The sequence below is a fragment of the Actibacterium naphthalenivorans genome (genome assembly GCF_014196965.1).
Lineage (GTDB): Bacteria > Pseudomonadota > Alphaproteobacteria > Rhodobacterales > Rhodobacteraceae > Actibacterium_A > Actibacterium_A naphthalenivorans.
This window is the reverse complement of record NZ_JACIEQ010000002.1, coordinates 279026-334863: the sequence shown is the minus strand read 5'-3', so window position 1 is coordinate 334863 and position 55838 is coordinate 279026. Positions and strand designations below refer to the sequence as shown.

Here is a 55838-nt window from a genome sequence, read left to right as displayed (position 1 = left end):
GGTGACGGGCGAAGCGCAGGCCGAAACGCCGGTTGCGGCGCCGGAAGCGCCCGCGCAGATCGAAGAGATGACCCCGGCCGCGCCGGAGGCTATCACCGAAGAAACCCCGACCGAGGCAGAGATTGCCGCCCCGGTTCAGGCCGAGGCGGAAGAAGCGCAGCCGGTGCCGGTGGCCGAAGAGCCGCAACCGCAGGCTATGCCGGAACCCGAGCCCGAGGTTGAACCAGCGCCGCAGGCCGAGGCTGAGCCAGAGCCGGTCGCAACCGCGCCGGAACCCGAGCCCGAGCCCGAACTGACGGCGGATGCGCCCGAAGAGGATGACAAGCCCAAGAAGCGCGGCTGGTGGTCGCTTCGCAGCTGACGTGATGAAACGCCGGGCCCTGTGCCCGGCGTTTTCATTTTCCCCGGCGGATCAGGTGAACCTGCGCCCCGGCATCTTCCCGAACCCCCAGATGCTCATGCCCTGCCTCGGCGCAGAAATGGGGCATGTCGATCAGCGCCATTGGATCATCCGCGCAGATCCGCAGCACCTCGCCCGGCGCCATCGCCACCAGCCGCTTTCGCGCCTTCAGCACGGGCAGGGGGCATTTCAGCCCCAGCGCGTCGATTTCCGCATCCCAGTTCATGGCCATCGCATCTAGGCGCGATGTGACAGCATGTCCACGCTATTGTGAGTGCGCACGGCGTGACCTTGCCCGCGCCTTTCGATATGTCGGGGACGAAGGGGACGGGAATGTTCGGAATAGAGATTATCGACGCGGGGTTGATCCCCGCCATGATCGTGGCGCTGATGGCCGGGCTGCTGAGCTTTCTCAGCCCCTGCGTGCTGCCGATCGTACCGCCCTATCTGGCCTATATGAGCGGGATCACCATGGGCGAGCTGAGCGAGGTTGCCAGCGCCCGCCGCCGCGCGCTGTTGTCGGCCGTGTTTTTCGTTCTGGGCCTGTCCACGGTGTTCCTGTTCCTGGGCTTCACGGCTTCGGCCTTCGGCGCGTTCTTTCTGCAGAACCAGAATTACTTCAACATCTTCGCCGGCATCGTTGTGATGATTTTCGGCGCGCATTTCGTTGGCGCGATCCGCATTCCGTTTCTGGAACGCGAGGCGCGGATGGATGCGGGCGACACCGGCGGATCGGCCTTCGGCGCCTATCTGCTGGGTCTCGCCTTCGCCTTCGGCTGGACCCCCTGCATCGGCCCGCAGCTTGGCGCGATCCTGTCGATGGCGGCGAGCGAGGCCAACGTGGCGCGTGGCACGCTGCTGCTGGCGGTCTATGCGGCGGGGCTGGGCATTCCATTCCTGCTGGTCGCGGCCTTCTTCCCGCGGCTGACCGGGGTCATGGGCTGGATGAAACGGCATATGGAACAGATCGAGCGGATCATGGGCCTGCTGCTGTGGACGATCGGTCTGCTGATGCTCACGGGCGGTTTCTCGTCCTTCTCCTATTGGCTGCTGGAAACCTTCCCGGCGTTGGCCACGATCGGCTAGCCGGCTTACTTTCGCCGGCTTCGGGCGCTATGCTGGCGCGAAACGGGCACGAGCGGGGAAGATGACGGAAACTGTGCAGCAGCGGGTGCGGCGCCGCCGGGTGTTCTATATCCCCGGCTACGATCCGATTCATCCCCGCCGCTACCGCGAGCTCTACCGCAAGGAAGGCCGGGCACAGGCGAAGATCTCCGGCTACGACCTTGCACTGACACCGAAAACCGGCGGCGGCGCCTATGGCTGGCACGCGGTGGGGCGAATCGAGGGCGCGCAGGTCGAAAGCGATATCGACGTGCTGGTCTGGTCCGATATCGTGCGCGGCTCGATGGCGCAGGGCATCTGGGCCACCTACGGCCAGCTTTTGCGCACCGTGTGGGTCTATGTGGCATCCGGCGCGCTGTTCGGGCTGATGCGGCTGCGCAAGGGGCCTGTCATAGCCGCGCTCTACCCGATCCTGATGCTGCTTGGCCAACTGGCGCTGGCGCTGCTGGCCGCGCGTCTTCTGGGGGCGTTTCTGGCGCTCAGCGGCTTGCCCCTGATCGGCTGGCTGGGGCTGGGCATCATTTGGCCGGTGCTGGATCGGTTCCGCCGCGCCGACAACCGGCTGTTCGCCTATTACCTGATGCATGACTATGCCTATTCGGCCCGCTGGAACGGCGCCAACCCGCCCGAGCTCGAGACGCGGATGGCCGCGTTCCGCAAGACCATCGCCGCCGCGCTGAACGATGACGTGGACGAGGTGCTGGTGGTCGGGCATTCCTCGGGCGCGCATCTGGCGGTGTCGATTCTGGCCGATCTGATCCGGGGCGGGCCGCTGCCCGACGAAGGCCCGGCGCTGTCATTCCTGTCGCTGGGGCAGGTGGTGCCGATGGTGTCTTTCCTGCCGGGGGCCGGCCGGTTACGCGCCGATCTGCATTTCCTGTCGGCACGGAAAGAACTGACCTGGGTCGATGTCACGGCCCCCGGCGATGGCTGCTCTTTCGCCCTGTGCGATCCGGTGGCGGTGACGGGCGTCGCCCCCGACAATCAGCGCTGGCCGCTGGTAATCTCGGCCGCCTTCACCCAGACGCTCAGCCCCGCGCGGTGGAAGGCGCTGCGCTGGCGGTTCTTCCGGCTGCATTTTCAGTATCTGTGCGCCTTCGACCGGCCCGGAGATTACGATTACTTCCGCATCACCGCCGGGTCGCTGACACTGGGTACGCGCTATGCGGGCCGCGCCCCGTCAAAAAGCATGATCGCGCGGCCGGCTTCGCGCTATCGGTCGATGGCGGCATGACGACCCCGCCCAAACCCGCCAGCCGGCCGGAGCGGGTCGGGCTGCTGCGTTACCTGCGCCTCTTTCGGCGCGATATCCTGTCGGCTCAGCCCGCCAGGCTCTACCGCGCAAAGATGGCCGAATTCCGCACGCCGTTCTTCAGGTCTTATCTCATCAACCAGCCCGATCTTGTTGATCTTGTTCTGAAAGAACGCCCCATGGATTTCCCGAAATCCGGGCGGGTCGGCGAGGGGTTGCGGCCCTTGCTGGGCGATTCCGTGTTTCTGACCAACGGGGCCGACTGGCAGCGCCAGCGCCGCATCATTGATCCCGCGTTCGAGGGCGGGCGCCTGCGCGACACATTCCCCGCGATGGTCGCGGCGGGCAAGGCGGCCTCGGCCCGGTTGTCCGAAGGGGTGACGGAGATCGAGGCGCAGACCAGCCACGCGGCGGCGGATGTGATCTTTCGCACGCTGTTCTCGATCCCGATCGAGCATGAGGTCGCGGCGCAGGTCTTCACCCGGTTTCGTGATTATCAGCGCAGCCAGCCGGTGCTGAACCTCGCCGCCTTTGTGCCGCTGCCCGGCTGGATGCCCCGGTTTCACCGTTCCCGCACCAAGGCCAGCGCCCGGGCTATCCGCGCCCTGATCACGCGCCTGACGGCGGACCGCGCCGCCGCGATCGCCGCCGGAACCGCGCCCGACGATCTGGCCACCAAGATCATGACGACCGCCGACCCCGAAACCGGGCGGCGCTTCGGCACCGGGGAAATGGTCGATCAGGTGGCGATCTTCTTTCTGGCCGGGCATGAAACATCGGCCTCGGCCCTGGCCTGGGCGCTGTATCTTCTGGCGCTCTACCCCGACGCGCAGGAGCGGGTGGCGGCAGAGGCCACCGCCCTTGGCGAGAACCCGGCGTTTTCAGATATCTCCAAGCTGACGTTCACCCGGGATGTGTTCCGCGAGGCGCTGCGCCTTTACCCACCGGTGCCGATGATGGTGCGGCAGGCCACGCGCGGCGAACGGTTTCGCAACCGTGATGTCGCGCCCGGCAGCCAGATCGTGATTTCGCCCTGGCACCTGCACCGGCATGCGCTGTTGTGGGACCGGCCCGATGCGTTCGACCCCGGCCGCTATGGCACCGAGGCGGGCCGGGCCTGCCTCCGGGCGGCCTATATTCCGTTCTCGACCGGGCCGCGCGTCTGCCCCGGCGCGGGGTTCGCGATGCTGGAAGGGCCGCTGTTGCTGGCGCTGCTGCTGAAGGACTGGCGCCTCGAACCGGTGCAGGGCCGCGCCCCGGTGCCGGTCGCGCATCTGACGGTACGCGCGAAGGATGGCATCTGGCTGCGCCTTCACCGGCGGTAGGCCGCGCGCCTTTCGGTGTCAGGTACTCAAGAACGCCGCCTCAACCGCCCCGGGCCGGGATCAGCCGGGTGATGCCCACGGCGCCGGCGCGGGCCAGATCGGGATCCAGCGACATGGGAACATATTCGCCGCGCCGCCACAGATCACCCAGATCGTCATAGTGGCGTGACAGCGGATGGCCGGACTGGCCGGTCGAGATGATGAAGACCGAACTGTCGGGATCGGCGAAGTCATAGACCCCGCGATAGCCTGCGCCATGCAGATTGGCGAAGGGCGCGGGGCCGGTGCCGCCGGTCAGGCCGCGCTGCAGCGTGTTGTCGCCGCCCGATGTCGACTGGCGGATGTTGACCACCCATTTCAGCAACGGCGTTTCGCCCAGCACCGGATGATCCTGCCGCGCCTGATGGGCATCGCCCCAGCGCAGGCTGTCGAGGTTGGCGCCGTGATGCTCGGCGATCCAGATCAGAGCTTCGTCGAGCGATTGGCGGGCGATGTCGGCGCAGGTTTCGGGCACGGTGGATTGCACCACGTCGCACCACGCCGAGGCGCCATCCACATCGCGGAACACCCGTTCGATGAACAGCGGGTCCAGATGGGTGAAGGCATCGGCCAGCGGCCCCAGATCATCGCGGATCAGCCGCTGCTGCAGATGGCGCATCCAGGCGGCATAGATCAGCGGTTCGGGCATATGCTCGTTCATCTCGCCGTTCCAGTTGGCCAGCAGTTCCAGCGCGTGCTGGCGCCGGCGTTCGGGCGTGCCGTCGGGGGCGGCGTCGCCAGTGAACCACAGATCGCGCGCCACCAGCGGCAGCAGCGCGCGGGCGGTGAAGCTGACCGTGTCGAGCTGCGCCTCGATGAAGCTTTCGCGGGTGTGCACCTCGCGCCGTTCCATCAGCTGCCGCCAGCGCTGAATGCGCTGGGTATCGCCCCAGGCGAAGCTGAGGTGCAGCGGGAAGGGGCGATCGGCGATCTTGTTGTTGGTATTGCCCAGGATGCCGCCCTCGGGGTTCACGAAACGCGGGTTGGCCGCATAGGCATAGCTGCCCGACCAGCGGTTTTCCGGGCGCCAGCCGGGGCTGGGCAGGCGGCCCATCGTCTGGTGCCGCGCGGCCCGGCGCGGCATCGCGCCGACGACCTGCAGCGCGATATTCTCCTTGTCGATCAGCGCCAGGTTCTGCGCCGGCGCCTGCCAGAGCGCACCCGCCTCGAGCGCCTCGTCGACCGACCCGGCCATCATCAGCCGCAGCGCCGCCGTGGGCGATGTATCCTGGCCGCCGAGCGCGGTCCAGGCGATGGAGATGACATGGCCCCTGGGCGTGATCGAACGCAGGTCGTAATGGCCGCCGGGCAGGACGGGGCCGTTCTGGGTCCAGCGCAGGGTGATGGTGACCGGATCGTGATCCTTGACCCTGATGATGGAGCGGCGGGTCTCGAACCGCTTGTAGCCATCGGGGGTCAGGTATTCCTCGGGATGGTCGGGGTTCAGCTTTTCGACATAGACGTCCAGATCATCCAGATAGGTGGTGGTCAGCCCCCAGGCCAGCTTGTCGGACCGGCCAAGCAGCACGGCGGGCGCGCCGGGAATGGTGCCGCCGATCACCCCGCCGCTGGAAAGCTGAAGCCGCGCCAGATACCACAGCGCCGGGGCCGAGAAGCCCAGATGCGGGTCATTGGCCAGCAGCGTGCCGCCGGCGGCCGAGCGCGAGGGCGCGGCGGCCCAGATATTCGACGCGCCGGCCAGATTGCGGGGGCTGACCGGCGACAGCGGGTCGGTGGCAGTGTCCAGCGCGGCAAAGCTGCGCGGCGCATCGGGAAAGAGCGCGGCATAATCGGGCAGGGCAGCCACGCCCGGCCCCGGCACGTCTGGCAGAATGTCGCGCACCCGCTCTTCGGGCAGGGCCAGAGACACGCGGGCACGCAAAACCTCTTGCGCGATAGTATCGGAAACCTCCATCGCCATCAGCTTGCCGATGGCGATGGAATCGGCCGGTTGCCAAAAGGCGATCTCATTGGAAAAAATGAAGAATTCCGGTGCGCCGCGGCCGCGGGCGCCGCGGTTGACCTCGGCGATCCAGGCATTCACGCCGCGCGCGTAGGCCTGCAGCGCCGCTGTGGTGGCGGCATCTTGTACCGCGACCGAGGAGATGGCCGCGCCGTAGAGATCATAGCGGCGCATCAACTCGTCTATCTTGACGGTACGCTCGCCGAAAACCTCGCTCAACCGGCCCTGCGCGGTGCGGCGCAGCATGGTCATCTGCCACAGTCTGTCCTGCGCATGGGCGAAGCCGAGGCCGAAGAACACATCTTCGTCGGTGCTGCCCATGATATGCGGGATGCTGGCGTTGTCGCGCACGATCTCGACCGGGCCGGACAGGCCCGCGATGGCATAGCTGGCGTCGTAGTCAGGCAGCGACCGGGTGGCCAGGTAGTAGACACCCAGCAGCGTCAGGCCGATCAGAACAAGCAGCGAAGCGAAGAGACGCAGAAGCCAGCGAAAGACGGTCGGCATGAGGTTCCCGTTTGTGACGGCCCGAAGGGAGCCTTCAGTTAAACGGCCGGATACGAAGATGCAATGACGGCGCAGCTCCCTCGGGGCCGCCCCGTGCCGTTACGGAATGATGCGCGTGTATTTCGTGCCTTCCAGCGTGGCGCCGACGATCAGGCCGGACTGGCCGAAGACGATGGCGATCACGGGATCGAGCGCCGTCAGCGTTTCGGCGCTGAGGTTGCCGCCCTTGTCGTTCAGCGCATATTCCATGTCCGCGCCCGCCGACCAGCCGGCAGAGCGGCGGAAGGTCGAAAGCGCGTCTTCTGTCATGAAGAACAGCGCATGGGCATATTGCTGGGCGCCGATCTGCAGGCCGACATTGGCCTGGGTGGCCGAATAGTAATCGACGGTGATATTGTCGATCCGCAGCGCGCCCTTGCCGTAGGCGCCGCCAAGAAAGAACCCTGCCTTGGTGATCAGGGGCATCCACAGCACGCCCTGGGCCTTGGCCTCCAGATCGGCGGTGCCGGGATATCTGTTGAACAGATAGTCGCGGGTGCTGTCGACCCGCGCGTCGATGGTCGATGCGCCGGTGGATCCGACGCCATTGCCGCAGGCCGCCGTCAGCGCGGTCGAGGCGCCTGCGGCCATCAGAAAAGATCGGCGGGAAAACATGCTCATGCCTCTGCCCTTTTATATGTTTTGCACTGTCGGCCTTATACGACCATTGACGCAAGTAATAGTGGTTTTTGCCCTGAATGTCATCAGGTCTTGTGGTCAGCGGCGATTTCCCGCACGCCGCCTAGCCCTTGGCGAGCATCCGGGCCGCCGCCGGGGCGAAATAGGTCAGGATGCCGTCGCATCCGGCGCGTTTGAAGGCCAGCAGGCTTTCCATCATCACCTTTTCGCCATCGAGCCAGCCATTCTGCGCCGCCGCCTGCAGCATCGCGTATTCGCCCGACACCTGATAGGCATAGGTGGGCACGCCGAATTCGTCTTTCACCCGGCGGCAGATATCCAGATAGGGCATGCCGGGCTTGACCATCACCATATCGGCCCCCTCCGCCAGATCCCGCTCGATCAGGCGCAGCGCCTCGTTGGAATTGGCAGGGTCCATCTGATAGGTGTTCTTGTCGCCCTTCAGCGCGCCGCTGGCGCCCACCGCATCGCGGAACGGGCCGTAGAAGGCAGAGGCGTATTTCGCCGAATAGCTCAGGATCGCCACATCGGTGTGGCCCGCCGCCTCCAGCGCGCGGCGCATCGCGCCGATGCGCCCGTCCATCATGTCGGAAGGGCCCAGAATGTCCGCCCCCGCATCGGCCTGCGCCAGCGCCATCTTCACCAGCGCCGCGACGGTTTCGTCATTCACGATGATGCCATCGCGCACGATCCCGTCATGGCCGTTGGCGTTATAGGGGTCGAGCGCGATGTCAGTCATCACCGCGATCTGCGGCACCGCCTGCTTGATGGCGCGGATCGCGCGGTTGGAGATGTTTTCGGGATTCCATGCCTCTTCGCACAGCTCTGTCTTCAGCGCGGGGTCTGTATAGGGAAAAATGCAGATCGCCGGGATGCCCAGCCCGGCGGCTTCCTGCGCCGCCGCCACGGCCCTGTCGATGCTCAGCCGGTTGACGCCGGGCATGGAGGCGATGGGCTCCGCCACGCCCTGACCTTCGCGCACGAAGATCGGCCAGATCAGGTCATTCACGCTCAGCGTGTTTTCCCGCACCAGGCCGCGCAGGGCGGCGGATTTGCGGGTTCGCCGCAGGCGTGTGGCGGGAAAGGGGGCAACGGAGGGGCGCATCTTTTCATTCCAAGGCTTGTTTTCCTCTGGGTGACATGCTTTTGCACCCATCTCAAGGGTAGGATTTACCCACGCCCGGGGCTAATCTCCGGCAACAGGCATAGACCGGGGGCAGGCAGTTGGACTGGTATCAGACCGTCTTTGAAGTGATCGACATGCGATCCTTCTCCAACCTGTGGTACTGGATCGCGCTTGCCGTAAGCTGGTCGACCGCATCGCACTGGGTGATCGGGGTGCCCTTTGATCTGGTGCAGCGCGCCGCGCGCAAGGGCGGGCAGGTGGAGACCGATGTGCATGATCTGGTGCGCATCAACGTCAACCGCATTCTCTATATCTCCGGCGTGTCGGGCACATGGCTTCTGGCGATCGTGTCGTTTCTTCTGACGATCCTGGCGGTGCTGGGTTTCTACTACGCGGTCGAATTCTGTCAGGCGGTGTTCCTGCTGGCCTTCCCGATGAGCGTGGTCGGGCTGCTGTCGATCCATACCGCCCGCGCCATCGCCCGCCACGGGCTGGAAGGGCCGCCGCTGTTCGCCCGGCTGCGGCGGCACCGCTTCTATACCCAGGCGATCGGCATGCTCGCGATCCTCGTCACAGCCTTCTGGGGGATGTGGCAGAACCTTTCCATCGGCGCGCTGGGAAATTGACCCGGCGCCCGCGCATGGCTATCTGACGCGCATGTCTCAAAACACCCACATCACCGTCGGCGGCGCGCCGGAAGGCTTCGACGCGAAGCTTCTCGTGCGCGAACTGGAAAGCGCGGGCCGGCCTGTCATCCATGTCGCGCGCGACGACAAGCGGCTTGCGGCGATGCGCGCCGCGCTGGCCTTTTTCGCGCCCGATGCCGTTGTCCTGACCCTGCCGGGGTGGGATTGCCTGCCCTTCGACCGGATGTCGCCCAATGCCGAGGTTTCGGCGGCGCGCATGGCCACGCTGGCGGCGCTGGCGCACGGGGTGCCGGGGCCGTTCATCCTGCTGACCACCCTGTCGGCGGCAACCCAGCGGATGCCGGCGCGGGCGGTGCTGAAAGAGGCGTCGTTCACCGCGCGGGTCGGTCAGCGCGTTGACGAAGCGTCGCTGCGCAACTTCCTGACACGCATGGGGTTTTCACAATCCCCCACGGTGATGGAGCCCGGCGATTTCGCCATTCGCGGCGGCATCATCGACGTGTTTTCGCCGGGCCAGAGCGGGCCGGTGCGGCTGGATCTGTTCGGCGATGTTCTGGACGGCGCGCGGCGGTTCGATCCGGCCACCCAGCGCACCACCGAAAAGCTCTCGGTGGTAGAGCTTGCGCCTGTGTCCGAGGTCATTCTGGACGAGGCCGCGATCACCCGCTTTCGCCAGAATTACCGGATCGAATTCGGCACCGCCGGCAGCGATGATCCGCTCTACGAGGCGATCAGCGCCGGGCGCAAGCATCAGGGGGCCGAACACTGGCTGCCCTTCTTCCATGAAAAGCTGGAAACGCTGTTCGACTATCTGCCCGATGCGCCGGTCTTTCTTGACGATCAGGTCACGCCGTCGCGCCTGAGCCGGTGGGACAGTATCGCCGATCAGTATGATACCCGGCGCGAGGCGATGGGCCAGAAGAACCGGCTTGGCACGGTTTACAAACCCTGCCCGCCGGGGCTGCTCTATCTGGATGACGCCGCATGGGAGGCCGCCGTGGCGGGCCACCGTGTGCTGCGGCTGAACCCGCTGCCACAGGGCACCGGCCCCGGGGTGATCGACGCGGGCGGGCGGATCGGGCGCAATTTCTCACCCGAGAGACAGCTCGAACATGTCAGCCTTTTCAACGCCCTGGCCGATCACATCAAGGCAAAGCGCGAAGATGGCCCTGTTGTCATCGCGTCCTACTCCGAAGGCGCGCGCGAGCGGCTGAACGGGTTGATGGAGGATGAGGGCGTGAAAGACGCCCGGCCGATCACCGACATGCGCGAGGTAACGCCGGGCCGGGGGCTTTATCTGGTGGTCTGGGCCCTGGAACACGGGTTCGAGGCGCCGCAGCTTACCGTGATTTCCGAACAGGACGTGCTGGGCGACCGACTGATCCGCGCCCCGAAGAAACGCAAGCGGGCCGAGAATTTTCTGACAGAGGCGCAATCGCTGTCGCCCGGCGATCTGGTGGTGCATGTCGAACATGGCGTGGGCCGCTACAACGGGCTGGAAACCATCACCGCCATGGGCGCGCCGCATGAATGTATCGCGCTGGAATATGCCGGTGGCGACAGGTTGTTCCTGCCGGTCGAGAATATCGAGCTGCTCAGCCGTTACGGCCACGACGAGGGCTTGCTCGACAAGCTGGGCGGCGGCGCGTGGCAGGCCAAGAAGGCCAAGCTGAAGGAACGCATCCGCCAGATCGCCGACAAGCTGATCCGGGTGGCGGCCGAACGCGCCCTGCGCAAGGCGCCGGTGATGGAGCCGAACCATCACATGTGGGAAGAATTCGCCGCCCGTTTCCCCTATGAGGAGACCGAGGATCAGCTGCGCGCGATCGAGGATGTGCTGACCGATCTCGCCTCGGGCCGCCCGATGGACAGGCTGATCTGCGGCGATGTCGGCTTCGGCAAAACCGAGGTCGCCATGCGCGCGGCCTTTGTCGCGGCGATGTCGGGGGTGCAGGTGGCGGTGATCGCGCCGACCACCCTGCTGGCCCGGCAGCACGCCAAGAGCTTTCGCGAAAGGTTCCGCGGCTTCCCGCTTCAGGTGCGCCAGCTTTCGCGTTTCGTCGGCGCGAAAGAGGCCGCCGCCACCCGCGCCGGGCTGGCTGATGGCACGGTCGATATCTGCATCGGCACCCACGCGCTGCTGGCCAAGAACATCCGGTTCCAGAACCTGGGCCTGCTGATCATCGACGAGGAACAGCATTTCGGCGTCAGCCACAAGGAGCGGCTGAAGCAGATGCGCAGCGATATCCATGTGCTGACCCTGACCGCCACGCCGATTCCGCGCACGCTTCAGATGTCGCTGACCGGGGTGCGCGATCTGTCGATCATCGGCACCCCGCCGGTGGACCGGCTGTCGATCCGCACCTATGTGTCGGAATTCGATGCCGTGACGGTGCGCGAGGCGCTGCTGCGCGAGCATTACCGGGGCGGGCAGAGCTTTTACGTGGTGCCGCGCATTTCCGACCTGCCCGAGATCGAGGAGTTCCTGCGCGAACAGGTGCCCGAAATCACCTTCGTCACCGCCCATGGCCAGATGGCGGCGGGCGAGCTGGATGACCGGATGAATGCGTTTTACGACGGCAAGTATGACGTGCTGCTGGCCACCACGATCGTCGAAAGCGGGCTCGACATTCCCACCGCCAACACGATGGTGGTGCACCGGGCCGACATGTTCGGGCTGGCGCAGCTCTACCAGATCCGAGGCCGGGTGGGGCGCAGCAAAACCCGCGCCTATGCCTATCTGACGACCAAGCCGCGCGCACCGCTGACGCCGAATGCGGAAAAGCGCCTGCGGGTTCTGGGCAGCCTCGATACGCTGGGCGCCGGGTTCACGCTGGCCAGCCAGGATCTGGACATTCGCGGCGCCGGCAATCTGGTGGGCGAAGAGCAATCGGGCCATGTGCGCGAAGTGGGGTTCGAGCTTTATCAATCGATGCTGGAAGAGGCGATTTCCAAGATCCGCTCGGGCGAGCTGGAGGGGTTGAGCGAGGGCGACGATCAATGGTCGCCGCAGATCAACCTCGGGGTGCCGGTGCTGATCCCCGAGGATTACGTGCCCGATCTGGACGTGCGCCTGGGGCTCTACCGGCGGCTGTCCGGCCTGTCGACCAAGGTCGAGCTGGAGGGCTTCGCCGCCGAACTGATCGACCGGTTCGGGCCGCTGCCGAAAGAGGTGAACACGCTGCTGCTGATCGTGCGGATCAAGGCGATGTGCAAACGCGCAGGCATCACCAAGCTCGACGGCGGGCCCAAGGGCGCCACGATCCAGTTCCACAATGACAAATTCGCCTCGCCCGAGGGTCTCGTTGATTTCATTCAGGCGCAGAAGGGGGCGGCCAAGGTGAAGGACAACAAGATCATCCTGTTGCGCGACTGGCAGAAGGAAAGCGACAAGATCAAGGGCGCCTATGGCATTGCCCGCGATCTGGCCGAAAAGGTGATCGAGAAAAAGAAGAAGGCGAAGGCCGGGGCGGGCTGAGCGCCCGCCCGCGCCGCCTAGTCGTTGGGCAGCCAGAGCATCGCCAGCCGCGCGATCGCGAACGCCAGGAAGATACCGGTGGCCAGAGGCACCGGCGTGCCGTCGAAGGCCAGCCCGACAGGCGCCGCAATCACCACCGACAGCACGGTTGCCACCGCCCCGATGACCGAGGCCGCCATGCCCGCGATATGGCCCAGCGGCTCCATCGCCAGTGCGTTGAGGTTGCCGATGGTCAGGCCCATCGTGCCGAAAACCGCGATCGAAAAGACCACATAGGCCGGAAACTCCGCCCAGTCGGGCCACAGGCCGAACACCAGAAAGATCAGCATGATCGCCGAGCCCGCGGCCACCATATTCAGCGTGTTCCGGATCAGAAAGCGCATGCCGAGGCGGCCCACGAGCTGTGCGTTGGCGACGCTGGCGGTACCGGCGACGATGGCGATGAACCCGAACCAGAGCGGGAAGGTGGCGCTTTTACCAAAGTAAAGATCGAAAATCTGCTGCGTCGAGGAGATCATCATGAACAGCGTTGCGAAGATCAGGGTCTGAACAATGATCGCGATGGTGACAAGACGGCGTGAAAACACCTCTTTCGCCGCTGCGATCAACAGCGCGGCCTGCAGCGGCCGCCGCCGCGCGGGCAGCAGGGTTTCGGGCTGGCGCAGGGAGAACCACCCGACGGACACCACCGAGAACAGCACGAACACCGCGAAGATGCCGCGCCAGCCGGTGAAAAGGATGACGCCCGCGCCCACCGTCGGCGCCAGAGCCGGCAACAGGGTGAAGATCATCATCACGAACGAGGTGATCCGCGCCATATCGCGCCCTGAATAAAGGTCGCGCACCACCGCCAGCGAAACCACACGCGGGCCCGCCGCGCCAAGCCCCTGCAGCACGCGCGCGGCCAGCACCATTTCCAGCGATCCGGCGGCCCAGGCCAGGCACGCCCCGACAATGTAAAGCCCCGCCCCGGCGATGATCACCGGCCGCCGCCCGAAGGCATCGGACAAGGGCCCCGACATCAGCGTACCGATCCCCATGCCGAACACGAAGCTGGTGATGATAAGCTGGGCGCGGTTCAGGTTGCCGGGCGAAAGCTCTTGCCCGATCACGGGCAGGGCGGGCAGCATCGCATCGATGGAAAAGGCGATTGTGGCGAACATCATCGCGATCATGGCGATGAATTCGGTCTGGCCAAGCCGCTGGGTGGGTGCATTCATTGCTGTTTTCTCCGCTTCCGATCTACCGTCGCGCGCCTTATTGTATCGGCGTCCCTTCGGGAGGTATTTCATTGATTTCGTTGATCATCTGCTCCCACAGCGCGCTCGGCTGGGCGCCCACGAGAACATGTTGGTTGGCCAGTATGAAGGTCGGCACGCCATCGACCCCACGCGCGCGCGCATGCGCGTCGCGGGCGGCGATGAGATCGGCATCGGCATCGCCCGCCAGCAGCCGGCGCGCCACGGCACCATCCATTTCCGCCCGCTCGGCGATCTGCGCCAGCACCTCGGTATCGCCGATATCCAGCCCCTTTTCGAAATAGGCTTCGAACAGCAAGGACACGACGGCGGTCTGCCGCCCCTCGATCCCCGCCCAGTGGATCAGCCGGTGCGCGTTCAGGGTGCTGGGCGTTCGTTCGATGGCGGCAAAGTTGATCATCAGCCCGGCCTCTTCGGCGGCTTCGGCGATGCGGGCATAGGTTTTCACGGCGTTCTCCTTGCCGCCGAACTTGGCCTCCAGATAGGTCCGCCTGTCCATGCCTTCGGGCGGCATGCCGGGGTTGAGCTGGAACGGGTGCCATTCGATGATGAAGGGGTGATCGGGATGCGCGGCCAGCGCGCGATCAAGGTTGGCCTTGCCGATATAGCACCAGGGGCAGATCGGATCGGACAGGATGTCAAGCTTCGGCATGCGCGGCCTCCCAGGTTTCGCGCAGCGCGCGGCGGTTGAGTTTGCCGTTCCCGCCCTTTGGCAGAACGTCCATATGCACGTAGAGACGCGGCTGCTTGTACCGCGCCAGCCGGGTTTCGGCATAGGCCTTCAGGGCCGCGTCATCGGTTCTGGTGCCGCTGTAGAAGGCCGCGATCACGGTGGTGTCGGCCTTCACCCTGACCTCCGCCACGGCGACCTCCTGCAGGTTCGGGTGCTGGCAGAGCGCGGCCTCCACCTCCATCGGGGAGACGCGAAAGCCGCCAGCGTTCATCATGTCGTCGGTCCGGCCCAGATAGGTGATCGCGCCATCCTCGGCCATCTCGACCATGTCGCCGGTCAGGAACCATTCGCCGCTGAAACGGGCCTTTGTTTCCTCTTCCGCCTTCCAATAACCCAGCATCAGACCGGGGTCGCGGTTGGAGATGGCCAGTTGCCCGGCCACGCCCCGTTCGACCGGCGTGAAATCGGGGCCAAGCACGGCAATCCGGCGGCCCGGCTGCGGATAGCCCGAGGCCGGAACGGGCGCGGGCCGGGCGGGCGCACCGGAGATGAAGGTGGAACATTCCGACATTCCCAGCGCCTCGTAGATATGGGTGCCGGTGGCCGCGTTCCATGCGCGGCGCGTGGCTTCGGGCAGCTTTTCGCCCGCCGACAACCCGTGGCGCAGCTTCGGCATTTCCGCGTTGATGCCATGTTTGAGCATTTGCCGGTAAACACCCGGCGCGGCGGCGAAAATCGTTGCATCATAGTCGTGCAGAAGCGCCGGCAGCATGGCCGCGTCCACGCCTTCGCCGGGGATCAGCGCGGTGGCGCCCGCCGCCCATGGATCGAGCAGGCCGGTGCCGAGCGTATAGGTCCAGTTGAACGCGCCGGCGTGCAGCAGGCGGTCTTCGGAGGTCAGCCCGTACCAGCCATCCCACATCATGCGCCGGGCCCAGACGGCGCGATGGGCATGTATGACCCCGCGGGGTGATCCGCCGGTGCCGGAGGTGTATATCATATAGGCCGGGCGCGCCGGATCGCCCGGCACATAGCCGCCGGGGGCGGCGGTGAACATCGCCTCCAGCCCGGTCGTGTCGAGCACCGGGGCATCCCCCTCGGGCAGGGCGACGCCGGGACCGGCGATCACCAGCGCCGGTTCGATTTCGCGGGCCAGCCTGGTGATCTCGGGCGTGGTCAGCTGGGCCGAGGTGGGCACCGGCAACAGGCCGGCGGCGATGGCGCCCAGAAAGGCGATGGGAAAGTCCACGGTGTTGCCAAGCCGCAGCAGGATCGGCGCGCCGGGCGCCAGCCCCAGGGCGGTCAGCCCGCCGGCCACGCCGCGCACCGCGGCCTCCAGCCGGGCATAGCTCCATTCCCGGGCGCCGGCAGGGGTGATCACGGCCAGCGCGATCTTGTCGGGCGTCGCCGCCGCCTGCGCAAGCACATAGGCCGCCAGGTTGAACGGTGCGGGGCAGGGCTGCGGAGGGAAAGCGTCATAAAGGGCTTGCATGCGCCCGTGCTATCGCCGCGTCAGGGCAGTTGCAAGCGCGGGGGCTTGAAGCTACATGCACAGGCTATGAGCGATCAGGAACAACCCAGCCTTATCCGTCTGGCCCGCGCCTCTGGCGAGCAGGTGCAGGTGGAACCGTTGAACCTTGGCGCCCGCGTGCGCGAGCTGCGCAACGCCCGCGGCTGGACGCTGGAACAGGCCGCCAATCAGGCCGGGCTGGCGCGATCGACCCTGTCGAAAATCGAGAACGGGCAGATGTCGCCCACCTATGAGGCGCTGAAAAAGCTGGCCGAGGGGCTGGCGATTTCGGTGCCGCAGCTCTTTACCCCGCCGAAAAAGGGCCAGGTGAACGGGCGCATGACCGTGACCAGATCGGGCGAGGGCGCGGCCCATGCCACGACCACCTATGAACATGAGCTGCTGGCCGGGGCGCTGACCAAAAAACAGATGCTGCCCTATCGCGCGCGGATCCGGGCCCGATCGTTCGACGAGTTCGACGGCTGGGTGCGCCATGACGGCGAGGAATTCCTGTATGTGTTGACCGGGGTGATCCGGCTTTACACCGAATTCTACGAGCCGGTGGAGATGCGCCGGGGTGACAGCGCCTATTATGATGCCGCGATGGGGCATAACGTGGTGTCTGTCAGCCAGGAGGATGCGACGATCCTGTGGGTGACATCGCTGAGTTGAGCGGCTGTCGTGCGGGTGATGGGGCCGTGCCGGGGGCTGTCTGCCCCCGGACCCCCGAGGATACTTTCCGAAAGATGAGGGATCAGGCCGGTGCTTCGAAAAGGCGTGGCAGGAGCAGCGCGGCGAGGCCCGTGGCCAGGATCTGGGCCAGGATGAACATCGGTGCATGGGCGGGGGCGATGCCGGCGAATGTGTCTGACAGGCTGCGCGCGAGTGTTACCGCCGGGTTGGCGAAGCTGGTGGAGGCGGTGAACCAGTAGGCGCCGGCGATATAGAGCGCGACGAGGCCGGGTATGGATCGTGGCGCCCTGGCGCGGCCGCCGAAGATCACGAAGAGCAGGCCGAAGGTTGCGACGACCTCTGAGAACCATTGCGCCGGGCCGCCGCGCGCGGTTGTGGAGAGCTGCAGCATGGGCAGTTCGAACATCAGATGCGCGGCCCAGACGCCGAGGATGGCACCGAGGATCTGCGCCAGCACGTAGCGGGCCGCGAGGCCGGAGGCGATGTCGCCGCGCAGGGTGAAGGCCAGCGTCACGGCGGGGTTGAAATGCGCGCCGGAGACCGGGCCGAGCGTGGTGATGATGGCATAGAGCATCGCGCCCGTTGCGATGGCATTGGCCAGAAGCGCGATGGCGGTGTTTCCGTCCGCCAGCGTCTCGCCCATGATGCCCGATCCGACGACCGAGATCAGCAGGAAGGCGGTGCCGAGCCCTTCGGCGAAGAGTTCGCGCCTCATTCCAGTGCCCCTATGCGGGCCAGTTCGGAGGCGGTGATCGCGCCCGGCGAAAGCGCCAGCAGCGCCTCGGCCCGGCGTCGCAGGAGCGTGTAGGCGGCGTTGAAGCCAGCCTCCTGCGCCTCGGGTGGCAGGGCGGCGGGATCGGGCACGCCCCAATGGCAGCGCAGCGGCGCGCCGGGCCAGAACGGACAGGTTTCGGCGGCGGCGGCATCACAGACGGTGATCACCAGATCCATCTGCGGCGCGCCGGGTTCGGCGAAGATATCCCAGCTCTTGGACCGGGCGCGGGCCGTGTCATGGCCGTGTTCCGTCAGCAGGCGCAGCGCCTGCGGGTGGACCGTGCCGCCCGGATGGGAACCGGCCGAAAACGCGGTGACGCCGCCCTGACCGAGGCTGTTGAGGATGCCTTCAAGCAGGATGGAGCGGGCGGAATTCGAAGTGCAGAGCGCCAGGATGTTCATGCCCGTCACGGCTAGGGAATTGCCGTGACGGTTTCATGAAGGCGCGGGTCAGAGCGCGTTCTGAACCGCGCGCGAGCCCGACGAGATGTCTTCGCCGATGCCTTCGATCGTGGCGCAGCCCGCCAGCGCCATCAGAGCGGCCAAAACGATGATCCGTGACATTCAATCCTCCGCATACCACCATATTTCGGGCTGAAACCCGATCCAGTCCCCATACATGGGGATCGTTTCGGGATAATGCAGGTTCTTGCTATGGGCAATATGCGCCGTCGGCGAAAACCAGATCGGGATGACGTAGCGCCCCGTGGTCAGCACCCGGTCGAGCGCACGGGTGGCGGCTTCGAAATCCGTGCCGCTTTGCGCGGTGAGGATCGCCCGGATCATCGCCTCGGCCGCGGGCACCTGCATGCCCATCCAGTTGAGCGTGCCGGGCGTGCTGACACCTTCCGCCCCCCAATAGAGCATCTGTTCGTTGCCGGGGCTGAGCGACTGGCCGCGGATGTAATAGGCCATGTCGAAATCATAGGCCGTGGTGCGCTCTTTGTATTGGGCGCTGTCGACGGCGGTGATTTTGGGAAAGATGCCCAGCCGTTTCAGCGCTTCGGCATAGATGTCGACGATCTGCCGGGTTTCGGTGGCGCCCTGATTCAGCACGATCTCGAAGGTGAAGGGCGTGCCGCCGGCGTTTCTCAGGATCCCGTCATCGGCGACGGACCAGCCGGCCTGTTCCAGAAGCGCCACCGCCTTGCGCAGGTTGCGGCGGTTGGACTGGCTGCCATCGGAGACAGGCAGGCTGTACCCTTCGAGCGCGCCGGGCGGCAAGTCATCGGCGAACGGGGCCAGCAGCGCCTTGACCGGCCCTTCGGCCGGGCCATGCGACATCGCCAGAACCGAGTTCGAGAAATAGGAGGTGATGCGGGGCAGGGCGCCGCCGTTCAGCGTCTGGTTGATGAACTCGAAATTGAACGCGTGGATCAGCGCATCGCGCACGCGCCAGTCGGCGAAGATCGGGTTGCGGGTGTTGAACACAAGCCCGGAGATGCCCGAAGGCCGTTTGTGCGGGATGTCGGATTTGACCACCTCGCCGCTGCGCACGGCGGGGAAATCATAGTTTCCGGCCCATTTGGCGGCGCTGGTTTCGCGGTTGCTGGTGATGACGCCGGCCTTGAACGCCTCGAACATCGCGTTGGCATCGGCGAAGAATTCCAGCCGGATCTCATCGAAGTTGTTGGTGCCGCGGCGCAACGGCAGGTCGTTGCCCCAGTAATCGGGGTTGCGCCGAAGCAGCACGAACCGGCCCGGATCGAAATCGGCCACCACATAGGGCGCGGTGGTGATCGGCACCTCCGTCAGGCCGCTTTGGGCGAAATCCTTGCCCGCCCATTGCGCCTTTTTCAGGATCGGCCGCATGCCGAGGATCAGCGGCAGTTCGCGGTCTTCGGTGTTGAAGGTGAAGCGCAGGGTGCGTTCGCCGACGGCCTCGGCGCGGGCGACCTTTTGCCAGCTGCCGTGATAGCGCGGATGCCCGACGGTGCCGAGCGTTTCGTAGGACCACAGCACATCCTCGACCGTCACCGGCGTGCCGTCGGAGAACCGCGCCTCGGGGCGCAGGGTGAATTCCACCCAATCCCGATTCGGCCCGGTCTCTATCGATTCGGCAAGCAGGCCATAGAGCGTGAAGGGTTCATCCCAGCTTCGGCCCATCAGGCTTTCATAGGCCAGGAACTGCAACTGCCAGGGCACGCGGCCCTTCAGGATGTGCGGATTGAGCGAGTCGAAACGACCCACTTCGCCGGTCACGATGCGCCCGCCTTTGGGCGCGTCAGGGTTCACATAGGGTAGAGACACAAAATCAGGTGGAAGGGCCGGTTCGCCATACATAGCTATGCCATGCCGTGGTTCCGGCCAGGCGGAACCGGTGCATAGAATCAGGACGGACGCAGCCGCGATCAGCCCACGCCATGCGAAAAACATTGATCTCATTTCTGCCACAATCCTCAGGACGCCTGTTTTCGTTGGCCACAAGCCTAGGACCGGTTTCCAAGCTTTTCAAACTTTTAGCTTGGACGACGGCGATTGATTGCGTATAAAGAAGTCACTGCTCGATAGGTTTCTTGCCTGTATGAAACCTGCCTCAATAACTTAACGCCCGCTTCGTGCGGGCGTTTTTTTTTGCTCTTCCGAAATCCGCGCCGCTGAGTCTGAAACGCATCGCCGGCGTTCTGTGCGATGGCGCGGGGATTGGCCCTCGCCAAATTTCCGGGCGTGCTACATATTTCGCCACGGCGGCATTGTTGCCGTCACGGGATCAATACAGGAGGGCGCGATATGTCGCTCAAGGGCAAGACCGCAATCATCACGGGATCGAATTCGGGCATCGGGCTGGGCGTGGCGCAGGAGCTGGCGAAGGCCGGGGCGGATGTGGTGCTGAATTCCTTTACCGACCGGGACGAAGACCATGCGCTGGCGGCGGAACTGGCGCGCGATTACGGCGTGACCGCGCGCTATATCGCGGCCGACATGTCGAAGCCCGAGGAGTGCCGCGCGCTGATCGAAAAGGCGGGGGCCTGCGACATTCTGGTGAACAACGCGGGCATTCAGTTCGTCGCGCCGATCGAGGAATTCCCCGTCGACAAATGGAATGCGATCATCGCGATCAACCTGAGTTCGGCCTTTCACACCACCGCCGCTGCGCTGCCGATGATGCGCGAGGCGGGCTGGGGCCGGGTGGTCAACGTGGCCTCTGCGCACGGGCTGACCGCATCGCCGTTCAAATCGGCCTATGTGGCGGCCAAGCACGGGGTCGTCGGCATGACCAAGACCGTCGCGCTGGAAACCGCGGAAGAGCCGATCACCTGCAACGCCATCTGCCCCGGTTATGTGCTGACGCCGCTGGTCGAGGCGCAGATCCCCGAAACGATGAAGGAATATGGCATGGACCGGGACACCGTGATCCGCGAGGTGATGCTGGCGCGCCAGCCCTCCAGAACCTTCGCCACGACCGAGCAGATCGGCGGCACCGCCGTTTTCCTGTGCTCGGATGCGGCGGCACAGATCACCGGCACCACGATCAGCGTCGATGGTGGCTGGACGGCGCTATAGCGCTTTGCGGGCCGCGCCACTCATTTCGGGAAACAGAACGGGGGCCGGATCTTGGCCGTGAAACGCATCAACCTGGCGCTCCAGGGAGGCGGTGCCCATGGCGCCTTCACCTGGGGGGTGCTGGACCGCATCCTTGACGAGGAAGATATCGAGATTGCCGGCATCACCGGCACCTCCGCCGGCGCCCTGAACGGCGCGGCGCTGAAATCCGGGCTCCTGGCGGGCGGGCGCGCCGGGGCCAAGGAAAACCTGGCCTGGCTTTGGCAGCAGGTCGGCGCGGTGGGTGACATGCGCATGGCGCACTGGATCTACGGGCTTGCCGGACCGGGAACAGAGATCTTCTCGCGCGTGATGGCGAACCCGCTGTCCTATTCGATGATGGATACCGCATCGCGCCTTGTCAGCCCCTATTACTACGGGCCGTTCTACCGGCATCCGCTGGCGCGCGTCGTGGATCAGTTCGATTTCGGGCGGGTGTGCGACCAGCAGGGCCCGCGCCTTTTCGTCTGCGCCACCAATGTGCGCACCGGCAAGCCGCGCATCTTCACCCGTGACGAGATCACCACCGACGCCATCCTGGCCTCGGCCTGCCTGCCGACGGTGTTTCAGGCGGTCGAGATCGAGGATCCGAAAACCGGGCGCAACGAGGTGTACTGGGACGGCGGATATACCGGCAACCCCTCGCTGTTTCCGCTGTTCGACCCCGAGCTTCCCGATGACATCGTGATCGTCAACATCAACCCGATGGAGCGCGACAGCGTGCCGGTCACGCCGCAGGACATTCACAACCGGATCAACGAGGTAAGCTTCAACTCGCCGCTTCTGCGCGACCTGCGTGCGATCGCCTTCGTCAAGCGGCTGCTGGCCGATGGCCGGATCGAACGCGGAACCATGAAGGACACCCTGATTCACATGATCGCCGATGACGATCTCATGCAAAAACTGGATGCCTCGTCAAAACTGATGCCGAACCCCGTTCTTCTGCGCAGCATGCGAGATGCGGGTCACGCCGCGGCCGACCGGTTTCTGACGGAACACAAGGGCGCGCTGAACCACAGCTCGTCGGTGGACATCGTTCAGATGTTTTCCTGAAGCGCCCCGGAAAGAAGCGAGGCCGCGATGGCCCACATCACCGCGCCGACGATCACATCGAAAATCTGCCACGCGCGCGGGCTGCGCATGACCGGGGCCAGCACCCGCGCGCCATAGCCCAGCCCGAAGAAAAATGTGAACGAAGACGCCATCGCCGCGCCGGCAAAGGCGAGTTTCTGCGCGACGGGCTGATACTGGGTCGAGATCGCGCCGATCAGGCCCAGCGTATCGAGATAGACATGCGGGTTCAGCCAGGTGAAGGCCGCGCCCGCCGCCAGCGTCGGCCACAGTCCCGCGGACTGGCCCGAAAGTACCATCGCGTAATCGCCGCGCCAGGCCGCACGGAACCGCAGCGCGCCATAGGCCGCCAGGAACGCCGCGCCGCCAAGCGCCATCAGCCGTGGCAGGCCCGGATAAAGCCCCACGACAGCGCCGAACCCGGCCACGCCCGCCGCGATCAACAGCGCATCTGACAGCGCGCAGAGCAGCGCCAGCCAGAACACATGCGCGCGCAACAGCCCCTGGCGCAGCACGAATGCGTTCTGCGCGCCGATCGCCAGGATCAATGAAAAAGCCGTGAAAAAGCCGGTGGCGGCCGCGCTGATCATGAACCGGACTTCAGCTCTTGACCAGTTCCGGGCGCTGCGCCGTCTTGGCGGCGGCCGCAGGGGTTTTTTCGGTCGGATAGACAAGCCCGGCGGAAATCACCAGCTTGGCGGCGTCCTCGACGCTCATGTCCAGCATGATGACGTTCTTGCTGGGCACGAACAGCAAAAAACCCGAGGTCGGGTTGGGCGTGGTCGGAACGAAGACGCTGATCAGCGCCTCGTCACGCGGGATGCGCCTGTCCACCTCGCCCTTGGTCGTGGTCGAAACGAAGGCGACCGCCCACATCCCTTCGCGCGGGTATTCCACCAGGCAAGCCCGTTCGAACGAGGAATCCGATTGCGCCAGCACGGTTTCGGCAAGCTGTTTCAGCCCGTTGTAGACGGAGCGGACGACCGGCATCCGGTCGACCAGCCCTTCGGCCCAGGCCAGCAACGACCGGCCGATCAGCCCCTTCGCGATCCACCCTACGATCAGGGTGAACAGGAAGAAGAAGATGACGCCGACACCCTGAATGTCGATCCCGATGAAATTTTGCGGATGATATTGCGACGGGACGAAGGGCAGAACGAACCCGTCGACCCAGCCGATCACCGTCCAGACAAGCCAGACGGTGAGGCCGATCGGGGCGATCACCACGAGGCCGGTCAGGAACGAGGCGCGCAGCCCGCCAAGGATGCGCGTATGGCGCCGGCGGATGGGGCCCTCGGCGCGGTCGCGGTCGTCGTCTTTGTCGGACATTTCAGGTGTTTCTTCCATGCTGCATTGCAATCTAGGCACTCGCCCACGGCACTACAACAATGCGCGATCGCGCGCGCGTGTTTTCGTCTAGGCGCCGGTTATTTCCCGGGCAACGGCAGCCGAAAGCCGCGCATTGTTAAGCACCAGCGCGATGTTGGCGGTCAGCGATCGGCCCCCGGTCAGCTCGAATATCCGGTTCAGCAGAAAGGGCGTGACCTCTTTGGCGGCGATACCCTGCGAGTCGCGCAGCGCGGCCTCGATGATCGGCCCGATCTCGGGCGCGGGAATCTCGGCCTCGGGCGGGATCGGGTTGGCCACGAGCTGCCCGCCAGCCAACCCCAGCCGCGCGCGCATCACGTGGGCGGCTGCAATCTCGGCTGGGCTGTCGATCCGCAGCGGCACCGGCAGGCCGGCGCTGCGCGACCAGAAGGCCGGCAGATCGTCGGTGCGGTAGCCGATCACCGGCACGCCCAGCGTTTCCAGCACCTCGAGCGTTTTGGGCAGATCGAGAATCGCCTTGGCCCCTGCGGCCACCACCGTTACCGGGGTCTGCGCCAGTTCCTGCAGATCGGCGGAGATGTCGAAACTGTGCTCGGCGCAGCGGTGCACGCCGCCGATCCCGCCGGTGGCAAAGACGGCGATGCCGGCCAGGCGGGCGCAGATCATGGTGGCGGCGACGGTGGTGGCGCCTGTCCAGCCCTGGGCCAGGCAGGCGGCGATGTCGGCACGGCTGATCTTTTTGGCATCCGTCGTCCGGGCGAGCGCCGACAGCTCGTCGGGCGCCAGCCCGATATGGATGCGCCCGCCCATCAGCGCGATCGTGGCCGGCACCGCGCCCGCGTCGCGCACCGCCGCCTCGACCTGCTGCGCGGTTTCGAGGTTCTGGGGAAAAGGCATGCCATGGGTGATGATCGTGCTTTCCAGCGCAACGACGGCGCGGTTTTCGGCACGGGCGGCGGCCACCTCGGCGGAAAAGGTCAGGGGGGCGGTCATTCAGGGATCCTTTCGGAAATGTGATGTGCGGCGGCGGCGAGCGCGGCGGTTACGGCCTCTTCGGGCCCGGCCCCGCGCAGCTCCGCCGCGATATGGGCCGCGACGAACGTGTCGCCCGCGCCGGTGACGCGCGCCACGCGCACGGGCGGCGGTGTGAAACAGGCCAAACCGGCGGCGGTGCCCAGGGTGACATCGCCGCCGCCATCGGTGACCAGCACCCGGTGCGCCCCGCGTGCCAGAAGGGCCGCCGCAGCCGCGCGCGCGGTGTCGAAGCTGGCGGCGCAGATGCGGGCAGCCTCTTGCCGGTTCAGATAGAGCGTGGCGGCGGGATGCCCGAGCATGGGCGCGATCCGCTCTGCCTTGGCGCCCGAGGCGGCGGCGACGCGCAGCTCGGCGCAGGCAAACAGCGGGCTTTGCGCGATTTCACGGATGACGGACGCGCCAAGGTTGCCATCCAGCACGATCACGCCGGGGTAGGGGGCGGAGACCTGGCCCAGCCGCCCGTCGGCGAGCGGCGCCAGGATGTCCCGCCCGGCGGCGTCGAGCGCACGGGCATCGGCGATGGCCGCGATCAGCCCGTTGGCGCCTTCGACCGCCATGTAGCGGCCGGTGGGCAGATCGGCCGCGCGGCGCAGGAAGCCGGTTTCGATCCCGAACGCGGCGCAGGCGGCGCACAGCGCGCGGCCTTCCGCATCGTCGCCGATGGCGGAGAGAAGGGCGGGGGCGAGCCCGTGGGTGCACAGGGCCCGCGCGATGTTCAACGCCACGCCGCCGGGGCGCCGGGTGATGCGGCCCGGCAGATCGTCGCCCGGATGCACCGGCCCGTCGGCATGGCCGATCAGATCCCAAAGGACGGCTCCGATACACAGGATTGCGGGCTGGGTGGTCATGCCGGGGTTTTGACCGGGCGGCGCGCCGCTGGCAAGCGCGGGATGAAGATTCATGCCTCCGGCGGGGATATTTGCGGAAAGATGAAGGGGCAGGGGTTGCAACAGGCGGGGAGGAGGGGTAAACGCGCGCTACTTCACAGGCGGGGTTGGGCCCTGCGGGGAGACATCCCGCAAAGGTCCGCCGGTTGGGCATATGCCCTTAGAACCCCGCTCAGGCGCAAACCGGAAAAGGAAAATGGACATGGCGCTTCCCGATTTCACCATGCGTCAGCTGCTTGAAGCTGGCGTACACTACGGCCACCAGACGCAACGCTGGAACCCCCGCATGGGCGAGTTCATCTATGGCGAGCGCAACGGCATTCACATCATCGACCTGACGCAGACGGTTCCGATGCTGGACGCCGCGCTGAACGTGGTGCGCGAGACCGTGGCCAAGAATGGCCGCATCCTGTTTGTCGGCACCAAGCGGCAGGCGCAGAAACCGGTGGCCGAAGCCGCCGAGAAATGCGCGCAATATTACATGAACCACCGCTGGCTGGGCGGCACGCTGACCAACTGGAAAACCGTTTCCCAGTCGATCCAGCGTCTGAAGGCGATCGACGAGCAGATGGAAATCGGCTTCGAGGGCCTGACCAAGAAAGAACGTCTTGGCATGGAGCGCGAGCAGGCCAAGCTGCAGGCCAGCCTGGGCGGGATCCGCGAAATGGGCGGTGTGCCCGATCTTCTGTTCGTCATCGACGTCAAGAAAGAGGATCTGGCGATCGCCGAAGCCAAGAAGCTGGGTATTCCGGTTGTGGCCGTGGTCGATACCAACTGTTCGCCCGATGGCGTGGATTACATCATTCCGGGCAATGACGACGCGGCCCGCGCCATCTCGCTTTACTGCGATCTGGTGTCGCGCGCGGCGCTGGACGGCATGACCGCCCAGATGGATGCCGCCGGCGTCGACCTCGGCGCGCTGGAAGAAGCGCCTGTCGAGGAGCTTCTGGCCGAAGAAGCCACCGAAGAACAGGCCCCGGCCGAAGCGTAAGCCGCTTCTGTCACGGAACTGATACCGGGCGCGGGTATGGCCGCGTCCGGGAACCCGAAGACTTCTATCGAGGAGAGCCGACATGGCAATCACCGCTGCACTGGTGAAAGAGCTGCGCGACACGACCGGCGCGGGCATGATGGACGCGAAAAAAGCGCTGACCGAAACCGATGGCGACATGGAAGCCGCCATCGACTGGCTGCGCACCAAGGGCCTGGCGAAAGCCGCCAAGAAATCCGGCCGCACCGCCGCCGAGGGCCTGGTGGCCGTCAAGGTCGAGGGTGGCAAGGGCATCGCCGTCGAGGTGAATTCCGAGACCGATTTCGTCGGCAAGAATGCCGAGTTCCAGGAGATGGTCGGCAAGATCGCCGGCGCGGCTGTGGCCGTGGATGATCTGGACGCGCTGAAAGCGGCCGATCTGGGCGGCAAGACCGTTGAAGAGGTCATCACCGCCAAGATCGCCACCATCGGTGAAAACATGTCGCTGCGCCGCATGGCCGTGCTGGAAGGCGAGACCGTAGTGTCTTATGTGCACAATGCCGCGACCGAGGGCATGGGCAAGATCGGCGTGCTGGTCGCGCTGAAGGGCGACAACGAGGCCTTCGGCCGCCAGGTTGCCATGCATGTGGCCGCAGTGAACCCGGCCTCGCTGGGCGAGGCGGATCTGGACCCCGAGCTGGTGGCGCGAGAAAAGGCCATCCTGACCGAGCAGGCCCGCGAAAGCGGCAAGCCCGAGCAGGTGATCGAGAAGATGATCGAAGGCCGGATGAAGAAGTTCCTGTCCGAGGTCACGCTTCTGGGCCAGTCCTTCGTGATCAACCCCGATCTGACCGTGGCCCAGGCCGCGGCGGAAGCCGGCGTTGAAGTTACCGGTTTCGTGCGCCTGGAAGTGGGCGAGGGGATCGAGAAGGAAACCGAAGATTTCGCTGCGGAAGTGGCGAAGGCCGCTCAGGGCTGACATTCGGCAAGAAATGAAACGGTGCAGCCGGGCGGGGCTGCACCGTCCATGAAATCGCGCCTCGTCGTTTGGGGAAGCGGACAAGGCACGATCTGAGTGTCGGCCCCACCGGCGGACTATACACCGGCGGACCGACGATCCGGTTACCCGGACAGAGAAGATGACCAGCGAAATTACGCGTCACCCCACCCCGTAGTTCCCAGGCCAAAGCCACCACTCACGGAACATTCGCAAACTGACCGTTTACGTACCGTAAGCATAGTAGGGGATTCCCTACCTGCGGCCTTTCTGCCTCAGCCATCGACAGCAAAAATCTGGTTCTGAAACGACGCTTTGAGCACCGCTTGCGCCGTTGTTTCGACATTGAGCGCCTCGCGCGCAAGGCGCAGGTGCTTTTCCACCGTTGCCGGCGTCAGGCCCATGATTTGCGCGATGTCCTGGGTCGTCTTGCCATCGCCGACCCATTCCAGCGCCTCTTTCTGGCGCCGCGTCAGGCTGCGCCGCGCGCCGGAATAGGGCAGGCAGGTGAGCCTCATGTGGGCGACGTTGCAGATCACCATGAACTTGCGGCCGTGCTCTTCCCAGATCGCATCGACATCATCCTGCGTCAGGCCAGCGCGGGCGATCAGCCCGAGCGCGCCCTTGGAGCGGATGGAGGAATCCTTGAAACTTATGGAATATCCGGAGGTTACAGCATGGGCCTCATTGAAATCCAGAACCTTGCGCTCGGCCTCGGTTATGCCGTCGCGCAATGCCATCTCGGAAATCCAGCGCCACGAACAGGCCCCGACGTTCTCGGCCGCCCAACGCACCATCGGCGCATGGAAATAGAGCCCCTGATTGATGAAGCCGTTGACATAAACCTCATCGGCATTGGACAGGATCAACAGATCCTGAGGGTCACCGAATGAATTCGCGGTGCGGAACCGGGTGTAGCCGTAGAGCAGCCTGTCGAAGCCGTAGCCATCCATGAAGGCGGTCAGATGCGCCCAGACCTGTTCAACGGTGTCCGCGTCGAGCAGCGCTTCGAGATCATCCAGCTTCATGGTGGCACCATGTTGAGCCTTCAGGTCGGCGAATCAACAGTGCATGCAAAGAGAATCGCTCCTGCGTGAGGACGACTCGCGGCCATGCCCGATGGGTAAAGTTCACGTCAGAACTCATTGTTTTTCCCCGTCTTTAATCGTTAACAACAATATAATCTGCGATGTCCAGTAGGGTTCCGGCGCCGTATGGGGGAAATTCGGCGCCATTTTCCCCGTAGTTATCCGGCCAAAACTGAAGGTGAATTAGGGCCAAGATGTGTTTTCTGGCGCAAAATGAACCGAAGCGCCAGAAAAAGGTTAACAAAACCCGCCGGCCACCGCGCATCCGGGGCCAGGCAAGCGTGGATGTTCAACACAGGATACGCGCCGGGCGTTCCGCCAGAACACCGGAGCATGCTGATGTATCGCCGGGGTCGAAATGACGTCCGCATTGGTAGAATATTTACATAATACTGATTATCGGAGCTATCCCAATGCGTATCCGGCGCCCCGCACCGTTCTGACCGGATCCGGCCCGCCATACTGGCACAGCGCCTTGCGCAGGCGTCCGATGTGAACATCCACCGTGCGCGTGTCGACATAGATGTCGCGCCCCCAGACCCGGTCGAGCAGTTGCTCGCGGCTCCAGACCCGGCCGGGCTTTTCCATGAAGGTCGACAGCAGACGAAACTCTGTCGGGCCAAGCTTCAGCAGCTTTTCGTTGCGGAACACCTTGTGGGTCTCGGCATCGAGCATGATGTCCTCGAACTCCAGCTGTTCGCCAACGGACGCGGGCCGCGTGCGGCGCAGTTGCGCCCGCACGCGCGCCATCAGTTCGACCACCGAATAAGGTTTGACCACATAGTCGTCCGCGCCGGTTTCCAGCCCCCGCACCCGGTCCACCTCTTCCGACCGGGCCGACAGCATGATGATCGGCACGCCGCGCGTGTCGGCGCGCGATTTCAGGCGCCGACACACTTCGATGCCCGAAACATTGGGCAGCATCCAATCCAGAACGATGATGTCCGGCGCGTCTTCATCCACCAGCAACAGCGCTTCTTCGCCATTCTCGGCCTTGGATACCGAAAACCCCTCGGCCTCCAGGTTATAGGCCAGAACCTCCCGCTGCGCCGGTTCGTCCTCGACCACCAGAACCGTGGGCTGCTCGGCGCTTGTCATCCCTCGACCTCTGTCGTCTCAAAGGATGTCAGATCGCTCTTGGGCCGGGTGTCTTCGGGCATTTCACCCGTCGCCAGATAGATCACCTGTTCCGCAATCGAGGTAACGTGGTCGCCCATCCGCTCGATGTTCTTGGCGATGAAATGCAGATGCATGCAGGCGGTGATGTTGCGCGGATCCTCCATCATGAAGGTCAGGAACTGGCGGAACAGCGCATTGTACATCTGGTCCACCTCATGGTCGCGCATCCGCACATCCTGGGCCAGTTCGACGTCGCGCTGGATGTAGGAATCAAGTGCATCCTTCATCATGCCCTCAACGGCCTTCGCCATGCGCCGGATCGCGCCGGACGCGCCGTCGATGGGCTGCATCTGAACCAGCACCGAGGTGCGCTTGGCCATGTTCTTGGCATAGTCGCCGACCCGTTCCAGATTGGCCGAGATCTTCATCACGGTCAGCACCGTGCGCAGATCCGTCGCCGCCGGCTGCCGCAGCGCCAGAAGCCGGGCGCATTCCTCGTTCACGCGTTCTTCAAGCTCGTCGATGGCCTTGTCACCGGCGCGCACCTGCTCGGCCAGTTCCTCGTCCCGGCGCTCCAGCGATTTGGCGGCGTCCAGCACCGCGGCCTCGACCAGCCCACCCATCTTCATGATCTGCGCCTGGATCGCCTCCAGATCGCGGTCATAAGATGCCACAATATGCTTACTGTCCTGATTTGGCATGATATTTTTCCAATTAGCCGATACGGCCGGTAATATAGCTCTCGGTCCGCGGGTCCTGCGGATTGGTGAAAATCTGCCCGGTCTCGCCGAACTCCACGAGGTTGCCCAGATGGAAGAAGGCGGTCTTCTGGCTGACCCGCGCGGCCTGCTGCATCGAGTGGGTCACGATAACCACCGAATATTGCTCGCGCAACTCGTCGATCAGCTCTTCAACCTGGGCGGTCGCGATCGGGTCGAGCGCCGAACAGGGTTCGTCCATCAGCAGAACCTCGGGTTCGGTCGCCACCGCGCGCGCGATGCACAGGCGCTGCTGCTGGCCGCCGGAAAGGCCGGTGCCCGGCGCATCCAGCCGGTCTTTCACCTCGTCCCAGATCGCGCCACGACGGAGCGATTTTTCCACGATCACATCCAGATCGGCCTTGTTGCCCGCCAGCCCGTGGATGCGCGGGCCATAGGCGACGTTGTCGTAGATCGTTTTGGGGAACGGGTTGGGCTTCTGGAACACCATGCCCACCTTGGCGCGCAGCTGCACCGGGTCGACCTTGGGGTCGTAGATATCCTCGCCGTCCAGCAGGATCTCACCCTCGACGCGTGCCACATCGATCGTGTCGTTCATCCGGTTCAGACAGCGCAGAAAGGTGGACTTGCCGCAGCCCGAGGGGCCGATGAAGGCAGTCACGGTCTTGTCTTCGATGTCGATATTCACATCCTTGATGGCGTGGGTTTCGCCATAATAGACCTGACAATTTCGTGCGGAAATCTTCACTGCCTTGGTTTCCACTTCTCTCTCCACAATTCGCATGTCGTTCATTTCAGCTATTCCCTTACCAGCGACGTTCGAACCGGCGGCGCAGCATGATGGCGACGGCGTTCATGAACAGAAGGAAGATCAGCAGGACGATGATAGCGCCGGATGCGCGTTCCACAAAGGCCGGGTCGGCCCGCTGGGTCCAGTTGTATACCTGCACCGGCAGCGCCGATGCGGGGTCGAAAAAGCCCTCGGGCGGCGCGCCGGGGTATTCGCGCACGAAGGCCACCATCCCGATCAGCAGCAGCGGCGCGGTTTCGCCAAGCGCCTGGGCCAGGCCGATGATGGTGCCCGTCAGAATGCCTGGTGCGGCCAGCGGCAGCACGTGGTGGAACACCGATTGCATCTTCGAGGCCCCTACCCCCAGCGCCGCGTCCCGGATCGACGGCGGCACCGATTTCAGCGATGCGCGGGTCGAGATGATGATGGTCGGCAGCGTCATCAGCGTCAGCACCAGCCCGCCGACGATCGGCGCGGATTGCGGAAGCCCGGCGAAGTTGATGAAGATCGCCAGGCCAAGAATACCGAACACGATCGAAGGCACCGCGGCCAGGTTCGAGATATTCACCTCGATCAGGTCGGTCCAGCGGTTCTTCGGCGCGAACTCCTCCAGATAGATGGAAGCGGCCACCCCGATCGGCAAGGCCAGGATCAGAACCACAAGCATCATGTAAAGCGAGCCCAGGATCGCCACGCCCAGGCCGGAGGCCTCGGGCCGGTTTTCCGATGCGTCGGGATTGGTGATGAAGCCCCAGTTGAAGCCCTTGATCAGCACGCCGTCCTCTTTCAGCGCATCCGCCAGCATCAGCTGCTGCGGCGTTACGTTGCTGTCCAGCTCGGCCGAGGCCATGGTGACGCGGTCCTTGAAATAGCCGTCGATCCGGCCATTGGCGAGCACCTTGAAATTGACCGTGGTGCCGATCTTTTCGGGATTCGCCAGAACATAGTCGCGCAGCTGCGCCGGCGCGTCCTTGGAGATGATGTTGCCCGCGTCCTTGGCCGACAGACCTTCGATCTGAATCCCGGTCTCGGCGATCTTCGCCGCCATCGCGGCGGTGATCAGCGGCGCATAGCCGAAGGTCGAGACCTTTTTCAGATCCTCGATATTGCGGTTGCCGGCCTTGTCGAGCCTGTCTTCCTGAAGCTCGACATCCAGCGAGATGAAGGTTTGCTGGAACGAGCCGAGCCCGTTGTTCAGGATCGAGGCCAGCAACAGGATCAGCGCCAGAATGCCCACGCTGACCGCAGCCAGACCGTAGAGGCGAAAGCGCGTCTCGGCGGCGTTGCGTTTCTTGGTCAGCGCATCCTGGGACAGAAGCGATCCATGACGCGGAGAGCCGGCGGCGGCGGCCGGATTTGCCGTTGCGTCGGTCATTCATACTGCTCCCGGTATTTGCGCACGATATAAAGCGCGAGGACATTCAGCCCGAGGGTGATGACAAACAGCGTCAGGCCCAGGGCAAAGGCGACGAGGGTTTCCGGCGAGGCGAAATCGGTGTCACCCGTCAGCTGGCTGACGATCTTCACGGTAACGGTCGTCATCGCCTCGAACGGGTTCAGGCTGATCCGGGCCGCGGCCCCTGCCCCCAGCACCACGATCATGGTTTCGCCGATGGCGCGCGATGCAGCCAGCAGGATGGCGCCGACGACACCGGGCAGCGCCGCGGGGATCACCACCTGGCGGATGGTCTCGGATTTGGTGGCCCCCAGGCCGAGCGAGCCGTCGCGCATCGATTGCGGCACCGCGTTGATGATGTCATCCGACAGCGACGAGACAAAGGGGATCAGCATGATGCCCATCACCACGCCCGCGGTCATCACCGAGGCGGAGCTTTCGCCCAGCCCCAGCGGCTGCGCGAAATAGTCGCGCAGCATCGGGCCCACGGTGATCAGCGCGAACAGGCCGTAGACGATGGTGGGGATGCCGGCCAGGATCTCGATCAGCGGCTTGGCGATGGCACGCATTTTCGGCCCGGCATATTCAGACATGTAGATCGCGGCGAAAAGCCCGATCGGAACCGCCACCAGCAAGGCCACGACAGAGATATAGAGTGTGCCCCAGAGCAGCGGCAGGATCCCCAGCTGCGAGGCCCCGCCCCGACCGCTGAAGCTCGGGCTCCAGGTGGTGCCGAAGAAGAAGTTCGTCCAGGAATATTGCGAGAAGAAGTTGCGCGTTTCGAACAGCATCGACAGGATGATGCCCACCGTCGTCAGGATCGCGATGGTCGAGGCGAGGATCAGCAGGGATTTGATGCCGGTCTCGACCACGTTGCGTGCGCGGAAATCCTTGGTCGTCTGCAGATAGGAATAGCCGAACCCCACCACCGCGACCGCAAGCACCAGCACCGTCATGATGGCGGAATAGCGCGCCTGAAGCCCGCGATAGTGTTGCGCAGCGCGCAGAACCTCGGGGCGGACGTTGGAGCCGAGCGCCACACCGACCCGGCCCAGCCGCTCGCGCACATCGGTGAATTCGGTGCGGATGCTGTCGGCCTGATCGGGGGTCATCGCGCCCTGGGCCACGGCCGTGTCGAGCCCTTCGGCCACGCGGCGCACGTCGCTCATCACCAGGCTGCGCGAGGATCCTTCGGCAATGGCGCTCTCGGGGATCAGCCCGATGATCTGGCGCTCGATCAGGATCGGCTGCATCAGCAGCCACAGCCCCATGAACAAAAGCGCCGGCGCGATCGTCAGCAGCGCGACATTGGAACCGTAATAGGTGGGAAGCGAGTGCAGATGGCGCACATCGCCATCCGCCGACGCCATCGCGCGCCGCCGTCCGAGCATATAGCCCACCCCGCCAAGCGCGAGCACGATCAAGACAATCCAGAGGACAGGCATCAGCCCCTCATTCGTTTGGGTAAAGGTCTTAAAAAGGGAAGTCCGAGCGGCGCGGGATACGCGCCGCCCGTCAGGCGAGGATACGCCTTAGTTCATGGTCGTTTCGGCAGCCACGGCCGCCTGGATGGCGGAAAGCTCGGGGTCCGAAACCAGACCATAGGCAGCCAGCGGGCCGTCGGGGCCGGCGATCTCGTCAGAGACGAAGAACTCGGCATATTCCTTGACGCCGGGGATCACGCCGATGTGGGCCTTCTTGATGTAGAAGTACAGCGGGCGCGACACCGGGTATTCGCCGGTCGAGATGCTCTCGGTCGAGGGAACGACGCCGGACATGGTTGCGACCTGCAGCTTGTCGGTGTTGTTCTCGTAGAAGGCCAGACCGAACACGCCGATGCCGTCCTTGTTGGCGTCGATGCGGGCCAGGGTCTCGGTGTAGTCGCCGTCGATGTCGACCGAGCGGCCATCGGTGCGAACGCTCATGCAGGCTTCTTCAGCCGCATCTTCGTCGCCGCCGTTGATCTTCAGGATGGCTTCCATCGCGCCGCTGTCTTCACAGCCCTGCAGCAGAACCTTTTCCTCGAACACTTCACGGGTACCGTGCTTGGTGCCGGGGATGAAGGCCATGATGTCCTGCTTGGGGAACTCGGCGTTCACGGTCGACCAGGACACGTTCTGGTTCGGCACCATGGCGCCATCAACCGGGATCTCGGCGGCCAGCGCCAGGTACCAGTCGGAGGGGGTGAACTCGAACGAGTTGCCATTGATGTCGGAGGCGAAGACGATGCCGTCATAGCCGATGCGCACTTCGATGATATCGGTCACGCCGGCTTCGGCACAGGCCGTGATCTCTTTGTCGCGGATTTTGCGCGATGCGTTGGCGATGTCGATGGTGTTCTCGCCGACGCCTTCGCAGAAGCGCTTCAGGCCAGCCGAGGAACCGCCCGATTCCACGACCGGGGTCGGGAAGTCGAAGTTCTCGCCGAAGGCTTCGGCAACGATGGAGGCGTAAGGCAGAACCGTCGAGGAACCGGCGATCTGCACGTTGTCACGTGCAGCGGCGGCGGTTGCGGAAACGGCAGCGATCGCCAGCGTGGAGGCGGTCAGTTTCACAAAGGACATGTAGAGCTCCTGATGTCTTGGTGTCGGTCGCAGTCAGCAGCGACCTCAGAGCGCGTGGTATTGCCCCGTGGCTATGGTTTTGTGACAGTTTGGTAACGATTTTATGACAAGGCGCGGTATCGGGAAAATCTAGACAAATCGCCTCAGTTGTCGAGGGTTTTTGGGCGCCGTTAAGCAACTGGCAACATGACCGAAAAGCGGCTGCCCTCGCCCGGGGTGCTGTCGATGCGGAACCGGCCGCGATGACGCGTGACGATATGCTTGACGATGGCCAGCCCAAGCCCGGTTCCGCCCATTTCGCGCGACCGGTGGTCATCGACACGGTAGAACCGTTCGGTGAGTCGCGGAATATGAACCGGATCAAAGCCCTCGCCGCGGTCTATGACGTCGATCCGCACACCGGGGCCGCGGAACGCAAGCTCCCGTTCGGAATAGGTGATCTTGACCGTGACGCGGCCATCGGCGCCGCGGTATTTGATGCCGTTCTCGATCAGGTTGGTGAAGACCTGCACAAGCTGATCGGCATCGCCGAGCACGAAGACCGGCGCGTTATGGCCGGTGACGTCCAGCGCCACATTCGCTTCTGCCGCCATCGCGCGCAGCGTCATCACCGAGGAATTGACCAGCGCCACCACATCGACCCGCTCCGACGGGCGCATCCGCTCTTCGCTTTCCACCCGGCTGAGCGACAGCAGATCGCGCACCAGCCGGTTCATCCGCTCCGCCTCGCGCCCCATGATGTTGAGAAAGCGCTCCCGCGCCTTCGCATCATCGCGGGCCGGGCCCTTCAGCGTTTCGATAAAGCCCAGCAGCGCGGTCAGCGGGGTCTTCAGCTCGTGGCTGACATTCGCCACGAAATCGCGGCGGATCTGTTCGGCCTGCTCGCGCGCGGTGACATCCTCGAAACAGACCAGCACGCCATGCCAGCCATCCAGTTCCACCGGGCTGGTGGTGACGTCATAGCTGGCCTCGCGCGACATGTCGGTGGTCAGAAAGCGGCTGCGGCGCTGCTGCCGCAGCCGCAGCGTTTCCTCGACGCAATCCAGGAGCGCGGGATGGCGCAGCACGGTGATATACTGCCGCCCGATGCCGCTGTTGCCGAACATCTCCTCGGCGCGGGCGTTCATCATTTCGACCCGCTCGCTCTGGGAAATCAGGACAAGGGGCAAGGGGACCGCCGCAAGGACGTTCTGAAGCGTATCGGGGGACATGTGGTGTTTTCCGGGCCTGCTGCGTTTGGCGCAACACTTGTCCAGCGGTCCGGTTTTGTAAATGCGGATCGGCAAGCAGCGGGCGCGGCAGAGATGCGCCGGATTTGAATTTACAACCTAAACCTGCAGAGATGTTTTGGATTTCCGAAAAAATCTGTCTAACATTTCCGTCGACGCCCCGCCTTCGCCCATCTGATTGCCCTGCCAAGTGATTCGAGCCTGAGTTTTGAAGCAACATCCTCAAATCCACATCCAGCCCCGCGAGGCTCCGGCCGGCGCGACGCTGGCGCTGGTCATCGGCATGCCCACCAGCGATGTGCCGCGCTGGCCCCTGCCGGACGCGACAGCGCGGCTAGAGCCCCTGCCCTATACGCTGTTGCACGCCGGGCTGGCCTGCGCGCCCGGCACGTCATGTATCGTCTCGCCGCTGGTGGCAGAACATTTCGATGCGATGGACCTGGCGCTGCAACTGCACCTGGCGGACTATCGCGGCACTTATCTGGTGGTGGCGCCGCGCGTGCCGCGCCCCGAGATCATCCGCCGCGAACTGCGCCAGATCTGCCCCGGCCTCGATGTCGAGGTGATCACCTGCGCCGGGCACTGAGCGGGCGCTCTAGCGGACGGGCTGAAGCCCCTGATGAAACCGGCGCATGTTCGCCTGATAGCCCTGGGCCGATTTGCGCAGCTTTTCGATCGCGGCCTCGTCGAGCTGCCGGACCACCTTGCCCGGCGCGCCCATCACCAGCGATCCGTCGGGAATCTCCTTGCCCTCGGTGATCAGCGCCCCCGCCCCGATCAGGCAGTTCTTGCCGATCTTCGCGCCGTTGAGGATGGTCGCCCCCATGCCGATCAGCGTCTCGTCGCCGATGATGCAGCCGTGCAGCATCGCCCGGTGCCCGATCGTGCAGTCGCGCCCGATGGTCAGCGGATAGCCGATATCGGTGTGGCAGACGGTGCTTTCCTGAACGTTGCTGCCATCGCCCACCGTGATCGTCTCGTTGTCGCCGCGCAACGTGCAGCCGAACCACACAGAGGCGCCGTTGCCGATAACGACCTTGCCGATCAGATTGGCATCGGGCGCGATCCAGCAATCGCCATCGGGGGGAAGCTCCGGGGTGAATCCGTCGAGTGAGTAAAGCGTCATTGGTTCTCTTCGAACTCCATTTGAAGCCGGCGCACGTGATCCAGCAGATCGGGCTGCTGGCTGCGGCGCAGGCGTGTCGCCGTCACTATGGTTTTCAGACGTTCCTCGGTTTCGTCAAGGTCGTCGTTGACCAGCACGAAGTCATACCCGTCCCAATGGCTGATTTCATCCCAGCTGCGCTGCATCCGCTTGGCGATCGTTTCCGCGGTATCCTGGCCGCGGCTTTCCAGGCGCCGGCGCAGCTCGGTGATCGAGGGCGGCAGCAGGAAGATCGACAGCGTGTGCCGCCCCAGCGCCGAGTTGCGGATCTGCTGCGCGCCCTGCCAGTCGATGTCGAACAGCACATCCTGCCCGGCGTCTATCGCGTCCTGCACCGCGGCGCGGGGCGAGCCGTAGAAGTTGCCGAACACATGGGCATGTTCCAGCATCTCGCCCTCCGCCACCGCGCGCTTGAACTCGGGCTCGCTGATGAAATGATAATCCCTGCCCTCCACCTCGCCCGGCCGGGGCGGCCGCGTGGTGGCCGAGACCGAAAAGCGGATCGCCGGATCCCAGACGCGCAGCCGCTTTGCCAGCGTGGATTTGCCCGCGCCGGAGGGCGAGGACAGGATGATTAGAAGCCCGCGCCGGTCGGCCATGTTCTACTCCACGTTCTGAACTTGCTCGCGCATCTGATCTATGGTGGCCTTGAGGTCAAGGCCGATCCGGGTCAGCGCGGTGGACTGCGACTTGGAACACAGGGTGTTGGCCTCGCGGTTGAATTCCTGCATCAGGAAGTCGAGCTTGCGGCCGATCGGCCCCTCGGCCCGCAACAGATCGCGCGCCGCCAGCACATGCGCTTCCAGCCGGTCCAGCTCTTCGCGGATGTCTGCCTTGACCGCGATCAGCGCCAGTTCCTGGGCCACGCGGGCCTCGTCGGCCCCCTCGCTGTGATCCATCACGCGCGCCAGGTTGCTGCGCAGGGAAACAGCCATCTGGCCCTGGCGTGCATCCGCCTCGCGCATCGCGTCGGCGATCAGCGCCTCGATGGCACCAAGCTGATCATGCAGCACCGCGGCCAGCGACGCGCCCTCGCCCGCGCGCATCTCGTCGAAAGCCTCGATCAGCGCCGGCAGCTCGCCCAGCAGCGCCTTCAGAAGCGGCCCGGTATCTTCGTCGGCGGGCCCGGTCTGCAGCACGCCGCGCATCCCCATCACCTCGGCCACCGAGGCCGGGCGCAGCGGCAGGTTCTGCTCTTTCGCCGCCCGTTCCACCTGCTTCAGCGCCGCCAGCATGGCGTGCAGCATGTCGGAATCCACCTGAAAAGGCATATCGCCCGCCTCGCGCGTCAGGCGCAGGTTCAGGCTGATGTTGCCCCGCTTGATCCGCCGGGCCAGTTCGGCGCGCGCGCCCTGTTCCAGCCCGCCGATCCAGTCGGGCACCCGCAGCCGCAGGTCCAGCCCCTTGGCGTTGACACTGCGCAATTCCCACGCCCAGCGATACGGGCCCTGCCCCCCGGTCGCCGCAGCGAACCCGGTCATAGAGTTAACCATCTGTTTTCTTTTGTCCCTCGGTATCCGGCATTTCATGCCATGTTAAGACTTGGGTAACCGTGTCGTCCTAGCGTTAACACATCGGCCGACGCAGCGACAACGGCGCCCGCATTCGGGATGTCTGGCAAGAGGTGCGCGGTGAGACGGCTGTTTGGCAAAGGGGCAAAGGTGATTGCCCTGTCGGAGTATCGGGGGACCATGCGCTTTCCGCTTGTCAATGAGGTCGAGGCCTATTGGGAAGGTCTGCGTGCCGGGCGCGTGCTGCCCGACCGGGCCGAGGTGGATCCGCGCGGCCTGGAACGCGCGCTGGATCATGTGTTCATCCTGGAACGGGTGGCGCCGGGCATCGTCCGGTTCCGCGTCGCCGGATCGCATCTGGCCGGCCTGATGGGGATGGAGGTCAGCGGCATGCCGCTTTCGGCGCTTTTCACCGCTGCGGCCCGGCCCGCGCTGGCCGCCCATGTGCAGGGGCTGTTCGACGGGCCGCAGACCCTGCGCCTGACCCTGTCGGGCGAAGGCGCGCACGGGCTTTACGGCACCATGCTGCTGTTGCCGCTGCGCAGTGAAACCGGCGCCATAGGCCGGGCGCTGGGCTGTCTGGTAACGGAGGGCGGCGCCGGCCGCGCGCCCTGCCGGCTGCGCATCGACGCGGCCCGCGTGAAGCCGTTGCCACCCCTGCCCGGCTTCGTCGCCCCCGCGCCCGCGCCCGCCACGGGGTTTTCCGAATGGCCCGCAAGCTTTGCGCCGCAACCGCCCGCCACCAAAGACAAAGGGCCGCGCGACAGTCGCCCGGCCCTTCGGCTTGTCAGATCCGGCGACTGACGGTCAGAGCACCGCGCGCCGCGTCTCCTGGCGGCGGTCGCCAAGCTCTTCGGCCACCAGAAACGCCAATTCCAGCGCCTGGGTGGCATTGAGGCGCGGGTCGCAGGCGGTGTGATACCGATCCGACAGGTCCTCTTCGGTCACGGCGCGCACGCCGCCGGTGCATTCGGTCACGTCCTTGCCCGTCATCTCGAAATGCACGCCACCGGGGATGGTGCCCTCGGCCTTGTGCACGGCGAAGAACTCCTGCACCTCGCGCAACACGTTGTCGAACGGCCGGGTCTTGTAGCCGGTCGCCGACTTGATCGTGTTGCCATGCATCGGATCGCAGGTCCAAAGCACGTTGGCGCCGGTCTCGCGCACCGCGCGGATCAGCCGCGGCAGATGCTCGCCCACCTTGCCGGCGCCGAACCGCGCGATCAGGGTCAGACGGCCCGGCTCGTTCTCGGGGTTCAGCTTGTCGGTCAGCAGCTTCAGGTCATCGGCCGTCATCGACGGGCCGCATTTCAGGCCGATCGGGTTCTGCACACCACGGGCGAACTCCACATGCGCGCCGTCGGGCTGGCGCGTGCGGTCGCCGATCCAAATCATGTGGCCGGAGCCCGCGATCATGGTGCCGGTGGTGCTGTCCACGCGGGCCAGCGCCTCTTCATATTCCAGCAGCAGCGCCTCGTGCGAGGTGAAGAAATCCACCGTCGCCATGGTGCTCGCGGTTTCGGAGTTGATCCCGGCGGCAGACATGAAATCCAGCGTGTCCGATATGCGGCTGGCCATTTCGCGGTATTTCTCGGCTTCTTCACGATCGGTGAAGCCCAGAGTCCAGCTGTGCACCCGATGGATATCGGCATAGCCACCCTTGGAAAACGCGCGCAGCAGGTTCAGCGACGCCGCCGCCTGGGTATAGGCCTCCAGCATCCGGTTGGGATCGGGCGTGCGGGCGGCTTCGGTGAACTCGAAGCCGTTGATGATGTCGCCGCGGTAGGACGGCAGCTCGACGCCGTTCACGATCTCGGTCGGGGCCGACCTCGGCTTGGCGAACTGCCCGGCCATCCGGCCCACCTTGACCACCGGCACCTTGGCGCCATAGGTCAGCACGATGGCCATCTGCAGCAGCACCTTGAACGTGTCGCGGATGGTCACGGCCGAAAACTCGGCAAAGCTTTCGGCGCAATCCCCGCCCTGCAGCAGAAACGCCTCGCCCTTCGACGCCGCGGCCAGCTTTTCCTTCAGCTTGCGGGCCTCGCCGGCAAAGACCAGCGGCGGATACTGGGCGAGCCGGGCCTCCACGGCCTCCAGCGCTGCCTTGTCCGTATACTCGGGCATCTGAACCCGGGGCTTGTTGCGCCAGTCAGATTTTTGCCACTTGGTCATCGTCATTGCTCCAAAAACTGCGGTTTCGCGCGCGTTCTTATAGGCATTCGGGCCCGCGCGCGCCACCGCAAATTCCGCGCGGCCAAACCCGCCGATCGGCGGGTTTTTCCCGCGATGGCTTGATTGCCGGGGCCAAACCTGCTTTCGCTGGTGTGTTGCACCGCAGGGAGTGTCTGGTGGCAGATCGGTTGAGCGAGGAGTTCCTGATTGACGTGGAAGGCGAAATCGCCCGCCCGCGCACCTTTGTTTTCGTTCTGCTGGACCAGTTCACCATGCTCAGTTTCGCCTGCGCGATCGAACCGCTGAGAATAGCCAACCGCATGTCGGGCAAAGAGCTTTACCGCTGGGTGCTGGCGGGCGAAGGCGGCGATTTCGCCACCTGCTCCAACGGCGCGTCCTTCAAGCTCGACATGGATCTGGACGAGCTGAACCGCGAGGACGTCATCCTGCTCTGTGGTGGCACAGACGTGCAGGCGGCGACCACCAAGCGCCTGCTGAACTGGCTGCGGCGCGAGGCCCGGCGGGGCCTGACCATCGGCGGGCTGTGCACTGCCTCTTACACGATGGCGAAGGCGGGGCTGCTGGATGGAAAGCGCGCCACGATCCATTGGGAGAATCAGGACAGTTTCACCGAGGCGTTCGAGGATGTCAGCCTGACCAAATCGGTCTTCGTGATCGACGGCAACCGGATGTCGACGGCCGGCGGCACCTCTTCGATCGACCTGGTTCTGAAAATGGTGGCCGATGACCATGGCGAGGAACTGGCCAATGCGGTGGCCGATCAGCTTATCTATTCGTCGATCCGCACCGACCAGGACACCCAGCGCCTGTCGATCCCGACGCGCATCGGCGTGCGCCATCCCAAGCTCAGCCAGGTGATCCAGATCATGGAGCAGAACCTCGAAGAGCCGATTTCGCCCGCGATCCTGGCCCATGACGTGGGCCTGAGCACCCGGCAGCTCGAACGGCTGTTCCGCCGCTATCTCAACCGCTCGCCCAAGCGCTATTACATGGAACTGCGGCTGCAAAAGGCGCGCAACCTGCTGATGCAGACGGATATGAGCGTGATCAACGTGGCGCTGGCCTGCGGCTTCGCCTCGCCCTCGCATTTCTCCAAATGCTACCGGGCCCATTACAACACGACCCCCTATCGCGAACGTGGCAGCCAGGCCACGCGGCTCTCGATTTAGGCACCCGTGGCCGCTGTGTGGAAAATACCGCCCTTCCCCGACGTCCTGCCGCATGGGCGCGCTTTTCTTTTTCAGATACGCCCTTTACGATTTTTCACCGGAGACGGTTCCAATACGGGAGTGAAGACACATGAAGAAACTGCTTTTGGGCACGGCCCTTTCGGCGGTCACGGCGACTGCCGCGCTGGCGGCATCCCATTCCAACGAGGTCAAGCTGGGGATCATTCTGGGCTTCACCGGCCCCATCGAATCGCTGACGCCGCTGATGGCGGCAAGCGCCGAGCTGGCGATGAAGGAAGTGTCTGACTCCGGCGCGCTGCTGGGCGGGGCCACGGTAACGCCGGTGCGCGCCGACAGCACCTGTGTCGACGCCGCCGCCGCGACCGCAGGCGCCGAACGGCTGATCACCTCGGACGGGGTGAAGGGCATCATGGGCGCGGATTGTTCCGGCGTCACCGGCGCGGTGCTGGCCAATGTGGCGGTGCCCAACGGCATCGTGATGATCTCTCCCTCGGCAACCTCGCCCGCGCTCAGCGCCGCCGAAGACAACGGCCTGTTCTTCCGCACCTCGCCCTCAGACGCGCGCCAGGGCCAGGTTCTGGCCGATGTGCTGGTCGAACGCGGCATCACCACGGTCGCGCTCAGCTATACCAACAACGACTATGGCAAGGGCCTGGCCGACAGTTTCGAGGCGGCGTTCAAGGCGGCCGGCGGCAGCGTCACGCTGAGCACCGCGCATGAAGACGGCAAGGCCGATTACTCTGCCGAAGTGGGCGCGCTGGCCTCGGCCGGGGGTGATGCGCTTGTGGTCGCCGGCTACGTCGATCAGGGCGGCCCGGGCATCATTCGCGCCGCGCTGGATACCGGTGCGTTCGAGACGTTCGTGCTGCCCGACGGGATGATCGGCGCCGCCCTGGAAACCACCTTCGGCGACGAGATCGACGGGTCCTTCGGCACCCTGCCCGGCACCGACAGCGAAGGCGCCGGCATGATGCTGGAAATGGCCGAGGCCGCCGGCTTTACCGGCAACTCGCCCTATGTCGGCGAAAGCTATGACGCCGCCGCGCTGATCATGCTGGCGATGCAGGCGGCCGGATCGGCCGAGCCCGCCGATTACAAGGGCAAGGTGTTCGACGTGGCCAACGCCCCCGGCGAGCCGATCTATCCCGGCGAGCTGGCCAAGGCGCTGAAGATCCTCGCCGAGGGGGGCGAGATCGACTATGTGGGCGCCACCGCCGTCGAGCTGATCGGGCCCGGCGAATCCGCCGGCAGCTATAAAGAGATCGAAATCAAGGGCGGCAAGATCGAAACCGTGGCTTACCGGTAAGCGCGCATTCTGAAACCCGAAACAGCCTGGGGCCCGGCCCCGGGCTGTTTCCATAAACAAGAAGGGCCAAAAGGCCCGAGGGGGCTGGGGATGATCATCGCCCGGGACATACACAAGCACTTCGGCGGGTTTCGCGCCGTTGACGGCGCTTCGATCGAGATCGAAGAAGGCTCGATCACCGGGCTGATCGGCCCGAACGGTGCCGGAAAATCGACCCTGTTCAATGTGATCGCCGGCGTTCTTCCACCAACGTCAGGCAGCGTGACGATGGCGGGCGAGGATATCACCGGCCTGCCGCCGCACGCGCTGTTTCACAAGGGGCTGCTGCGCACCTTCCAGATCGCGCACGAGTTTTCATCGATGACGGTACGCGAAAACCTGATGATGGTGCCCGGCGGCCAATCCGGCGAAGGCCTGTGGAACGCCTGGTTCCGGCGCGGCGCGGTGGCCGCGCAAGAGCGCGCGCTGGCGCAAAAGGCGGATGAGGTGCTGGCCTTTCTGACCATCGACCATCTGGCCGAGGAAAAGGCGGGCAACCTGTCTGGCGGCCAGAAGAAGCTGCTGGAGCTGGGCCGTACGATGATGGTGGACGCGCGGGTCGTGTTTCTGGATGAGGTTGGCGCGGGCGTGAACCGCACCCTTCTGAACACGATCGGCGATGCCATCCTGCGGCTGAACAAGGAGCGCGGCTATACCTTCTGCCTGATCGAGCATGACATGGATTTCATCGCCCGGCTCTGCGACCCGGTGATCGTGATGGCCGAGGGCAAGGTTCTGGCACAGGGTTCGGCCACGGAGATCATGCAGAACGAGGCGGTGATCGAGGCCTATCTGGGCACCGGGCTGAAGAACAAGATGAAAGCGGCGGCGCAATGACCGGGCGGATGTGCCGGATGGCGCGGCCGGATGCCTCCGGCGGGGATATTTGGGGAAAGATGAAGAGCAATGCTGCGCGGAGGGCCCATGGCTGAGCCCTTTCTGATTGGCGAGAACATGACCGGCGGCTATGGCGGCGCGGATATTCTGCACGGCTGCACCCTTTCGGTGGAAAAGGGGCAGATCGCGGTGATCGTCGGGCCGAATGGCGCCGGCAAGTCCACCGCGATGAAGGCGGTGTTCGGGATGCTGTCGATCCATACCGGATCGGTGCGGCTGGATGGCGAGGATATCACCGCGCTGTCGCCGCAGGCCCGTGTGGCCAAGGGGATGGGGTTCGTGCCGCAGACCAACAACATCTTCACCTCGATGACGGTCGAGGAGAATCTGGAGATGGGCGGCTTTCTGCGACGCGATGATATTTCGGGGACGATCGAGCAGGTCTATGATCTGTTTCCCATCCTGCGTGACAAGCGGCGGCAGCCGGCGGGCGAACTGTCGGGGGGGCAGCGCCAGCAGGTGGCGGTGGGCCGGGCGCTGATGACCGGGCCCAGGCTGCTGATGCTGGACGAGCCGACCGCGGGGGTTTCACCCATCGTGATGGATGAGCTGTTCGACCGGATCATCGAGGTGGCCCGGACCGGAATTTCCATCCTGATGGTCGAACAGAACGCCCGGCAGGCGCTGGAGATCGCCGACCGGGGCTATGTTCTGGTGCAGGGCGCGAATGCGTTCACGGATACCGGAAAGGCGCTGCTGGCCGATCCCGAGGTCCGGCGCACGTTTCTGGGAGGATAGGCGATGGATTTTCTCAACGCCCTGGTGGCGCTTGCCAATTTCGTTCTGATCCCCGCCACCGCCTATGGCGCGCAGCTGGCGCTAGGAGCGCTCGGGGTTACGCTGATCTATGCGGTTCTGCGGTTTTCCAATTTCGCCCATGGCGACACGATGGCCTTTGGCACCATGGTCACCATTCTGGTGACCTGGGCGCTGCAGGGGGCGGGTGTGTCGCTGGGGCCGCTGCCGACCGCGCTTCTGGCGCTGCCGGCGGGGATCGCGGTGACCGCGCTGCTGCTGCTGGGGACGGACCGGATGATCTATCGTTTCTACCGGCGCCAGAAGGCGGCGCCGGTGATCTTTCTGATCGTGTCGATCGGGATCATGTTCATCATGAACGGGCTGACCCGGATCATCATCGGCCCGGACGATCAGCGCTTTGCCGACGGGGCGCGGTTCATCATCAGCGCGCGTGATTTCAAGCAGATGACCGGGCTGGCAGAGGGGCTGGCCATCCGCACCACGCAGGGCATCACGGTGATCACGGCGGTGATCGTGGTGGCGCTGCTGTTCTGGTTTCTCAACAGGACGCGCACCGGCAAATCGATGCGCGCGTTTTCCGACAATGAGGATCTGGCGCTGTTGTCGGGCATCAACCCCGAGCGGGTCGTGACCATCACCTGGGTCATCGTCGCCGCGCTGGCGACCATTGCCGGGGTGCTGTACGGGCTGGACAAGAGCTTCAAGCCCTTTACCTATTTCCAGCTTCTGCTGCCGATTTTCGCCTCGGCCATCGTCGGCGGGCTGGGCAGCCCGGTCGGCGCCATCGCGGGCGGGTTCGTGATCGCCTATTCGGAGGTGACGGTGACCTATGCGTTCAAGAAGGTGCTGACCTATCTGCTGCCTGAAAGCATGGCGCCCGACGGGTTGGTGCAGCTTCTGTCCACCGATTACAAATTCGCGGTGTCCTTTGCCATTCTGGTCATCGTGCTTCTGTTCCGGCCGACGGGGCTTTTCCGGGGGAAATCGGTATGACGAAACGGGATGCATTTCTGTTCGCCGTCGTGGCGGCGCTGATCATCGGCACCGGCTTCGTGCAAAGCTGGAACGCGGCGCTGACCATTCTGAACATGGGCCTGATTTCAGCCGTGATGGCCCTGGGCGTGAACATGCAATGGGGCTATGCGGGCCTGTTCAACGTGGGCATCATGGGCTTTGTCGCGCTGGGCGGGCTCGGGGTCGTGCTGACGTCGGCCGCGCCGGTGGGGGCCGCATGGGCCGCCGGCGGCGCGCGGGTGGTGCTGGCGCTGGCGGTGGGTGCGGCGGTGATCATCGGCGCGGTGGCGATCTGGAAGCGGCTGGCGAAAGGCCGGGTGCGCAGCCTGGCGCTGGTGTGCTGGCTGGTCGCCGGCTTCTTCGTCTACCGCTGGCTGCTGGATCCCGGCGTTGCCGCGATCGAGGCGGTGAACCCTGCCAGCACCGGCTATCTTGGCGGGCTGGGCCTGCCGGTGTTGCTGAGCTGGCCGGTGGGCGGGCTGCTGGCCGCCGGCGCGGCGTGGATCATCGGCAAGACGGCGCTTGGCCTGCGGTCGGATTATCTGGCCATCGCCACGCTGGGGATATCCGAGATCGTGATCGCCGTGCTGAAGAACGAGGATTGGCTGGCGCGCGGGGTGAAGAACGTGATCGGCCTGCCCCGCCCCGTGCCCTATGAGATCGACCTGCAAGGCAGCGCCGCGTTTCTGCAGACCGCGGCGCGGTTCGGCGCCGATCCGGTTACCGCGTCGTCGGTGGTGGTCAAGCTGTGCTATGCGCTGCTGTTCACCGCCGTTCTGCTGGCGCTGATCTGGCTGAGCGAGAAGGCGCTGAATTCGCCATGGGGCCGGATGATGCGCGCCATCCGCGACAATGAGGTCGCCGCCGAGGCGATGGGCAAGGACGTCAAGGCGCGGCATCTGCAGATCTTCATCCTGGGCTCGGCCATCTGCGGGATTGCCGGGGCGATGATGACCACGCTCGACGGGCAGCTGACACCCGGCACCTATCAGCCGCTGCGCTTTACCTTCCTGATCTGGGTGATGGTGATCGTCGGCGGATCGGGCAACAACTGGGGCGCGGTGCTGGGCGGGTTCCTGATCTGGTTCCTGTGGGTGCAGGTGGAACCGCTGGGCCAGTGGCTGATGGCGCTGATCACCTCTCCCATGGCCGACGGTTCGGCGCTGAAGGCGCATCTGATGGACAGCGTGGCGCATATGCGGCTGCTGACCATGGGGGTGGTGCTGCTTGTGGTGCTGCGGTTCAGCCCGCGCGGGCTGATCCCTGAACGCTAACCGTTACAGGCGCAGCCCGGCCCGACACGACAGGCCTTGTCGCGGCTGATGCAGCTGTTACCACAGGCCTTGCCCTTGCTGCAGACCTTGCAGCATGCGGCGTTGAAAAGCGTATCGGGCCGCAAATCCTGTATTCTGTCCAGAAGGGATGGGGCGGATGAAACCGGCGTGGTTTGCATGCCTCCTGCCGATATCGACAGTCCCGAAGCCAAGGCGATGACAATCGCCAGAATATGTATTTTCACCTAGTCCTCATCAATGCACAATGAGCGCCTGAGATTGCGCCGTTAATATTTCATTAACTAAGATTAACAGAATATCGTCCAATCCGCGATAGAGACCGAGAAAACTCCCCCCTGCCCGGATGCGACATATCATGTCGCCTTTGGCCTTGCCGCCCCGGCCCCTCGCCGCCACGCTGGCCCCATGTTGCAAGCCATGAGGGCCCCATGAAAACCCATACCCAGGTCTGCGTCATCGGCGGCGGCGTTGTCGGCTGTTCGGTGCTTTACCATCTGACCAAGCTCGGCTGGTCCGACGTCATGCTGATCGAGCGGTCGGAACTGACGAGCGGTTCCACCTGGCACGCGGCGGGCGGGTTTCACACGCTGAACGGCGATACCAACATGGCCGCGCTGCAGGGCTATACGATCGGGCTCTACAAGGAGCTGGAGCAGATCACCGGCATGAATTGCGGCCTGCATCATGTGGGCGGCATCACCCTGGCCGACACGCCCGAACGGTTCGACATGCTCAAGGCCGAGCGCGCCAAGCATCGCTACATGGGGCTGGACACCGAAATCCTTGGCCCCGACGAGATCAAGGAAAGGGCCGAGCTGGTCAATATCGACGGTATTCTGGGCGGGCTTTACGACCCGCTCGACGGGCATCTGGACCCGTCCGGCACCACCCACGCCTATGCCCGCGCCGCAAGAATGGGCGGGGCCGAGATCGTGCTGCACAACCGGGTGCTCGAAACCAACCAACGGACCGATGGCACCTGGGAAGTCGTCACCGAAAAGGGCACCGTGATCGCCGAGCATCTGGTCAACGCCGCCGGCCTGTGGGCGCGCGAGGTTGGCGCGATGGCGGGCATCTATTTCCCGCTGCACCCGATGGAGCATCAGTATCTGGTGACAGACGAGATCCCCGAGATCTATGAGCGCGGCACCGAGTTTCCGCATGTGATCGACCCGGGCGGCGAAAGCTATCTGCGCCAGGAAGGCCGTGGCCTGTGCATCGGCTTTTACGAAAAACCCTGCGAGCCATGGGCAGTGGACGGCACCCCCTGGGAGTTCGGGCATGAGCTGTTGCCAGACAAGCTCGACAAGGTCGAGGCAAGCATCGAATTCGCCTATCGCCGTTTTCCGGTGCTGGAACGCGCGGGCGTGAAAACCGTGATCAACGGCCCCTTCACCTTTGCCCCCGATGGCAACCCGTTGGTCGGGCCGGTGCCGGGGGTGCGCAACTATTGGTCGGCCTGCGCGGTGATGGCGGGGTTCAGCCAGGGCGGCGGCGTCGGCCTGACGCTGGCGCAATGGATGATCGAGGGCGAACCGGCGCAGAACAGCTTCGCGCTCGATTGTGCGCGGTTCGGAAACTGGATCACGCCGGGCTATACCCGCCCCAAGGTGATCGAGAATTACCAGAACCGGTTTTCCGTGACCTATCCCAATCAGGAACTGCCCGCCGCGCGCCCGTTCAAGACCACGCCGATGTATGACATTTTCGATGGCATGGGCGCGGTCTGGGGCCAGCAATTCGGGCTGGAGGTGGTGAACTATTTCGCCGAGGGCGATGAACCGCGTTATGAAACCCCGAGTTTCCGCCGCTCCAACGCCTTCGCCGCCACCGCGCGCGAGGTGATGGCCGTGCGCAATGGCGTGGGCATCAACGAGCTGCAGAACTTCGGCAAGTTCAAGGTCACGGGCACGGACGCCCGCGCCTGGCTGAACCGGATCATGGCCGGCCGCATCCCCGCGCCGGGCCGCGTGGCGCTGACGCCGATGCTGTCGCCCAAGGGCAAGCTGATCGGCGATTTCACCGTGTCCTGCCTGCGCGAGGGCGCGTTCAACCTGACCGCCTCTTACGGGTCGCAAGCCTATCATCTGCGCTGGTTCTTGCAGAACCTACAGGGCGATGTGCAGGTTGAAAACGTCTCTGACACGCGCACCGGGTTTCAGATCGCCGGGCCGAAGGCGGCCGAGCTTCTGGCGCGCTGCACCCGCGCCGATGTGGCGGCGATGCGGTTCATGGATGTGCAGCCGATGGTCGTGGGCATGGCCGATTGCGTGGTCCAGCGGCTGAGCTATACCGGCGATCTGGGCTATGAGATCTACTGCGACCCGATCAGCCAGCGCGCGCTTTGGGCCGTGCTCTGGGCCGCCGGGCAGGATCTGGGCCTGCGCCCCTTCGGGATGCGGGCGATGATGAGCCTGCGGCTCGACAAGTTCTTCGGCGCATGGCTGCGCGAGTTCTCGCCCGACTACACCGCCGCCGAAACCGGGCTGGACCGGTTCATCGCCTTCGGCAAGCCCGACGATTTCATCGGCCGCGCCGCCGCCGAGGCCGAGCGGCAGAAGGGCCCGGCCCGCCGGCTTTGCGCCTTCGAGGTGGACGCCGAGGATGCCGATGTCATCGCCCATGAACCGATCTGGATCGATGGCGCGGTGCGCGGCTTCTGCACCTCGGGCGGCTATTCGCACTGGGCGCAAAAATCCATCGCGCAAGGGCTGATCCCCGCCGATCTGGCGCAGGACGGGCTATCGGTGGAGATCGAGATTCTGGGCCAGCGCCGCCCTGCCCGGCTGATCACCGAACAACTGTTCGACGCGGGCGACACCCGCATGCGGGGCTGAGCCCGGCTCAGCCCGCCAGCAGCCGCGCCTCGTGCTTTTTCAGCGTCTTGCGCGCGGCCGAATAATCCTGCAGCCCGGCGCGGGTTTCCAGCTCGGGAAAGAGCTGGAAAATCTCGCTGCGCTGATCTTCGCCCAGCCCCTGCATCGAGTAATCGCCGGGCTGAAAGCTTTCGGTCCAGGCGCCATTGGCCAGCACCACCTCGTGCCGGTCGAACAGGAAATGGATATAGCTTGTCGGCTGCGGCCCGACACGTTCGACCCCCGGCATGTGCAGCAGATGCTTGGCGGCCACCAGCACCTCATGCTCGTCGAAATATAGCTGCGCGTGTTTCGAGGCGAGCAGCATCCGGTGGCTCGGGCTGACCATCATGTCATGCAGCGGCGCGCCGTCGCCGAAGGCCCCGGCGCGGATCAGGATCGGGCGCAGGTCGAGGTTGTCGCGCAGCTTATCGGCGGTCAGATCCCGACGCCCGGACCAGCGGATTTCCTGCACGCCATTGTCGCGGGTGATCACCCTGTCGCCCGGCTGCAGTTCCTCGACCGGGCGCGCGCCCTTCAGCGTGGCAACCGTGGTGCCCGGCGTAAAGCAGACGATGATGTCTTCGATGTCGCAAAAGGTCATCGTGCCGGTGAAGTTGCCGGCATCGTCGATGAATTTCACGATACCGTTTTCATGATCCTTGGACGTATAGATAACGCAGAACGCGCCCGTGCCGCTCAGATCCAGCGTGTCACAGCCGCTGCCACCATCGACATGGTCGCCCGCGGTGATGTCGAAAAAGATATCATCCCCCGAACCGCCGGACATGTAGTCAGCCCCGGCGCCACCGGAAACGGCGTCATCGCCGCAGCCGCCCGAAATGAAATCATTGCCGTCTTCGCCGAACAGGTGATCGTCATCATCGCCGCCGTCGATACAATCATTTCCGGCACCGCCCAGGATGGTGTCATCGCCCGTACCGCCGAGCAGCGTGTCATTGCCGGCCAGCCCGTTGATCGTGTCGTCACCGCCCTTGCCGTCGATGCAATCGGAGGCATTCGTTCCGTTCAGAACGTTGTCGTTATTATCACCAATGATGTTCGCCATGGCAGCGGCCCTCGTTCAAATCACACTCACCAGATCCAAATGGATCACACCGTTTCGCATTATTTTTTTACTGAACGACGGATGCTGCCTGCATGTCGTCCTGAATTTGCCCAAGTTTCGCCACATTTGAAAGCGTCTTTTTGCAGTCGCAGCATCTTTCGCCCCGTTTTATTGCCAGAAACCCGCATGTCGAAATTCCGACGAGGCGAGCTTTCCGGCCATTCCCGAACAAATGACGTTTTTTCCGCCATTTGTTTCACATTCTTCAACAACCAGCCCCGCCCCCCTTTGCCGGCACCAACCGCCCTGACGCCGGGGCCGCGCGAAAAGACGCGGCCCCGGCAGGACCGGAACGGGCAAAAGGCGCCCGGCTCCGTGCTGCATATGCCGCATCAATCCGTCAGGCGCTGGCTTTCACCCTCGCTCAATACCCGCCGCGCCGGCGGGAAAACCGTTTCCCCAGGTGCCGTCCGCAGCCTGGGAAACAGGTCGTAAATCTCGGTTCTCTGGGCGTTGCCCATCCCGTCGAGCACCGCCTCTTCGGGCTGAAAGCTCTCGGTCCAGATGCCGTTCGACAGGATCACCTCGTGCCGGTCGAACAGGAAATGGATGTAGGTCGTGCTCAGGGTATCGACCACCTGAATGCCACGGTGGTTCACCAGATGCTTGGCCGCCGCCAGCACCTCGCGCTCGCGGAAATTCACCAGCGCACGGTCGCTGGCACACAGCACCCGGTGGTTCGGACTGACCATCATGTCACGCTCGGGCAGCCCGCCGCCAAGCGCGCCCTTCCTGATCAGGACCGGTTTCAGATACTGCGCCGCGGTCAGATCGCGGCCTGTCAGCGTTTTGCTTCCAACCCAGCGGATTTCCTGAATGCCGTTGTCTCGGGTGATCACCTTGTCCCCCGCGCGCAGCGTTTCGGCGGGCTTTACGCCCCGGGGCGTCGCGATTCCGGCGCCCGGTGTGAAACAGGGACAGCCCGAGGCCCCGTCCCTGCGCCCCTCGCCTTCCGGCGTCGATGCGCCATCGGCCCGCGCATCCGGCGCCTGGTCCTTCCGGGCGCTTTCGGATGCCGCGATGGCACCGGATCCGGCGGCGGAGAAAAAGACCGCCGTTCCGCTATTGCCCCTGGTCTTCTTGTCATACGGATACTCAGACATCACTCACTCTTCACTTTTCCGCACGACAGGCAACGCGGCACGGCGGCCCGCTTTTCCTCATGTCACTCGTTACGCACACACTTGGCTCAACCACATCACTTGCTACGCATCGATACGCGCGATGCACCCGCAGGCGGCAAAGATCGAATGCCCGTGGCGGCGCACATGAATGTCTGTCCTGGTGAGGGAGAACGGGCGGATCGTCAGACCCAAACACCGGCCGCCGGCAATACAACACGCCCCGGCAACCCCGCCCGCAAATGCGCGACCGCCGCAAAGCGCGTAGGTCGGCACACATGTTCTCCCGCATCCAGCAAGACGCGTTCTCATGTGCGGCCGCCCCCGTGGCCTTATGTCTTCACCCCCCAGCAGGGTGTCCTCGGTTTACCCATCCAGACCCCTCTCGGCCAAGCCAAAAGTGGCGCTCGCATGGCAAAATCGGGGTCAGGGCGCGCGTGTTTCAACCCTCTCCGCGCGACGTGCGGCCCGCGCTCTGCGGGTGATTGTTTCCGGTTTTGCATCGAAACTGCGGGTGGGAATGCGCGTTTCCGGGGGATTCCGGCAATCCGCGCGGTGCCCCGGCCCGTTATTGTTTCCAGAAGGCGCGCGCTTAACCACGGCCTGCGCGCCACATTTCGAACAAGATCAAGGCGAAAATGTGAACCCGCCTTTGTTTCGAAAGGCGATGCAATCGGGACGTTCTAAAATGATTGGAAACGTGGGCAGAAAACTGCCGTGCGGAAACCCGCCGAATCGTGCCGGATCGGAAAATATTTGCAGAATCAGGATTTCGAAAAGCTGGTGCCCGAGGTGGGACTCGAACCCACACACTGTTTCCAGCGGGGGATTTTGAATCCCCTGCGTCTACCATTCCGCCACTCGGGCCAGCGGAGACGGTCTTTAATACGCCGCCGCCGCCGCGCCAAGCGAAAACGTCAAAGCGTATCGGCCGCGAACGTATCGCAGGCGTTCAGATCCCCGCTTTCGAACCCGGCGGCGAACCAGCGCTGGCGCTGCTCCGACGTGCCATGGGTAAAGGTATGGGGCATCGGCACCCGGCCGGCGTTGCGTTGCAACGTATCGTCGCCGATCTGCTTGGCCGCATTCATCGCCTCGGCCACATCGCCACGCTCCAGACTGCCGAAACGCTCCTGGGCATGGGCCGCCCAGATGCCGGAGAAGCAATCGGCCTGAAGCTCGATCCGAACCGAGATCGCGTTGGATTGCGCCGTGCTTGCCCGTTGCCTTACGGCATTGGCCTGGCCCAGAATGCCAAGCTCGTTCTGAACATGATGGGCGATCTCATGCGCCACCACATAGGCCGCGGCGAAATCCCCGCCCGCGCCCATGCGCCGCTCCAGCGTGGTGAAAAAGCCGGTGTCGAGGTAGACCTTGTTGTCGCCGGGGCAATAGAACGGCCCCGTCGCGCCGCTGGCCCCGCCGCAGGGCGAGCTTGTGGTGCCCTTGAACAGCACCAGCACCGCCGGATCATACGCGCGCCCGACCTGGCGGCGGAAGATATCCGCCCAGACCTCTTCGGTATCGGCCAGCGTGACCGACACAAACTCGCCCGCCCGCATATCCGCCTCGGTCAGTTCCACCTCGCCGGTCTGGCCAAGGCCGCCCTCCTGCAACAGCGGCGTTACGTCGATCCCGAGGAAATAGCCGATCGCCAGCACCGCGAGCAGCCCGACACCGCCGATCGCGCCCGCGCCGCCGCCCCGGCCGCGCCTGTCTTCGATGTTCCGGCTACCGCGCCGCCCCCGCCATTTCATCACACACCCCACAGATCTGACAATTCCGAGATTACCGCCGGTTTCCCGGGCTGGGAAGCGCCGCGACGGCTTGACCCGACGTAGCCACCATGCTGCATAGGCGAGAACGGGACCGCAGGGAATGCTCGGATGATCCGCAGATTGTATGACTGGACGATTTCACTCGCCGAGCATCGCCATGCGCTCTGGGCGCTTGCCTTCGTGGCTTTCATCGAAAGCTCGGTGTTCCCGATCCCGCCAGACGTGCTGATGATTCCGATGATCATCGCCCGCCCGTCACGCGCCTGGCTGATCGCGAGCGTCGCGCTTGTGGCGTCGGTTCTGGGCGGGTTGCTGGGCTATTATATCGGCTTCGGACTGTTCGAGAGCGTCGGCCGGCCGGTGCTGGAGTTCTACGGCAAGGATGCCTATTTCGAGGAATTCCGCGCGCGCTACAACGAATGGGGCGCCTGGGCGGTGCTGATCGCCGGCGTCACGCCCTTCCCGTTCAAGGTCATCACCATCCTGTCGGGCTCGACCGGGCTCAACTTCGGGATATTCGTCGTGGCAAGCATCGTGGCGCGCGGCTTTCGGTTTTTCATCGTGGCGGCGCTGCTGTGGAAATTCGGCCCGCCGGTGCGTGATTTCATCGAAAAGCGGCTGGGGGCGGTGTTCACCGTGCTCATGCTGCTGTTCTTCGGCGGCTTCGCGATGGTGAAATACCTGTGAGCCGCACGACGCTGATATTGCTGGCCGCCGGCGGATCGGCCGCAATGCTCGCGGGGGCGTTCGGATTTCAGTACATCGGCGGGCTGCCGCCCTGCGAGCTGTGCCTGTGGCAGCGCTGGCCCCATGCCGCCGCCATCGTGATCGGCGCGCTGGCCCTGATGGTGCGCGGCGTGGTTCTGCCGCTTCTGGGCGCGGCGGCCGCGCTGACGACCGGGGCGCTCGGCGTCTATCACACCGGGGTCGAGCGCAAATGGTGGCCTGGCCCCACCTCCTGCACCGGCAGCGGCGACGGGCTGTCTGGCCTGTCGGGCAGCGATCTGCTGAATTTCGACGCCGCCCCCAAGGTGGTCATGTGCGATCAGGTGGCATGGCAGATGCTGGGCCTGTCGATGGCAAGCTGGAACGCGCTGGCCGCCTTCGCCTTCGCGCTCCTGTGGGTGCTGGCGGCACGGGCCAGCCTGCGCCACTGACGCTGCTCAGTGCAGGGTGAATTCCCCCACCACATTGCGCCATTCGCCCGTCGCCAGCAGTTTGCGATGGGTAAAGCGCACCGAATGCAGCGGCCCTTCTATTTCGTCGTGCCAGAACTCGATGAACTTGAACAGCCGGGGATGATCGGGCGCCAGATCGTAATCCTGCCAGACGAATGTGTTCAGGACGTTTTGATAGTCGGGCATCCGGTAGAAGAATTCCGCCGTGGTCAGCCCGTA

At 64.7% G+C, this 55838-nt stretch carries 54 protein-coding genes and 1 tRNA gene (2 of these 55 running past the window's edge); 23 read left to right on the top strand and 32 right to left on the bottom strand.

Annotation, left to right across the window (positions count from 1 at the left end; all coding sequences use genetic code 11):
• Positions 1-361 carry the final stretch of an Rne/Rng family ribonuclease gene (locus tag GGR17_RS09990; protein WP_054538859.1) on the top strand. The gene continues 2219 nt to the left of window position 1, outside the view, so the window shows 361 of its 2580 coding nt (coding positions 2220-2580); its start codon lies off the left edge, out of view; the stop codon is at positions 359-361.
• 34 nt (positions 362-395) lie between these two features.
• On the opposite strand, the gene GGR17_RS09985 is transcribed toward GGR17_RS09990, so the two are convergent.
• Entirely contained in the window at positions 396-626 is a 231-nt protein-coding gene (locus GGR17_RS09985) for a sulfurtransferase TusA family protein (protein WP_054540384.1), read from the bottom strand.
• 107 nt (positions 627-733) lie between these two features.
• Here GGR17_RS09985 and GGR17_RS09980 point away from each other — a divergent pair, with 107 nt between their 5' ends.
• The 3 genes from GGR17_RS09980 to GGR17_RS09970 all read left to right on the top strand — a co-directional run bounded on the left by GGR17_RS09980 (position 734) and on the right by GGR17_RS09970 (position 4102).
• Complete coding sequence (locus GGR17_RS09980; RefSeq protein ID WP_054538858.1) at positions 734-1486, top strand: cytochrome c biogenesis CcdA family protein; 753 nt, start codon at positions 734-736, stop codon at positions 1484-1486.
• A 61-nt stretch (positions 1487-1547) separates the two neighbouring features.
• A complete protein-coding gene (locus GGR17_RS09975) occupies positions 1548-2759 on the top strand; it encodes a hypothetical protein (RefSeq protein ID WP_054538857.1) in 1212 nt (403 codons plus the stop codon).
• A complete protein-coding gene (locus tag GGR17_RS09970; protein ID WP_054538856.1) occupies positions 2756-4102 on the top strand; it encodes a cytochrome P450 in 1347 nt (448 codons plus the stop codon). Before GGR17_RS09975 ends, GGR17_RS09970 begins: the two co-directional genes overlap by 4 nt.
• 40 nt (positions 4103-4142) lie before the next feature.
• Here GGR17_RS09970 and GGR17_RS09965 read toward each other — a convergent pair whose 3' ends face one another.
• The 3 genes from GGR17_RS09965 to hemB form a co-directional block, all read right to left on the bottom strand.
• Positions 4143-6611, bottom strand: a complete 2469-nt coding sequence (locus GGR17_RS09965) for a penicillin acylase family protein (RefSeq protein WP_054538855.1) — start codon at positions 6609-6611, stop codon at positions 4143-4145.
• A 99-nt stretch (positions 6612-6710) separates the two neighbouring features.
• Positions 6711-7271 carry a lipid-binding SYLF domain-containing protein gene (locus GGR17_RS09960; protein ID WP_037206483.1) on the bottom strand — a complete coding sequence of 187 codons (561 nt, stop codon included), beginning with the start codon at positions 7269-7271 and terminating at the stop codon, positions 6711-6713.
• A gap of 121 nt (positions 7272-7392) precedes the next feature.
• Complete coding sequence (hemB, locus tag GGR17_RS09955; protein WP_054538854.1) at positions 7393-8394, bottom strand: porphobilinogen synthase; 1002 nt, start codon at positions 8392-8394, stop codon at positions 7393-7395.
• Positions 8395-8513: 119 nt separating this feature from the next.
• Here hemB and GGR17_RS09950 point away from each other — a divergent pair, with 119 nt between their 5' ends.
• Together GGR17_RS09950 and mfd are read left to right on the top strand one after the other, a co-directional pair.
• Positions 8514-9041: a hypothetical protein gene (locus GGR17_RS09950; RefSeq protein WP_054538853.1), complete on the top strand. Its 528-nt coding sequence runs from the start codon at positions 8514-8516 to the stop codon at positions 9039-9041.
• 31 nt (positions 9042-9072) lie between these two features.
• Positions 9073-12540 carry a transcription-repair coupling factor gene (mfd, locus tag GGR17_RS09945; protein ID WP_054538852.1) on the top strand — a complete coding sequence of 1156 codons (3468 nt, stop codon included), beginning with the start codon at positions 9073-9075 and terminating at the stop codon, positions 12538-12540.
• A gap of 17 nt (positions 12541-12557) precedes the next feature.
• On the opposite strand, the gene GGR17_RS09940 is transcribed toward mfd, so the two are convergent.
• The 3 genes from GGR17_RS09940 to GGR17_RS09930 are packed head-to-tail and all read right to left on the bottom strand — an operon-like array spanning position 12558 to position 15964.
• Positions 12558-13760, bottom strand: a complete 1203-nt coding sequence (locus GGR17_RS09940; RefSeq protein WP_054538851.1) for an MFS transporter — start codon at positions 13758-13760, stop codon at positions 12558-12560.
• A 37-nt stretch (positions 13761-13797) separates the two neighbouring features.
• Positions 13798-14451, bottom strand: coding sequence for a DsbA family oxidoreductase (locus tag GGR17_RS09935; RefSeq protein ID WP_054538850.1), 654 nt, complete (start codon positions 14449-14451; stop codon positions 13798-13800).
• Complete coding sequence (locus tag GGR17_RS09930) at positions 14438-15964, bottom strand: class I adenylate-forming enzyme family protein (protein ID WP_054538849.1); 1527 nt, start codon at positions 15962-15964, stop codon at positions 14438-14440. Before GGR17_RS09930 ends, GGR17_RS09935 begins: the two co-directional genes overlap by 14 nt.
• 66 nt (positions 15965-16030) lie before the next feature.
• On the opposite strand from GGR17_RS09930, the gene GGR17_RS09925 reads away from it, so the two are divergent.
• Positions 16031-16654 (top strand): helix-turn-helix domain-containing protein, encoded by a 624-nt coding sequence (locus GGR17_RS09925; RefSeq protein ID WP_054538848.1) that lies wholly within the window; start codon positions 16031-16033, stop codon positions 16652-16654.
• Positions 16655-16736: 82 nt separating this feature from the next.
• Here GGR17_RS09925 and GGR17_RS09920 read toward each other — a convergent pair whose 3' ends face one another.
• Genes GGR17_RS09920 through GGR17_RS09905 form a run of 4 tightly spaced genes read right to left on the bottom strand, consistent with a single transcriptional unit; the run spans position 16737 to position 19834 of the window.
• A complete protein-coding gene (locus GGR17_RS09920; RefSeq protein WP_054538847.1) occupies positions 16737-17390 on the bottom strand; it encodes an aquaporin in 654 nt (217 codons plus the stop codon).
• Positions 17387-17851: an arsenate reductase ArsC gene (locus GGR17_RS09915; protein WP_054538846.1), complete on the bottom strand. Its 465-nt coding sequence runs from the start codon at positions 17849-17851 to the stop codon at positions 17387-17389. Before GGR17_RS09915 ends, GGR17_RS09920 begins: the two co-directional genes overlap by 4 nt.
• A 48-nt stretch (positions 17852-17899) precedes the next feature.
• Positions 17900-18013, bottom strand: a complete 114-nt coding sequence (locus tag GGR17_RS09910; protein WP_081940122.1) for an entericidin A/B family lipoprotein — start codon at positions 18011-18013, stop codon at positions 17900-17902.
• A complete protein-coding gene (locus GGR17_RS09905) occupies positions 18014-19834 on the bottom strand; it encodes an extracellular solute-binding protein (protein ID WP_054538845.1) in 1821 nt (606 codons plus the stop codon).
• A 345-nt stretch (positions 19835-20179) separates the two neighbouring features.
• Between GGR17_RS09905 and GGR17_RS09900 the strand changes: the two genes are divergently transcribed.
• Positions 20180-20953 carry a 3-hydroxybutyrate dehydrogenase gene (locus tag GGR17_RS09900; RefSeq protein ID WP_054538844.1) on the top strand — a complete coding sequence of 258 codons (774 nt, stop codon included), beginning with the start codon at positions 20180-20182 and terminating at the stop codon, positions 20951-20953.
• A gap of 57 nt (positions 20954-21010) precedes the next feature.
• Positions 21011-22045, top strand: a complete 1035-nt coding sequence (locus tag GGR17_RS09895) for a patatin-like phospholipase family protein (protein WP_054540383.1) — start codon at positions 21011-21013, stop codon at positions 22043-22045.
• Here the strand turns inward: GGR17_RS09895 and GGR17_RS09890 are convergent.
• The 4 genes from GGR17_RS09890 to GGR17_RS09875 all read right to left on the bottom strand — a co-directional run bounded on the left by GGR17_RS09890 (position 22030) and on the right by GGR17_RS09875 (position 25329).
• Positions 22030-22653 carry a LysE/ArgO family amino acid transporter gene (locus GGR17_RS09890; protein ID WP_037206510.1) on the bottom strand — a complete coding sequence of 208 codons (624 nt, stop codon included), beginning with the start codon at positions 22651-22653 and terminating at the stop codon, positions 22030-22032. The genes GGR17_RS09895 and GGR17_RS09890 overlap by 16 nt on opposite strands.
• Positions 22654-22663: 10 nt before the next feature.
• Positions 22664-23392, bottom strand: coding sequence for a DUF502 domain-containing protein (locus GGR17_RS09885; RefSeq protein ID WP_054538843.1), 729 nt, complete (start codon positions 23390-23392; stop codon positions 22664-22666).
• 87 nt (positions 23393-23479) lie between these two features.
• On the bottom strand, positions 23480-24385 hold the full coding sequence (locus GGR17_RS09880; RefSeq protein ID WP_054538842.1) for a pseudouridine-5'-phosphate glycosidase: 906 nt from the start codon (positions 24383-24385) through the stop codon (positions 23480-23482).
• Positions 24382-25329 carry a PfkB family carbohydrate kinase gene (locus GGR17_RS09875; protein ID WP_054538841.1) on the bottom strand — a complete coding sequence of 316 codons (948 nt, stop codon included), beginning with the start codon at positions 25327-25329 and terminating at the stop codon, positions 24382-24384. The genes GGR17_RS09880 and GGR17_RS09875 overlap by 4 nt, the downstream gene beginning before the upstream one ends.
• A 187-nt stretch (positions 25330-25516) precedes the next feature.
• Between GGR17_RS09875 and rpsB the strand changes: the two genes are divergently transcribed.
• A complete protein-coding gene (rpsB, locus tag GGR17_RS09870) occupies positions 25517-26305 on the top strand; it encodes a 30S ribosomal protein S2 (RefSeq protein ID WP_037206607.1) in 789 nt (262 codons plus the stop codon).
• A gap of 82 nt (positions 26306-26387) precedes the next feature.
• Positions 26388-27263 (top strand): translation elongation factor Ts, encoded by an 876-nt coding sequence (tsf, locus tag GGR17_RS09865; RefSeq protein WP_054538840.1) that lies wholly within the window; start codon positions 26388-26390, stop codon positions 27261-27263.
• Positions 27264-27556: 293 nt separating this feature from the next.
• On the opposite strand, the gene GGR17_RS09860 is transcribed toward tsf, so the two are convergent.
• The 8 genes from GGR17_RS09860 to GGR17_RS09825 all read right to left on the bottom strand — a co-directional run bounded on the left by GGR17_RS09860 (position 27557) and on the right by GGR17_RS09825 (position 36168).
• On the bottom strand, positions 27557-28309 hold the full coding sequence (locus GGR17_RS09860) for a LuxR family transcriptional regulator (RefSeq protein WP_054538839.1): 753 nt from the start codon (positions 28307-28309) through the stop codon (positions 27557-27559).
• 465 nt (positions 28310-28774) lie between these two features.
• A complete protein-coding gene (gene phoB / locus GGR17_RS09855) occupies positions 28775-29467 on the bottom strand; it encodes a phosphate regulon transcriptional regulator PhoB (protein ID WP_037206529.1) in 693 nt (230 codons plus the stop codon).
• Complete coding sequence (gene phoU / locus GGR17_RS09850; protein ID WP_054538838.1) at positions 29464-30189, bottom strand: phosphate signaling complex protein PhoU; 726 nt, start codon at positions 30187-30189, stop codon at positions 29464-29466. The genes phoB and phoU overlap by 4 nt, the downstream gene beginning before the upstream one ends.
• A gap of 13 nt (positions 30190-30202) precedes the next feature.
• Complete coding sequence (pstB, locus tag GGR17_RS09845) at positions 30203-31000, bottom strand: phosphate ABC transporter ATP-binding protein PstB (protein ID WP_054538837.1); 798 nt, start codon at positions 30998-31000, stop codon at positions 30203-30205.
• A 13-nt stretch (positions 31001-31013) separates the two neighbouring features.
• Positions 31014-32372 carry a phosphate ABC transporter permease PstA gene (gene pstA / locus GGR17_RS09840; RefSeq protein WP_054538836.1) on the bottom strand — a complete coding sequence of 453 codons (1359 nt, stop codon included), beginning with the start codon at positions 32370-32372 and terminating at the stop codon, positions 31014-31016.
• Complete coding sequence (gene pstC, locus GGR17_RS09835) at positions 32369-33838, bottom strand: phosphate ABC transporter permease subunit PstC (protein ID WP_054538835.1); 1470 nt, start codon at positions 33836-33838, stop codon at positions 32369-32371. The genes pstA and pstC overlap by 4 nt, the downstream gene beginning before the upstream one ends.
• Before the next feature lie 87 nt (positions 33839-33925).
• Positions 33926-34957 (bottom strand): substrate-binding domain-containing protein, encoded by a 1032-nt coding sequence (locus GGR17_RS09830; protein WP_054538834.1) that lies wholly within the window; start codon positions 34955-34957, stop codon positions 33926-33928.
• 170 nt (positions 34958-35127) lie between these two features.
• Entirely contained in the window at positions 35128-36168 is a 1041-nt protein-coding gene (locus GGR17_RS09825) for an ATP-binding protein (RefSeq protein ID WP_054538833.1), read from the bottom strand.
• A 226-nt stretch (positions 36169-36394) separates the two neighbouring features.
• Between GGR17_RS09825 and GGR17_RS09820 the strand changes: the two genes are divergently transcribed.
• Positions 36395-36772 (top strand): hypothetical protein, encoded by a 378-nt coding sequence (locus GGR17_RS09820; RefSeq protein WP_054538832.1) that lies wholly within the window; start codon positions 36395-36397, stop codon positions 36770-36772.
• 9 nt (positions 36773-36781) lie between these two features.
• On the opposite strand, the gene GGR17_RS09815 is transcribed toward GGR17_RS09820, so the two are convergent.
• From GGR17_RS09815 to GGR17_RS09805, 3 genes are read right to left on the bottom strand one after another with little or no spacing between them, the layout of a single operon-like run.
• Positions 36782-37312, bottom strand: coding sequence for a gamma carbonic anhydrase family protein (locus GGR17_RS09815; RefSeq protein ID WP_054538831.1), 531 nt, complete (start codon positions 37310-37312; stop codon positions 36782-36784).
• Positions 37309-37950, bottom strand: a complete 642-nt coding sequence (gene gmk / locus GGR17_RS09810) for a guanylate kinase (RefSeq protein WP_054538830.1) — start codon at positions 37948-37950, stop codon at positions 37309-37311. The genes GGR17_RS09815 and gmk overlap by 4 nt, the downstream gene beginning before the upstream one ends.
• Before the next feature lie 3 nt (positions 37951-37953).
• The gene (locus tag GGR17_RS09805) at positions 37954-38844 is read right to left on the bottom strand and encodes a YicC/YloC family endoribonuclease (RefSeq protein ID WP_054538829.1); all 891 of its coding nucleotides are present in this window, start codon (positions 38842-38844) and stop codon (positions 37954-37956) included.
• Positions 38845-38982: 138 nt separating this feature from the next.
• Between GGR17_RS09805 and GGR17_RS09800 the strand changes: the two genes are divergently transcribed.
• On the top strand, positions 38983-39666 hold the full coding sequence (locus tag GGR17_RS09800; RefSeq protein ID WP_054538828.1) for a PAS domain-containing protein: 684 nt from the start codon (positions 38983-38985) through the stop codon (positions 39664-39666).
• A 3-nt stretch (positions 39667-39669) separates the two neighbouring features.
• Here the strand turns inward: GGR17_RS09800 and GGR17_RS09795 are convergent, their stop codons facing one another.
• Complete coding sequence (locus GGR17_RS09795) at positions 39670-41037, bottom strand: class II 3-deoxy-7-phosphoheptulonate synthase (protein ID WP_054540382.1); 1368 nt, start codon at positions 41035-41037, stop codon at positions 39670-39672.
• 272 nt (positions 41038-41309) lie between these two features.
• On the opposite strand from GGR17_RS09795, the gene GGR17_RS09790 reads away from it, so the two are divergent.
• From GGR17_RS09790 to GGR17_RS09755, 8 genes are all read left to right on the top strand, one after another.
• Entirely contained in the window at positions 41310-42227 is a 918-nt protein-coding gene (locus tag GGR17_RS09790; RefSeq protein ID WP_369817422.1) for a GlxA family transcriptional regulator, read from the top strand.
• 130 nt (positions 42228-42357) lie between these two features.
• Entirely contained in the window at positions 42358-43554 is a 1197-nt protein-coding gene (locus tag GGR17_RS09785; RefSeq protein ID WP_054538827.1) for an ABC transporter substrate-binding protein, read from the top strand.
• Between the two features lie 90 nt (positions 43555-43644).
• Positions 43645-44430 (top strand): ABC transporter ATP-binding protein, encoded by a 786-nt coding sequence (locus GGR17_RS09780; RefSeq protein WP_037206555.1) that lies wholly within the window; start codon positions 43645-43647, stop codon positions 44428-44430.
• Positions 44431-44517: 87 nt separating this feature from the next.
• Positions 44518-45228 carry an ABC transporter ATP-binding protein gene (locus GGR17_RS09775; RefSeq protein WP_054540381.1) on the top strand — a complete coding sequence of 237 codons (711 nt, stop codon included), beginning with the start codon at positions 44518-44520 and terminating at the stop codon, positions 45226-45228.
• A gap of 3 nt (positions 45229-45231) precedes the next feature.
• Entirely contained in the window at positions 45232-46242 is a 1011-nt protein-coding gene (locus GGR17_RS09770; protein ID WP_054538826.1) for a branched-chain amino acid ABC transporter permease, read from the top strand.
• The gene (locus GGR17_RS09765) at positions 46239-47537 is read left to right on the top strand and encodes a branched-chain amino acid ABC transporter permease (RefSeq protein WP_054538825.1); all 1299 of its coding nucleotides are present in this window, start codon (positions 46239-46241) and stop codon (positions 47535-47537) included. The genes GGR17_RS09770 and GGR17_RS09765 overlap by 4 nt, the downstream gene beginning before the upstream one ends.
• A gap of 36 nt (positions 47538-47573) precedes the next feature.
• Positions 47574-47786 (top strand): hypothetical protein, encoded by a 213-nt coding sequence (locus GGR17_RS09760; RefSeq protein ID WP_157445555.1) that lies wholly within the window; start codon positions 47574-47576, stop codon positions 47784-47786.
• A 200-nt stretch (positions 47787-47986) separates the two neighbouring features.
• The gene (locus GGR17_RS09755; protein WP_054538824.1) at positions 47987-50395 is read left to right on the top strand and encodes a GcvT family protein; all 2409 of its coding nucleotides are present in this window, start codon (positions 47987-47989) and stop codon (positions 50393-50395) included.
• Between the two features lie 7 nt (positions 50396-50402).
• Here the strand turns inward: GGR17_RS09755 and GGR17_RS09750 are convergent, their stop codons facing one another.
• The 4 genes from GGR17_RS09750 to ypfJ all read right to left on the bottom strand — a co-directional run bounded on the left by GGR17_RS09750 (position 50403) and on the right by ypfJ (position 54420).
• Positions 50403-51482, bottom strand: a complete 1080-nt coding sequence (locus tag GGR17_RS09750; protein WP_054538823.1) for a Hint domain-containing protein — start codon at positions 51480-51482, stop codon at positions 50403-50405.
• A 392-nt stretch (positions 51483-51874) separates the two neighbouring features.
• Entirely contained in the window at positions 51875-52645 is a 771-nt protein-coding gene (locus tag GGR17_RS09745) for a Hint domain-containing protein (protein WP_082386584.1), read from the bottom strand.
• Between the two features lie 799 nt (positions 52646-53444).
• Positions 53445-53530, bottom strand: a tRNA-Leu gene (locus tag GGR17_RS09740).
• 50 nt (positions 53531-53580) lie between these two features.
• The gene (gene ypfJ / locus GGR17_RS09735) at positions 53581-54420 is read right to left on the bottom strand and encodes a KPN_02809 family neutral zinc metallopeptidase (RefSeq protein WP_054538822.1); all 840 of its coding nucleotides are present in this window, start codon (positions 54418-54420) and stop codon (positions 53581-53583) included.
• Positions 54421-54549: 129 nt separating this feature from the next.
• On the opposite strand from ypfJ, the gene GGR17_RS09730 reads away from it, so the two are divergent.
• Together GGR17_RS09730 and GGR17_RS09725 are read left to right on the top strand one after the other, a co-directional pair.
• The gene (locus GGR17_RS09730) at positions 54550-55128 is read left to right on the top strand and encodes a YqaA family protein (protein ID WP_054538821.1); all 579 of its coding nucleotides are present in this window, start codon (positions 54550-54552) and stop codon (positions 55126-55128) included.
• Complete coding sequence (locus GGR17_RS09725) at positions 55125-55598, top strand: disulfide bond formation protein B (RefSeq protein ID WP_054538820.1); 474 nt, start codon at positions 55125-55127, stop codon at positions 55596-55598. Before GGR17_RS09730 ends, GGR17_RS09725 begins: the two co-directional genes overlap by 4 nt.
• 6 nt (positions 55599-55604) lie before the next feature.
• On the opposite strand, the gene GGR17_RS09720 is transcribed toward GGR17_RS09725, so the two are convergent.
• Positions 55605-55838 carry the 3' portion of an usg protein gene (locus tag GGR17_RS09720; protein ID WP_054538819.1) on the bottom strand. It continues 36 nt past the right edge of the window, so 234 of the gene's 270 nt are visible here — the last part of the coding sequence; its start codon lies beyond the right edge, outside the window; its stop codon occupies positions 55605-55607.

What these genes read in the sequence shown, in the direction of transcription:
- GGR17_RS09985 (WP_054540384.1), bottom strand. Translation starts at nt 626, where the DNA reads ATGAACTGGGATGCGGAAATCGACGCGCTGGGGCTGAAATGCCCCCTG.
- GGR17_RS09980 (WP_054538858.1), top strand. Translation starts at nt 734, where the DNA reads ATGTTCGGAATAGAGATTATCGACGCGGGGTTGATCCCCGCCATGATC.
- GGR17_RS09975 (WP_054538857.1), top strand. Translation starts at nt 1,548, where the DNA reads ATGACGGAAACTGTGCAGCAGCGGGTGCGGCGCCGCCGGGTGTTCTAT.
- GGR17_RS09970 (WP_054538856.1), top strand. Translation starts at nt 2,756, where the DNA reads ATGACGACCCCGCCCAAACCCGCCAGCCGGCCGGAGCGGGTCGGGCTG.
- GGR17_RS09965 (WP_054538855.1), bottom strand. Translation starts at nt 6,611, where the DNA reads ATGCCGACCGTCTTTCGCTGGCTTCTGCGTCTCTTCGCTTCGCTGCTT.
- GGR17_RS09960 (WP_037206483.1), bottom strand. Translation starts at nt 7,271, where the DNA reads ATGAGCATGTTTTCCCGCCGATCTTTTCTGATGGCCGCAGGCGCCTCG.
- hemB (WP_054538854.1), bottom strand. Translation starts at nt 8,394, where the DNA reads ATGCGCCCCTCCGTTGCCCCCTTTCCCGCCACACGCCTGCGGCGAACC.
- mfd (WP_054538852.1), top strand. Translation starts at nt 9,073, where the DNA reads ATGTCTCAAAACACCCACATCACCGTCGGCGGCGCGCCGGAAGGCTTC.
- GGR17_RS09940 (WP_054538851.1), bottom strand. Translation starts at nt 13,760, where the DNA reads ATGAATGCACCCACCCAGCGGCTTGGCCAGACCGAATTCATCGCCATG.
- GGR17_RS09935 (WP_054538850.1), bottom strand. Translation starts at nt 14,451, where the DNA reads ATGCCGAAGCTTGACATCCTGTCCGATCCGATCTGCCCCTGGTGCTAT.
- GGR17_RS09930 (WP_054538849.1), bottom strand. Translation starts at nt 15,964, where the DNA reads ATGCAAGCCCTTTATGACGCTTTCCCTCCGCAGCCCTGCCCCGCACCG.
- GGR17_RS09925 (WP_054538848.1), top strand. Translation starts at nt 16,031, where the DNA reads ATGAGCGATCAGGAACAACCCAGCCTTATCCGTCTGGCCCGCGCCTCT.
- GGR17_RS09920 (WP_054538847.1), bottom strand. Translation starts at nt 17,390, where the DNA reads ATGAGGCGCGAACTCTTCGCCGAAGGGCTCGGCACCGCCTTCCTGCTG.
- GGR17_RS09915 (WP_054538846.1), bottom strand. Translation starts at nt 17,851, where the DNA reads ATGAACATCCTGGCGCTCTGCACTTCGAATTCCGCCCGCTCCATCCTG.
- GGR17_RS09910 (WP_081940122.1), bottom strand. Translation starts at nt 18,013, where the DNA reads ATGTCACGGATCATCGTTTTGGCCGCTCTGATGGCGCTGGCGGGCTGC.
- GGR17_RS09905 (WP_054538845.1), bottom strand. Translation starts at nt 19,834, where the DNA reads ATGAGATCAATGTTTTTCGCATGGCGTGGGCTGATCGCGGCTGCGTCC.
- GGR17_RS09900 (WP_054538844.1), top strand. Translation starts at nt 20,180, where the DNA reads ATGTCGCTCAAGGGCAAGACCGCAATCATCACGGGATCGAATTCGGGC.
- GGR17_RS09890 (WP_037206510.1), bottom strand. Translation starts at nt 22,653, where the DNA reads ATGATCAGCGCGGCCGCCACCGGCTTTTTCACGGCTTTTTCATTGATC.
- GGR17_RS09885 (WP_054538843.1), bottom strand. Translation starts at nt 23,392, where the DNA reads ATGTCCGACAAAGACGACGACCGCGACCGCGCCGAGGGCCCCATCCGC.
- GGR17_RS09880 (WP_054538842.1), bottom strand. Translation starts at nt 24,385, where the DNA reads ATGACCGCCCCCCTGACCTTTTCCGCCGAGGTGGCCGCCGCCCGTGCC.
- GGR17_RS09875 (WP_054538841.1), bottom strand. Translation starts at nt 25,329, where the DNA reads ATGAATCTTCATCCCGCGCTTGCCAGCGGCGCGCCGCCCGGTCAAAAC.
- rpsB (WP_037206607.1), top strand. Translation starts at nt 25,517, where the DNA reads ATGGCGCTTCCCGATTTCACCATGCGTCAGCTGCTTGAAGCTGGCGTA.
- tsf (WP_054538840.1), top strand. Translation starts at nt 26,388, where the DNA reads ATGGCAATCACCGCTGCACTGGTGAAAGAGCTGCGCGACACGACCGGC.
- GGR17_RS09860 (WP_054538839.1), bottom strand. Translation starts at nt 28,309, where the DNA reads ATGAAGCTGGATGATCTCGAAGCGCTGCTCGACGCGGACACCGTTGAA.
- phoB (WP_037206529.1), bottom strand. Translation starts at nt 29,467, where the DNA reads ATGACAAGCGCCGAGCAGCCCACGGTTCTGGTGGTCGAGGACGAACCG.
- phoU (WP_054538838.1), bottom strand. Translation starts at nt 30,189, where the DNA reads ATGCCAAATCAGGACAGTAAGCATATTGTGGCATCTTATGACCGCGAT.
- pstB (WP_054538837.1), bottom strand. Translation starts at nt 31,000, where the DNA reads ATGAACGACATGCGAATTGTGGAGAGAGAAGTGGAAACCAAGGCAGTG.
- pstA (WP_054538836.1), bottom strand. Translation starts at nt 32,372, where the DNA reads ATGACCGACGCAACGGCAAATCCGGCCGCCGCCGCCGGCTCTCCGCGT.
- pstC (WP_054538835.1), bottom strand. Translation starts at nt 33,838, where the DNA reads ATGCCTGTCCTCTGGATTGTCTTGATCGTGCTCGCGCTTGGCGGGGTG.
- GGR17_RS09830 (WP_054538834.1), bottom strand. Translation starts at nt 34,957, where the DNA reads ATGTCCTTTGTGAAACTGACCGCCTCCACGCTGGCGATCGCTGCCGTT.
- GGR17_RS09825 (WP_054538833.1), bottom strand. Translation starts at nt 36,168, where the DNA reads ATGTCCCCCGATACGCTTCAGAACGTCCTTGCGGCGGTCCCCTTGCCC.
- GGR17_RS09815 (WP_054538831.1), bottom strand. Translation starts at nt 37,312, where the DNA reads ATGACGCTTTACTCACTCGACGGATTCACCCCGGAGCTTCCCCCCGAT.
- gmk (WP_054538830.1), bottom strand. Translation starts at nt 37,950, where the DNA reads ATGGCCGACCGGCGCGGGCTTCTAATCATCCTGTCCTCGCCCTCCGGC.
- GGR17_RS09805 (WP_054538829.1), bottom strand. Translation starts at nt 38,844, where the DNA reads ATGGTTAACTCTATGACCGGGTTCGCTGCGGCGACCGGGGGGCAGGGC.
- GGR17_RS09795 (WP_054540382.1), bottom strand. Translation starts at nt 41,037, where the DNA reads ATGACCAAGTGGCAAAAATCTGACTGGCGCAACAAGCCCCGGGTTCAG.
- GGR17_RS09790 (WP_369817422.1), top strand. Translation starts at nt 41,310, where the DNA reads ATGCTCAGTTTCGCCTGCGCGATCGAACCGCTGAGAATAGCCAACCGC.
- GGR17_RS09785 (WP_054538827.1), top strand. Translation starts at nt 42,358, where the DNA reads ATGAAGAAACTGCTTTTGGGCACGGCCCTTTCGGCGGTCACGGCGACT.
- GGR17_RS09780 (WP_037206555.1), top strand. Translation starts at nt 43,645, where the DNA reads ATGATCATCGCCCGGGACATACACAAGCACTTCGGCGGGTTTCGCGCC.
- GGR17_RS09775 (WP_054540381.1), top strand. Translation starts at nt 44,518, where the DNA reads ATGGCTGAGCCCTTTCTGATTGGCGAGAACATGACCGGCGGCTATGGC.
- GGR17_RS09770 (WP_054538826.1), top strand. Translation starts at nt 45,232, where the DNA reads ATGGATTTTCTCAACGCCCTGGTGGCGCTTGCCAATTTCGTTCTGATC.
- GGR17_RS09765 (WP_054538825.1), top strand. Translation starts at nt 46,239, where the DNA reads ATGACGAAACGGGATGCATTTCTGTTCGCCGTCGTGGCGGCGCTGATC.
- GGR17_RS09755 (WP_054538824.1), top strand. Translation starts at nt 47,987, where the DNA reads ATGAAAACCCATACCCAGGTCTGCGTCATCGGCGGCGGCGTTGTCGGC.
- GGR17_RS09750 (WP_054538823.1), bottom strand. Translation starts at nt 51,482, where the DNA reads ATGGCGAACATCATTGGTGATAATAACGACAACGTTCTGAACGGAACG.
- GGR17_RS09745 (WP_082386584.1), bottom strand. Translation starts at nt 52,645, where the DNA reads ATGTCTGAGTATCCGTATGACAAGAAGACCAGGGGCAATAGCGGAACG.
- ypfJ (WP_054538822.1), bottom strand. Translation starts at nt 54,420, where the DNA reads ATGAAATGGCGGGGGCGGCGCGGTAGCCGGAACATCGAAGACAGGCGC.
- GGR17_RS09730 (WP_054538821.1), top strand. Translation starts at nt 54,550, where the DNA reads ATGATCCGCAGATTGTATGACTGGACGATTTCACTCGCCGAGCATCGC.